This is a genomic window from Enterobacter sp. BIDMC 29 (assembly GCF_019378755.1).
GTDB classification, from domain to species: domain Bacteria; phylum Pseudomonadota; class Gammaproteobacteria; order Enterobacterales; family Enterobacteriaceae; genus Enterobacter; species Enterobacter ludwigii.
The window spans coordinates 2,087,659-2,145,329 of record NZ_CP080000.1 but is presented as its reverse complement, the minus strand read 5'-3'; the positions used below and the strand labels follow the sequence as shown (position 1 = coordinate 2,145,329).

The 57,671-nt window shown below is 53.2% G+C and carries 56 protein-coding genes, 3 tRNA genes and 1 pseudogene (1 of these 60 running past the window's edge); 32 read left to right on the top strand and 28 right to left on the bottom strand.

Translation table 11 applies throughout. The features are described 5' to 3' along the window. Together fumA and JTA15_RS09705 are read right to left on the bottom strand one after the other, a co-directional pair. Positions 1-33, bottom strand: the beginning of a protein-coding gene (fumA, locus tag JTA15_RS09710) for a class I fumarate hydratase FumA (RefSeq protein ID WP_044857789.1). 1,617 nt of this gene lie to the left of the window's left edge; 33 of the gene's 1,650 nt are visible here — the first part of the coding sequence; its start codon is at positions 31-33; its stop codon lies off the left edge, out of view. A gap of 55 nt (positions 34-88) precedes the next feature. Continuing rightward, positions 89-1,597 (bottom strand): anion permease, encoded by a 1,509-nt coding sequence (locus tag JTA15_RS09705; RefSeq protein WP_219373166.1) that lies wholly within the window; start codon positions 1,595-1,597, stop codon positions 89-91. Positions 1,598-2,209: 612 nt separating this feature from the next. Here JTA15_RS09705 and JTA15_RS09700 point away from each other — a divergent pair. Together JTA15_RS09700 and JTA15_RS09695 are read left to right on the top strand one after the other, a co-directional pair. Next, positions 2,210-4,990 carry a flavocytochrome c gene (locus JTA15_RS09700; protein ID WP_219373165.1) on the top strand — a complete coding sequence of 927 codons (2,781 nt, stop codon included), beginning with the start codon at positions 2,210-2,212 and terminating at the stop codon, positions 4,988-4,990. Between the two features lie 65 nt (positions 4,991-5,055). Then, the gene (locus tag JTA15_RS09695) at positions 5,056-6,018 is read left to right on the top strand and encodes an FAD:protein FMN transferase (RefSeq protein ID WP_219373164.1); all 963 of its coding nucleotides are present in this window, start codon (positions 5,056-5,058) and stop codon (positions 6,016-6,018) included. On the opposite strand, the gene dcuR is transcribed toward JTA15_RS09695, so the two are convergent. Then, positions 5,999-6,718 (bottom strand): two-component system response regulator DcuR, encoded by a 720-nt coding sequence (dcuR, locus tag JTA15_RS09690; protein ID WP_014170753.1) that lies wholly within the window; start codon positions 6,716-6,718, stop codon positions 5,999-6,001. The two genes, JTA15_RS09695 and dcuR, sit on opposite strands and share 20 nt — an antisense overlap. After that, on the bottom strand, positions 6,715-8,331 hold the full coding sequence (locus tag JTA15_RS09685; RefSeq protein ID WP_020883323.1) for a sensor histidine kinase: 1,617 nt from the start codon (positions 8,329-8,331) through the stop codon (positions 6,715-6,717). The genes dcuR and JTA15_RS09685 overlap by 4 nt, the downstream gene beginning before the upstream one ends. Before the next feature lie 164 nt (positions 8,332-8,495). On the opposite strand from JTA15_RS09685, the gene JTA15_RS09680 reads away from it, so the two are divergent. Further along, complete coding sequence (locus JTA15_RS09680) at positions 8,496-9,359, top strand: N-acetylmuramic acid 6-phosphate etherase (RefSeq protein WP_086532334.1); 864 nt, start codon at positions 8,496-8,498, stop codon at positions 9,357-9,359. Positions 9,360-9,415: 56 nt separating this feature from the next. Here JTA15_RS09680 and ompC read toward each other — a convergent pair whose 3' ends face one another. Then, on the bottom strand, positions 9,416-10,582 hold the full coding sequence (gene ompC, locus JTA15_RS09675) for a porin OmpC (protein WP_219373163.1): 1,167 nt from the start codon (positions 10,580-10,582) through the stop codon (positions 9,416-9,418). A gap of 352 nt (positions 10,583-10,934) precedes the next feature. Between ompC and JTA15_RS09670 the strand changes: the two genes are divergently transcribed. The 3 genes from JTA15_RS09670 (at position 10,935) to JTA15_RS09660 (ending at position 13,585) form a co-directional block, all read left to right on the top strand. Then, complete coding sequence (locus JTA15_RS09670; protein ID WP_219373245.1) at positions 10,935-11,636, top strand: phosphohydrolase; 702 nt, start codon at positions 10,935-10,937, stop codon at positions 11,634-11,636. A 61-nt stretch (positions 11,637-11,697) separates the two neighbouring features. Beyond that, positions 11,698-13,113, top strand: coding sequence for a DNA cytosine methyltransferase (locus tag JTA15_RS09665; RefSeq protein WP_305047241.1), 1,416 nt, complete (start codon positions 11,698-11,700; stop codon positions 13,111-13,113). Further along, on the top strand, positions 13,094-13,585 hold the full coding sequence (locus JTA15_RS09660) for a very short patch repair endonuclease (protein ID WP_020883328.1): 492 nt from the start codon (positions 13,094-13,096) through the stop codon (positions 13,583-13,585). Before JTA15_RS09665 ends, JTA15_RS09660 begins: the two co-directional genes overlap by 20 nt. Here the strand turns inward: JTA15_RS09660 and yedA are convergent. Then, positions 13,557-14,471 (bottom strand): drug/metabolite exporter YedA, encoded by a 915-nt coding sequence (gene yedA, locus JTA15_RS09655; protein WP_020883329.1) that lies wholly within the window; start codon positions 14,469-14,471, stop codon positions 13,557-13,559. The genes JTA15_RS09660 and yedA overlap by 29 nt on opposite strands. Positions 14,472-14,649: 178 nt before the next feature. Between yedA and JTA15_RS09650 the strand changes: the two genes are divergently transcribed. The 3 genes from JTA15_RS09650 (at position 14,650) to dgcQ (ending at position 17,596) form a co-directional block, all read left to right on the top strand. Then, positions 14,650-15,561, top strand: a complete 912-nt coding sequence (locus tag JTA15_RS09650; RefSeq protein WP_219373161.1) for a DUF808 domain-containing protein — start codon at positions 14,650-14,652, stop codon at positions 15,559-15,561. A 78-nt stretch (positions 15,562-15,639) separates the two neighbouring features. Continuing rightward, positions 15,640-15,822: a YodC family protein gene (locus JTA15_RS09645; RefSeq protein ID WP_014170745.1), complete on the top strand. Its 183-nt coding sequence runs from the start codon at positions 15,640-15,642 to the stop codon at positions 15,820-15,822. A gap of 73 nt (positions 15,823-15,895) precedes the next feature. Next, positions 15,896-17,596 carry a cellulose biosynthesis regulator diguanylate cyclase DgcQ gene (gene dgcQ / locus JTA15_RS09640; RefSeq protein WP_106504295.1) on the top strand — a complete coding sequence of 567 codons (1,701 nt, stop codon included), beginning with the start codon at positions 15,896-15,898 and terminating at the stop codon, positions 17,594-17,596. On the opposite strand, the gene JTA15_RS09635 is transcribed toward dgcQ, so the two are convergent. Together JTA15_RS09635 and yodD are read right to left on the bottom strand one after the other, a co-directional pair. After that, positions 17,581-18,381, bottom strand: a complete 801-nt coding sequence (locus JTA15_RS09635; RefSeq protein ID WP_219373160.1) for a mannosyl-3-phosphoglycerate phosphatase-related protein — start codon at positions 18,379-18,381, stop codon at positions 17,581-17,583. The genes dgcQ and JTA15_RS09635 overlap by 16 nt on opposite strands. Before the next feature lie 302 nt (positions 18,382-18,683). After that, positions 18,684-18,911 (bottom strand): YodD family peroxide/acid resistance protein, encoded by a 228-nt coding sequence (gene yodD, locus JTA15_RS09630; protein WP_008500310.1) that lies wholly within the window; start codon positions 18,909-18,911, stop codon positions 18,684-18,686. 129 nt (positions 18,912-19,040) lie between these two features. Here yodD and dsrB point away from each other — a divergent pair, with 129 nt between their 5' ends. Beyond that, entirely contained in the window at positions 19,041-19,229 is a 189-nt protein-coding gene (gene dsrB, locus JTA15_RS09625) for a protein DsrB (RefSeq protein ID WP_020883333.1), read from the top strand. A gap of 104 nt (positions 19,230-19,333) precedes the next feature. Here the strand turns inward: dsrB and rcsA are convergent, their stop codons facing one another. The 14 genes and pseudogenes from rcsA to fliF form a co-directional block, all read right to left on the bottom strand. Next, the gene (gene rcsA / locus JTA15_RS09620; protein WP_008500313.1) at positions 19,334-19,957 is read right to left on the bottom strand and encodes a transcriptional regulator RcsA; all 624 of its coding nucleotides are present in this window, start codon (positions 19,955-19,957) and stop codon (positions 19,334-19,336) included. A 278-nt stretch (positions 19,958-20,235) separates the two neighbouring features. Further along, positions 20,236-21,037: pseudogene (gene fliR, locus JTA15_RS09615) on the bottom strand (flagellar biosynthetic protein FliR). A 7-nt stretch (positions 21,038-21,044) separates the two neighbouring features. Further along, positions 21,045-21,314, bottom strand: a complete 270-nt coding sequence (gene fliQ, locus JTA15_RS09610) for a flagellar biosynthesis protein FliQ (RefSeq protein WP_008500315.1) — start codon at positions 21,312-21,314, stop codon at positions 21,045-21,047. A gap of 9 nt (positions 21,315-21,323) precedes the next feature. Beyond that, positions 21,324-22,061, bottom strand: coding sequence for a flagellar type III secretion system pore protein FliP (gene fliP / locus JTA15_RS09605; protein WP_008500316.1), 738 nt, complete (start codon positions 22,059-22,061; stop codon positions 21,324-21,326). Next, entirely contained in the window at positions 22,061-22,435 is a 375-nt protein-coding gene (gene fliO / locus JTA15_RS09600; RefSeq protein ID WP_219373159.1) for a flagellar biosynthetic protein FliO, read from the bottom strand. Before fliO ends, fliP begins: the two co-directional genes overlap by 1 nt. Positions 22,436-22,437: 2 nt before the next feature. Beyond that, on the bottom strand, positions 22,438-22,851 hold the full coding sequence (fliN, locus tag JTA15_RS09595; RefSeq protein WP_014170738.1) for a flagellar motor switch protein FliN: 414 nt from the start codon (positions 22,849-22,851) through the stop codon (positions 22,438-22,440). Further along, entirely contained in the window at positions 22,848-23,852 is a 1,005-nt protein-coding gene (fliM, locus tag JTA15_RS09590) for a flagellar motor switch protein FliM (RefSeq protein WP_014170737.1), read from the bottom strand. Before fliM ends, fliN begins: the two co-directional genes overlap by 4 nt. Before the next feature lie 4 nt (positions 23,853-23,856). Continuing rightward, positions 23,857-24,327 (bottom strand): flagellar basal body-associated protein FliL, encoded by a 471-nt coding sequence (fliL, locus tag JTA15_RS09585; protein ID WP_020883336.1) that lies wholly within the window; start codon positions 24,325-24,327, stop codon positions 23,857-23,859. A 106-nt stretch (positions 24,328-24,433) separates the two neighbouring features. Next, positions 24,434-25,672: a flagellar hook length control protein FliK gene (fliK, locus tag JTA15_RS09580; protein WP_020883337.1), complete on the bottom strand. Its 1,239-nt coding sequence runs from the start codon at positions 25,670-25,672 to the stop codon at positions 24,434-24,436. After that, positions 25,669-26,112, bottom strand: a complete 444-nt coding sequence (fliJ, locus tag JTA15_RS09575) for a flagellar export protein FliJ (protein ID WP_014170734.1) — start codon at positions 26,110-26,112, stop codon at positions 25,669-25,671. The genes fliK and fliJ overlap by 4 nt, the downstream gene beginning before the upstream one ends. 21 nt (positions 26,113-26,133) lie before the next feature. Beyond that, positions 26,134-27,504, bottom strand: coding sequence for a flagellar protein export ATPase FliI (gene fliI / locus JTA15_RS09570; RefSeq protein ID WP_032678467.1), 1,371 nt, complete (start codon positions 27,502-27,504; stop codon positions 26,134-26,136). Then, complete coding sequence (gene fliH / locus JTA15_RS09565; RefSeq protein WP_032678466.1) at positions 27,504-28,211, bottom strand: flagellar assembly protein FliH; 708 nt, start codon at positions 28,209-28,211, stop codon at positions 27,504-27,506. The genes fliI and fliH overlap by 1 nt, the downstream gene beginning before the upstream one ends. Further along, positions 28,204-29,202 (bottom strand): flagellar motor switch protein FliG, encoded by a 999-nt coding sequence (fliG, locus tag JTA15_RS09560; protein ID WP_014170730.1) that lies wholly within the window; start codon positions 29,200-29,202, stop codon positions 28,204-28,206. Before fliG ends, fliH begins: the two co-directional genes overlap by 8 nt. Then, positions 29,195-30,874 carry a flagellar basal-body MS-ring/collar protein FliF gene (gene fliF, locus JTA15_RS09555; RefSeq protein ID WP_014170729.1) on the bottom strand — a complete coding sequence of 560 codons (1,680 nt, stop codon included), beginning with the start codon at positions 30,872-30,874 and terminating at the stop codon, positions 29,195-29,197. Before fliF ends, fliG begins: the two co-directional genes overlap by 8 nt. A 228-nt stretch (positions 30,875-31,102) precedes the next feature. Between fliF and fliE the strand changes: the two genes are divergently transcribed. Beyond that, positions 31,103-31,414, top strand: coding sequence for a flagellar hook-basal body complex protein FliE (gene fliE, locus JTA15_RS09550; RefSeq protein ID WP_014170728.1), 312 nt, complete (start codon positions 31,103-31,105; stop codon positions 31,412-31,414). 74 nt (positions 31,415-31,488) lie between these two features. Further along, a complete protein-coding gene (gene yedD, locus JTA15_RS09545) occupies positions 31,489-31,902 on the top strand; it encodes a lipoprotein YedD (protein WP_219373158.1) in 414 nt (137 codons plus the stop codon). A gap of 64 nt (positions 31,903-31,966) precedes the next feature. On the opposite strand, the gene amyA is transcribed toward yedD, so the two are convergent. The 4 genes from amyA to fliD form a co-directional block, all read right to left on the bottom strand. Beyond that, on the bottom strand, positions 31,967-33,454 hold the full coding sequence (gene amyA / locus JTA15_RS09540) for an alpha-amylase (protein WP_020883341.1): 1,488 nt from the start codon (positions 33,452-33,454) through the stop codon (positions 31,967-31,969). Between the two features lie 64 nt (positions 33,455-33,518). Further along, entirely contained in the window at positions 33,519-33,881 is a 363-nt protein-coding gene (fliT, locus tag JTA15_RS09535) for a flagella biosynthesis regulatory protein FliT (protein ID WP_014170725.1), read from the bottom strand. 5 nt (positions 33,882-33,886) lie between these two features. Then, entirely contained in the window at positions 33,887-34,291 is a 405-nt protein-coding gene (gene fliS / locus JTA15_RS09530; RefSeq protein ID WP_014170724.1) for a flagellar export chaperone FliS, read from the bottom strand. Positions 34,292-34,304: 13 nt separating this feature from the next. Further along, positions 34,305-35,723, bottom strand: a complete 1,419-nt coding sequence (gene fliD, locus JTA15_RS09525) for a flagellar filament capping protein FliD (RefSeq protein WP_044856850.1) — start codon at positions 35,721-35,723, stop codon at positions 34,305-34,307. A 365-nt stretch (positions 35,724-36,088) separates the two neighbouring features. Between fliD and JTA15_RS09520 the strand changes: the two genes are divergently transcribed. The 14 genes from JTA15_RS09520 to sdiA all read left to right on the top strand — a co-directional run bounded on the left by JTA15_RS09520 (position 36,089) and on the right by sdiA (position 52,368). After that, positions 36,089-36,925, top strand: coding sequence for a flagellin (locus tag JTA15_RS09520; protein WP_020883343.1), 837 nt, complete (start codon positions 36,089-36,091; stop codon positions 36,923-36,925). Positions 36,926-37,128: 203 nt separating this feature from the next. Continuing rightward, positions 37,129-38,523 carry a hypothetical protein gene (locus tag JTA15_RS09515; RefSeq protein WP_219373157.1) on the top strand — a complete coding sequence of 465 codons (1,395 nt, stop codon included), beginning with the start codon at positions 37,129-37,131 and terminating at the stop codon, positions 38,521-38,523. Between the two features lie 42 nt (positions 38,524-38,565). Continuing rightward, positions 38,566-41,916, top strand: a complete 3,351-nt coding sequence (locus JTA15_RS09510) for a methyltransferase regulatory domain-containing protein (RefSeq protein ID WP_255580210.1) — start codon at positions 38,566-38,568, stop codon at positions 41,914-41,916. Between the two features lie 65 nt (positions 41,917-41,981). Beyond that, positions 41,982-43,142, top strand: a complete 1,161-nt coding sequence (locus JTA15_RS09505; protein WP_219373155.1) for a DegT/DnrJ/EryC1/StrS aminotransferase family protein — start codon at positions 41,982-41,984, stop codon at positions 43,140-43,142. Then, entirely contained in the window at positions 43,139-44,305 is a 1,167-nt protein-coding gene (locus JTA15_RS09500) for an acetyl-CoA carboxylase biotin carboxylase subunit family protein (protein ID WP_219373154.1), read from the top strand. Before JTA15_RS09505 ends, JTA15_RS09500 begins: the two co-directional genes overlap by 4 nt. A gap of 10 nt (positions 44,306-44,315) precedes the next feature. Beyond that, a complete protein-coding gene (locus JTA15_RS09495) occupies positions 44,316-45,431 on the top strand; it encodes a Gfo/Idh/MocA family protein (RefSeq protein WP_050595746.1) in 1,116 nt (371 codons plus the stop codon). Positions 45,432-45,453: 22 nt separating this feature from the next. Beyond that, positions 45,454-46,581 (top strand): FkbM family methyltransferase, encoded by a 1,128-nt coding sequence (locus tag JTA15_RS09490; protein ID WP_032678458.1) that lies wholly within the window; start codon positions 45,454-45,456, stop codon positions 46,579-46,581. 98 nt (positions 46,582-46,679) lie between these two features. Then, positions 46,680-47,399, top strand: coding sequence for an RNA polymerase sigma factor FliA (locus tag JTA15_RS09485; RefSeq protein ID WP_014170714.1), 720 nt, complete (start codon positions 46,680-46,682; stop codon positions 47,397-47,399). Positions 47,400-47,453: 54 nt separating this feature from the next. Continuing rightward, positions 47,454-48,005 (top strand): flagella biosynthesis regulatory protein FliZ, encoded by a 552-nt coding sequence (fliZ, locus tag JTA15_RS09480; RefSeq protein ID WP_014170713.1) that lies wholly within the window; start codon positions 47,454-47,456, stop codon positions 48,003-48,005. An 86-nt stretch (positions 48,006-48,091) separates the two neighbouring features. Next, a complete protein-coding gene (tcyJ, locus tag JTA15_RS09475) occupies positions 48,092-48,892 on the top strand; it encodes a cystine ABC transporter substrate-binding protein (protein ID WP_020883350.1) in 801 nt (266 codons plus the stop codon). Positions 48,893-48,999: 107 nt separating this feature from the next. Further along, entirely contained in the window at positions 49,000-49,986 is a 987-nt protein-coding gene (gene dcyD / locus JTA15_RS09470; protein WP_219373153.1) for a D-cysteine desulfhydrase, read from the top strand. Positions 49,987-50,006: 20 nt separating this feature from the next. Beyond that, a complete protein-coding gene (tcyL, locus tag JTA15_RS09465; protein WP_014170710.1) occupies positions 50,007-50,675 on the top strand; it encodes a cystine ABC transporter permease in 669 nt (222 codons plus the stop codon). Continuing rightward, positions 50,672-51,424 carry an L-cystine ABC transporter ATP-binding protein TcyN gene (gene tcyN, locus JTA15_RS09460; protein WP_014170709.1) on the top strand — a complete coding sequence of 251 codons (753 nt, stop codon included), beginning with the start codon at positions 50,672-50,674 and terminating at the stop codon, positions 51,422-51,424. Before tcyL ends, tcyN begins: the two co-directional genes overlap by 4 nt. 221 nt (positions 51,425-51,645) lie before the next feature. After that, positions 51,646-52,368, top strand: coding sequence for a transcriptional regulator SdiA (gene sdiA, locus JTA15_RS09455; protein ID WP_219373152.1), 723 nt, complete (start codon positions 51,646-51,648; stop codon positions 52,366-52,368). Between the two features lie 66 nt (positions 52,369-52,434). On the opposite strand, the gene JTA15_RS09450 is transcribed toward sdiA, so the two are convergent. Next, complete coding sequence (locus JTA15_RS09450) at positions 52,435-52,659, bottom strand: DUF2594 family protein (RefSeq protein WP_003859644.1); 225 nt, start codon at positions 52,657-52,659, stop codon at positions 52,435-52,437. A 466-nt stretch (positions 52,660-53,125) separates the two neighbouring features. On the opposite strand from JTA15_RS09450, the gene uvrY reads away from it, so the two are divergent. The 6 genes from uvrY to JTA15_RS09420 all read left to right on the top strand — a co-directional run bounded on the left by uvrY (position 53,126) and on the right by JTA15_RS09420 (position 56,662). Then, positions 53,126-53,782, top strand: a complete 657-nt coding sequence (uvrY, locus tag JTA15_RS09445) for a UvrY/SirA/GacA family response regulator transcription factor (protein WP_219373151.1) — start codon at positions 53,126-53,128, stop codon at positions 53,780-53,782. After that, complete coding sequence (gene uvrC / locus JTA15_RS09440; RefSeq protein ID WP_219373150.1) at positions 53,779-55,611, top strand: excinuclease ABC subunit UvrC; 1,833 nt, start codon at positions 53,779-53,781, stop codon at positions 55,609-55,611. Before uvrY ends, uvrC begins: the two co-directional genes overlap by 4 nt. Positions 55,612-55,667: 56 nt before the next feature. Beyond that, positions 55,668-56,216: a CDP-diacylglycerol--glycerol-3-phosphate 3-phosphatidyltransferase gene (gene pgsA, locus JTA15_RS09435; RefSeq protein ID WP_014170706.1), complete on the top strand. Its 549-nt coding sequence runs from the start codon at positions 55,668-55,670 to the stop codon at positions 56,214-56,216. A 152-nt stretch (positions 56,217-56,368) separates the two neighbouring features. Continuing rightward, positions 56,369-56,444, top strand: a tRNA-Gly gene (locus JTA15_RS09430). Between the two features lie 46 nt (positions 56,445-56,490). Beyond that, positions 56,491-56,564 (top strand) — tRNA-Cys (locus JTA15_RS09425). 11 nt (positions 56,565-56,575) lie between these two features. After that, positions 56,576-56,662 (top strand) — tRNA-Leu (locus JTA15_RS09420). Positions 56,663-56,931: 269 nt separating this feature from the next. Here the strand turns inward: JTA15_RS09420 and JTA15_RS09415 are convergent. After that, the coding region (locus JTA15_RS09415) for an iron-containing alcohol dehydrogenase (RefSeq protein ID WP_219373149.1) at positions 56,932-57,671 on the bottom strand (740 nt) is incomplete at its 5' end.

Below are 57,671 nucleotides of genomic sequence, written 5' to 3'. Positions count from 1 at the left end.
GGGGTTCTGGTAGTAAAACGGTTTGTTTGACATAGCGTATTGCTCCAAAAAAATAAAACCGCCGGAGAGGTAGCCCGGCGGTCAGGGATCAGAACATCATGGACATCCACGGATAACCAATCAGCAGCAGGGCCGCCAGGAAGATGGCACCAAAGATGGTGCCGAGGCGCCAGTAGTCTTTGGTTGGCAGGTAGCCGCTACCGTAGTAGATAGGGCTAGGGCCGGTACCGTAAGGGGTGATAATCCCCATGACACCCAGGGAGGTCACCATCAGCAGGACGAACACCTCCATATTCATGTCCGGAATGGTAGAGGCGATGGTCAGCATCGCTGGCAGCAGCGCCGTGGTGTGTGCGGTGGTGCTGGCAAACAGGTAGTGCAGCAGGTAGAACGCCAGCAGCAGTACGATGGTGGCAACACCCGGCGAGATACCGCTCATCAGCAGACCGCCTTCTTTACCCAGCCAGCTAATGAAGCCCGTGGAGGAGAGGCCATCCGCCAGCGCAACCAGGGTGGCGAACCAGACGAAGGTGTTCCAGGCGGCTTTATTCCCGGTGATATCGTTCCACTCCAGCACCCCGGTCCACAGCATCAGACCCACGATTAACAGTGCAGCCATCGCCGGTTCAATCCACGCGGCGGCGAAGATCCACATCAGCAGCGCACAGCAGACGAAAATCAGCAGCAGGATTTCGTTACGGGACAGTTTGCCCAGTTTTTCCAGTTCACGGGTCGCCCACAGTGGCACTTCGTTGTTCACTTTAACTTCAGGCGGGTAGAACCAGTAGGCCAGCAGCGGCATGGTCAGAATCAGCAGCACGCCCAGCGGCAGGAATGCGATAAACCAGGTGCCCCAGGAGATGTCGATCCCCACGGTGCTTTTCACCAGCGCCAGCGCCAGCAGGTTCGGTGCGAGGGCAGACAGGAACATTGAGCTGGTAATACAGGCCGCGGTGATCGCCACCCACATCAGGTAAGAACCAATTTTACGCGCGCTTGGATCGTTTGGTTTCGAACCATACAGCGGCGGCAGGTTAGCGATAATCGGATAGATGGTCCCGCCGCTACGCGCGGTGTTGGAAGGTGTAAACGGTGCCAGCAGCAGGTCCGCGAAGGTGATAGCGTAACCGAGCGTCAGGCTGCGACGACCCAGATATTTCACCAGAATCAGCGCCAGACGGCGGCCGAAGCGGGTTTTGTCATAGCCTGCGGCAAACATGAAGGCACCGAAAATCAGCCATACGGTAGAGTTACCAAAACCGCTCACGGCCCATTTAAAGGAGGCACCCGCCAGTTTGAATTTCGGGTCAGCCAGCTGTTCCGGGCTGAACAACACCCACTGGCTGCAGAGCGCAATCGCCACGACGCCGGTCAGGCCAATGACCGCGCCTGGCAGCGGTTCGAAGATCAAACCGACAATCACGCCGACAAAGATAGCGAAGTAGTGCCACGCGTAAGGAGGAAGCCCTTCCGGGACCGGAACAAACAGTAACAGCACGGCAACGACAACGGGCAATGCCATCATTAGCAGACGTTTTGCCTTTCCGTTGGATGCGTGACTCGCCACAGGGGGCGTTACAGCAGTTTTTGTATTCATAGTTTCGCGTCTTAAGTTGTCAGGAATTCGGTTATGCGCTGAAATATTCATTTGCTTTCTTTAGTTTGTTTTTATTTTCTTTAGTTACTAAAGGTGCGCATTTGCTATTTCAGTAATAGCGATTTAACGCATTTTTGATGCGCTAAATTAAAAATTGATGATATTTATATATTGCGCCTTTGACTGTCTCGATGCTTGATCGCGATCAAGAAAATAGAGTTGCGGTGGTGTTTTTGTTCAACTGATAATAACCACTCTGGCGTATGTGGGTATTATTTATTTTTGATATGGATTTTACTCAATGTTGTTAACATTTCAAATAACTATTTTCATATAACACTATGTTTTTAATGGTTTGTTTTTGTCTCTTGGGATCGTGAAAAGGTCATTGATACGTTAACAGTGTTTAAAGGATTGTGAATGGAGTAATTAATATTACTAACACCAATGTGTTATTAATGTTATTGAAGGGATTAAATAGTTTTTTAACTAACGTAATAGATTTAGAAACTAAAAAAATCATTATATTAGTATTATGACATCGGAATAAAAAATCGAAATAAAACTGAGCCCGATAACGAATTCTTAATTTTAAAGTTTGGAGTTTCTATTATGAGCACTAACGAACGTATTCTAAGCCCCTTCACATTACCGAATGGTACCGAACTGAAAAACCGTTTGTTAATGGCCCCTATGACGACCTGTACCGGTTATTACGACGGTACGGTGACCAGCGAGCTGGTTGAGTACTATCGCGCCCGCTCAGGCAGTATTGGTACCATTATTGTTGAGTGCTGCTTTGTTGACGATCTCGGTCTCGCCTTCCCGGGTGCGATTGGCATTGATAACGACGAGAAAATCGCCGGGCTGGCGAAGATCGCTGAGGCGATTAAGTCCAAAGGCTCTAAAGCGCTGCTGCAGATCTACCACGGCGGCCGCATGGTTGATCCGAAACTGATCGGTGGCCGCACGCCGGTGGGGCCAAGTGCCGTTGCCGCGCCGCGTGACGGCGCCGCCACGCCGGTTGCCCTGACGGGGGAAGAAGTCGAAGGGATGATCGGTAAGTTCGGTGAAGCAGTACGCCGTGCGATTCAGGCGGGTTTCGATGGCGTTGAAATCCATGGGGCCAACACCTATTTGATTCAGCAGTTCTACTCTCCAAACTCTAACCAGCGTGACGACGAGTGGGGTGGCAGCCGCGATAACCGCGCGAAATTCCCGCTGGCCGTGCTCGACATCACCCATAAAATGGTGCGCCAGTACGCCGATGACGCCTTTATCATCGGCTATCGCTTCTCCCCTGAAGAGCTGGAAGAGCCGGGCATCCGCTTTGAAGACACCATGTACCTGCTGGAAAAGCTGGCCGCGCGCGGTGTGGATTATCTGCACTTCTCCGTTGGCGCAACCCTGCGTCCTTCTATTGTCGACACGCAGGATCCGACCCCGCTTATCGAAAAATACCGCGCAATGCGTTCTGACACGCTGGCGCAGGTGCCGGTCATGGGCGTCGGTGGCGTGGTCAATGCCGCGGATGCGAACGAGGCGCTGGAACATGGCTACGATCTTATCGCCGTAGGCCGCGCCACCATCGCCTATCCGGACTGGACAGACCGCATCGCGGCGGGAGAAACGCTGGAACTGTTTATGGACAGCACCCGACGCGAAGCGCTAAGCATCCCTGAGCCGCTGTGGCGTTTCTCGCTGGTGGAGGCGATGATCCGCGATATGAGCATGGGTGAATCGAAATTTAAACCGGGCATGTTTATTGAGAATGTTCGGGACGATAGCAACGAACTGGTGATTAACGTCAGCCTGGAGACCGACCGCATCGCCGACATTGAACTGGCTTCTGGCCCGACCCAGGACGTTGAGTTTGTCACCAGCTTCGAAGAGATCCGCACCCGTATTCTGGATGCAAACACCCCGCACGTGGATGCCATTACCGGTGCAACCAGCCAGAGTGAAGCGGTCAAAAAAGCGGTGTCTAAAGCCATGCTGAAATCCAGCAAAGCGCTGGCAGCCGAAGAGGGTGTCGACCCGAACGAGACCCGAAGCGTTGACGTTGTGGTGGTCGGTAGCGGTGGCGCGGGTCTGGCCGCAGCAATCCAGGCGCATGACGAAGGCGTAAGCGTGCTGATTGTCGAGAAAATGCCCTCCATCGGCGGTAACACCATTAAAGCGTCTGCGGGGATGAATGCCGCGGAAACACGCTTCCAGCGGGTGAAAGGAATTCAGGACAGCAAAGAGCTGTTCTATCAGGAAAGCCTGAAAGGCGGTAAAAACAAGAACAACCCGGAACTGTTGCGCCGCTTTGTGGAAAATGCCCCGCAGGCGATCGAGTGGCTGGCGACCCGCGGCATTATGCTCAACGACATCACCACCACCGGCGGGATGAGCATCGACCGTACTCACCGTCCAAAAGACGGTTCTGCGGTGGGCGGCTATCTGATTAGCGGCCTGGTGCGTAACGTCAACAAACGCAACATCGAGGTCATGCTCGATACGTCGGTCAGCGACATTCTCTTCGAGAACGGCGAAGTCACCGGCGTACGTCTGACCACGGAAGAAAACGAAACCCTTACCGTAGCAACCAAAAGCGTCATTGTGGCTACCGGCGGTTTCAGCGCCAATAGCCAGATGGTGGTGAAGTACCGTCCTGACCTGGAAGGTTTCGTGACCACCAACCACAAAGGGGCGACAGGGGGTGGTATCGCGCTGCTGGAGCGTATTGGCGCCGGTACGGTCGATATGGGGGAAATCCAGATCCACCCAACCGTTGAGCAGAAAACCTCGTACCTGATTTCCGAATCCATCCGCGGTGGCGGGGCGATTCTGGTGAACCAGCAGGGGAACCGTTTCTTCAACGAGATGGAAACCCGCGATAAAGTCTCTGCACAAATTATCGCCCTGCCGGAGAAATACGCTTACATCGTCTTTGATGAGCATGTCCGCGCCAAAAACAAAGCGGCAGATGAGTACATCGCCAAAGGATTTGTCACCAGCTCCAGCTCACCTAAAGCGCTGGCTGAAGCCCTGGGTATGGATTATCACGCTTTCCTGGCGACCCTGGAGCGTTACAACGGGTTTGTTGAAAAACAGCACGATGACGATTTTGGCCGTACGACCGCGCTGCGTGCACCAATCAACGAAGGGCCATTTTATGCCATTCAGATTGCGCCGGGCGTGCACCACACCATGGGCGGTGTGACCATTAACACCGAAACCTGCGTACTGGACAGCAACCACAACGTGCTGCCAGGGGCATTTGCGGCCGGTGAAGTGGTCGGTGGTATCCACGGTGGTAACCGCATCGGGGGTAACGCGGTGGCAGATATCATTATTTTTGGTACGCTTGCCGGACATCAGGCGGCGATGCGCGCGAAAAGGGCGTAAGTCAGCCGTAAGGGTATGCCGGATACGCGCCGTGTATCCGGCATTTCAACCAGGGAGCTTGCACCATGTCTTCTGACCACCGCGTCTACAGTTACTCCGCCGTTCTGATGGGATCGCCCATTCTCCTGAAGCTTTTCTCTCATGATGAAGCCCTCGCTTCTCGCGTTTTTAGACTGATTAAACAGTATGAAGACCTGCTGACCGTCAACCGTGCCAGCTCGCAGGTGATGGATATCAACCATGCTGCCGGCCAGCATCCTGTCACCGTCAGTCGCCCGGTTTTTGAGCTTATCCGCTGTGCGAAAGCGGCAAGCCAGCTCAAGGAGAGCGCATTTAACCTGGCCATCGGCCCGCTGGTGAAACGCTGGAAAATCGGTTTTCGGGGAGATAGCGTTCCGCCTGCCGATGAAATCGCGTCGTTGCTCGCCATTACCCATCCTGAGGATGTGGTCCTCGATGAGGCCAGCAGCAGCGTTTTCCTGACCCGGGCGGGCATGGAGATTGATCTGGGGGCCATCGCCAAAGGCTATATCGCCGACAGAGTGCGCGATTACCTGCGTAAAGAGGGCGCTCAACTGGGGCTTATTAATCTTGGCGGTAATATCCAGACTCTGGGTTCACCGGAAGGAGGCTGGAGCGTGGGGCTCAAAAAACCGTTCGCCGGGGAGGCGCTGATCGGTACGATGACCGTAGAGAACATGTCGGTGGTGACATCGGGTAACTACGAACGCTTTTTTGAGCAAAACGGCAGGCGTTATCACCACATACTTGACCCGCGTACCGGCTATCCGCTGGATAACGAACTGGACAGCGTCACCATCATTTCGAAAAACTCCATTGATGGTGATATCTGGACCACGCTGATGTACGGCATGGGCGTCAGTAAAGGCTGTTCAGCGCTGCGTGCACGACCCGACATTGAAGCAATCTTCGTGACCAAAACAAAAGAAGTGGTGCTCTCTTCAGCGCACCACTTCCGCTTTACCTTGCTGGATAACAGCTACCGCGTTACTGACAGTACTGCTTGAGCAGTGCCGTCTGCTCGGGCTGCAGGCGATAGCGATACACCGGCCGCCCGGTGGCACCGTAGTGAATGCTGGTGAACAGAATGTTGATTTGCGCCAGCCAGATCAGGTACTTGCGACAGGACACGCGCGAGATATTAACCGCGTTTGCCAGATCATCGGTGGAAAACTCCGTCTCCGGGTGCGCGTCAATCCACTGACAAATCGTACGCAGCGTTTGCGGCGTTAACCCTTTCGGCAGTTTTTTACTGTCCGCCAGTTCCGGCGCACCGCCGTGGATCAATCTGTCGACGTCGGCCTGCTCATAGTACTGATGCGATCCCATCAGGCTGTGCTTTGCCTTCCAGCCGTTCAGCGCCTCTTCAAAACGCGGGAACTGGAACGGTTTAATCAGATAATCCACCACACCGTAATGGATGGAGGTCTGGATGGTGGCGGCATCGGCGGCGGAGGAGATCATAATGACATCAATCGGCCGGCCTGAGGCACGGATGACGGGAAGGAGATCCAGCCCGTTATCCTGCTGCATATAGACATCCAGCAGCACCAGATCGACAGGCTGGCTGGGGTCGTTAATGATGGCCCTGGCCTGGTTGAGCGTGGAGGCGACGCCGCAGCAGCTAAAGCCTTCAACACGGTTGACATACAGACGGTTGAGGTCGGCCACCATGGCGTCATCATCGACAATTAACACATTTATCACGCGATATTCCTCTCGCTATCCCAGGGGATGTGAACAAAAAATTGGGTAAATACGCCAGGCTCAGACTCGACGGTAATGTCTCCGCCCAGGTTCTGGATCTGCTGACGAGCAAGGAACAGCCCAACGCCGCGATTTTCGCCTTTGGTTGAGAAGCCCTTTGTAAAAACAGCCTCGAGCTGAGCCGGATCAATACCGGGGCCATCGTCGCTGACTTCGCAACTGAGCCAGCCATTCTGATAATGTAGCAGCAGGCCAATTTCGCCTTCCTGCTGTCCTTCCATCGCGTCGAGCGCGTTTTCAATGAGGTTACCCAGCACGGTAATCAGCACCGCAACCTGCTCTTCGTTGGCGGTATCCGGTATCTGGCACTCATCGGCCAGCGTCAGGGCGATCCCTGCTTCCTTAGCCCGGTTGATTTTACCCAGCAGGAACCCGGCTATCACCGGAGATTTAACTTTGCTCTGAATGGTACCAATATCGGTCTGATAATTATGCGCCGTCTGGATGATGTACTCTTCAAGTTTGTCGTAGCGCTTCATATGCAGCAGCCCGAGGATCACGTGCAGTTTGTTCATAAACTCGTGCGTATGGGAGCGCAGGGCATCAACATAATTGACCATGCCATCGATACGCTGCATCAGCTGGCTGATTTCCGTTTTATCGCGAAAAGTGGTGATGGCACCAATAACCCGCTCCTGGCTTTTAACAGGCACCATGTTGCACAGCAAGAGTCGCCCGTTGCAGCTGATCTCCTGATCCTTACGTGCAATGCCGCTCTTCGAGACTTCCCGCAGGCTTGCCAGCAGGGGAGCACTGGCATTTTCGGTCTGTTTGCCGGAAGGCAGAAGCAATATTTCTCTGGCGGTGTGGTTGATCATTGTCACCCGACCCTGAATATCCACGGCCAGTACCCCTTCGCGAAGCGACTGCAGCATCGCCTGCCGCTGTTCGAACAGCGCAGAGATCTCATACGGCTCAAGGCCGAACAGGATACGTTTGAGCACGCGAACCAGGCCCCAGATGGCCAGCGAGCTCATCAATATACTGAATAATATGGTCCAGACGGCGTTAAGCCGCCCACGGGCAATCTGATCTTCCACTTTTTTAAGGGAGATGCCGACCACCACCACGCCGATCTGCTCGTGCTGGCTATCAAAGACGGGAGTGAAGACGCGAAGCGCTTCCGCGAGGGCACCCCGGTTAACGGCGACATGTTCCTTTCCTTCCAGCGCGGGCGTCAGGTCATCGCCGATAAAGTGCAGACCTAGCAGGGCTTCGTTCGGGTGCGAGTAACGAATACCGCGCATGTCGGTGACCACGGTGAAGAGCAGGTCGTTGCGCCTGGTGACCGCCTGGGCGATGGGCTGAATAATATCCGCCTGGGGAGCCTGCATCAGACCGCGTTGAATTTCAGGACTGTCGGCCAGCGTTCGCGCGATCCCAAGGGCCGTATCCTTAACATCATCGCGGGTGGCGCGGGTGATTTGGACGGAATAGAGCGCAAATACCAACAGCAGCACAGAACCGATAATCGCGCACACCATTAACGTGACCAGGGTGTTCAGTTTCATGGGGCGCTTGCGCGTCAGGGGGAAGGGCTGCAAATCGCTCATCAAAACTCCGCGATGATTAAGAAAGGGGTAATTATCGCCGATGACGCGCGTTTCTTAAAGCCATGTAAAGGCATGGATTCGGTCCTCTTTTCGTGACCCTCCTCGCAGGTCACCTGTCTAAAACACTTTATAGTGTAGGGGTACTCATAATAAGGAGGTTGTTTATGAGCATTACGCTTACCGGTTCGGTCAAGGAAAGACGGCACGCCAGCACGATGAATATCGATAGATTGTCCACGCTGGACATGCTGAAAGTCATTCACCAGGATGATGCCCTCATCTCCACTGCAATAACCCCATGTTTAACAACGATCGCCCGCGTGGTGGATAACGCCGCTGCGACCCTGAGTCACGGTGGTCGTCTGGTCATTGTTGGCGCCGGTCCGTCAGGCCGTGTCGCGCAGCAGGCAGCCGATGAGTATGCCCCGGGAAAAACGCCTGTGATCGCCATAACGGCGGGAGAGGAGGCGGGCAGCTACGAGCGCGGTGTCGCCGACCTGCAGGCCATCAAATTTGGTGAACAGGATATGATGCTGGCGGTCACCGTCAGCGGAAAAACACCGTGGGTCTGGGGCGCGATGCGCCATGCGTGGTCGTTGGGTTCCCCGGTCGCGGCTATTACGGATGACGCGCAAAGTGAAGCCGCGCAGCTGGCGAGCATGGTGATTGCCCCGGAGCTTGGCGCGGACGCGATCGCGGGTTATATCAATACCAAAGCCGGGATCGCACAAAAAATGATCCTGACCATGATAACCACCGGCCTGGCGGTTCGAACCGGACGCGTGTTCAGCAACCTGCGCGTGGATCTGGACGCCAGCAACACCAAATGGTCTGAACGGCAAATTGCCATCGTCATGGAAGCGGGGGGATGCACCCGGTCAAAGGCGAAAGCCGCGCTGGAGAGCTGCAACCATAACTGTAAAACAGCGGTGCTGATGGTGCTGACAGGGCTGGATGCCTGGAAGGCGCATGAACTGCTGGCGCAGAACAACGGCTTTATTCGTCTGGCACTGCAGGAAGCTCCGTAACATTTCTCTGTTGAATAAAAAAAGCCCGCGATGCGGGCTTTTATCATAGTGGGAAGTTAGAACTGGTACGTCATACCTACGCCAACGATGTCATCTGTAGAGATGCCGTTTGCTTCGTAGAAGCTTTCGTCGTTGTCCAGCATGTTGATTTTGTAATCAACATAGGTGGAGAAGTTTTTGTTAAAGCTGTAGGTCATACCGACGTCGATATAGTTAACCAGATCCATGTCGCCATGCTGGCCCTGTGGGTTACCCGCATTGCCAGGATAAGTCATGTCCTTGCCTTTGGAGTAAACCCATGCCAGGGACGGACGCAGGCCGAAGTCGAACTGGTATTGTGCCACGGCTTCAAAGTTCTGTGTCTCATCCGCAATCCCGGTATCGCCATATGGCGTCATATTACGGGTTTGCGCATACATCATCGCCAGATAAACGCTGTTGGCATCATATTTCGCGCCAACGGTCCACACTTCCGCAGTCTTCCCGCCGGCGAAACGTGCGCTGTCTTGTATACCCTTCGCTTCCTGCTCATTGGTACGGTCAGAAGAGGAGTAGGCTGCGCCTAAGGTCAGGCCAGACAGATCGCCGGAGAAATCATAGCTAGTGGACATACCGAAGCCGTCACCGTTCTGGAAACGCACGTCGTCATGACCGTTCTTGGTCCCTTCCTGATCTTCTGTTGCGTCCTGACCTTCGTTTGCCCCCTGATACTGCAGCGCAAAATTCAGACCCTCAACCAGGCCGAAGAAATCGGCATTACGGTAGGTCGCCACACCGTTTGCACGGCCGACCATGAAGTTGTCGGTCCAGGTATAAGAATCGCCCCCAAATACGGGCAGCATATCGGTCCAGGCTTCAACATCATACACGACGCCGTAATTACGACCGTAATCGAATGAACCGTATTCGCCATATTTCAGGCCAGCGTACGCCAGACGGTTAAATGAAGTATCACCGGCGTCTTCGGTATTATTGGCGTAGGTTTTATATTCCCACTGGCCATAACCAATAACATCGTTAGTGATTTGTGTTTCGCCTTTGAAACCAATTTGTACATAGGTTTCATCGCCATCATCCCCAGGGTGATCAGAGAAGGTATGACGCGCATCGATCTTACCGTACAGATCAACTTTATTGCCGTTTTTGTTATACATTTCAGCTGCATGTGCTGCGCCAGCCATTAATAACGCGGGTACGAGAATTGCCAGAACTTTTCTTTTCATTATATATTCCCTTTAAAGATAATTAATATGAATATATGTAATCACTCTCTGTCATTACAGAATTGATACTATTCTACGCAATGTCATTTTGGTTCAAAAATAAATGTAATTGAAATCGTATAAATATTGCAAAACATTTCTATCTGTCGCTTTATTTTTCTGGTGAATTAGAGTTTAGAATATATAGAAATAAATTATCATTAAGTATTTAGCGGCAGTATTATTTAATATCTCCAATTGATATTAAATATATTTCCTCGGGAATGCAGGGTACACGCGTCCCTGTCAGGACAAGCCGTGATAGCGGCGGGGAAAGTTGCTATTGTAGCCGTTTTAACAACAGGACGTGATGATGGAACTTACGCAGTGGCAGTCTCGCTTTGAGCGTTGGCTCGATAAAAACCACGCGACCCACGACGCTGCGCATGATATTTCGCACTTTCGTCGTGTCTGGATGACGGCGCAAAAAATCATGGCGAACCAGGCGGTCGATTCACTGGTGGTACTGACCGCCTGTTATTTCCATGACATTGTCAGCCTGCCGAAAAACCATCCCCAACGCAGCCAGTCATCACGTCTGGCGGCCAGCAAGACGCTCGATATTCTGCGTCGCGATTTTCCGGATTTCGCCTCTGAACGCTATGCGGCCGTGGAGCATGCCATTGAAGCGCACAGTTTTAGCGCCGGTATCGCGCCGCACAGTCATGAAGCCAAAATTGTTCAGGATGCTGACCGGCTGGAAGCGCTTGGTGCTATTGGTCTTGCGCGCGTCTTTGCGGTATCGGGGGCGCTGGGCGTGGCGCTCTTTAACGCTGAAGACCCGTTTGCCGACGCGCGTACCCTTAATGACCGCGCCTTTGCCCTCGACCATTTTCAGACCAAGCTGCTGCGCTTGCCTGATACAATGCACACAGACGTGGGGCGCGAACTTGCGCAACACAACGCCGATTTTCTCATCCAGTTTATGGCGAAATTAAGTGCCGAATTACAGGGCGACTGCCTGGGGCTGGATACCCAGGTGCTGAGCCGCTTCCGTCGCAGTTTGAGCGAGTGAACTGTGGTAATCTGTTTCCAGTCTTTATTCTCCGGTTAAAAGAATGCAGGAAAATCGATCAGTGAGTGAGCCCGCGCCAGAGCAGGCTGAGAAATCAACGGCAACGGTGCAGGCTTTATTGCGCCAGCTGCTGGATATCTATGATGCTAAAACGCTGGCGAATCAGCTGGTGGCGCACGGTGAGAGCCACTGGAGCCCGGCAATCCTGAAGAGACTGCTGACCAGCGAGCGAGCAGGGCAGCGTCTGAGTGAGGGCGAGTTTCGTTACCTGCAAAACCTGCTTCCGCGTCCTTCAGCCGCGCACCCGAACTATGCCTTCCGTTTTATCGATCTGTTTGCCGGCATTGGCGGCATTCGACACGGGTTTGAGGCCATTGGCGGGCAGTGTGTGTTTACCAGCGAGTGGAACAAACATGCGGTCCGTACCTACAAAGCCAACTGGTACTGCGATCCCCATGAACACCGTTTCAACGCCGATATCCGTGATGTTACGCTGAGCCACAAAAGCGGCGTGAGTGATGAAGAGGCGGCTGAGCACATTCGCCAGTCAATTCCGGCCCATGATGTCCTGCTGGCGGGTTTCCCGTGCCAGCCTTTCTCGCTGGCCGGCGTGTCGAAAAAGAATGCCCTCGGACGCGCCCACGGTTTTGCCTGCGATACGCAAGGCACGCTGTTCTTTGATGTTGTCCGCATTATCGACGCCCGTCGTCCGGCGATTTTCGTGCTGGAGAACGTCAAAAATCTCAAGAGCCATGACGGCGGAAAGACCTTCCGCATTATCATGCAAACGCTCGATGAGCTGGGGTATGACGTAGCGGACGCTCAGAATATGGGCGCGGATGACCCGAAAATCATCGACGGTAAGCATTTCCTGCCGCAGCACCGCGAACGCATTGTGCTGGTTGGTTTTCGCCGCGACCTCAACCTGAAGGGGGATTTTACCCTGCGGGATATTCCCTCTTTATATCCTGCGCGTCGCCCAACCGTGGCCGACCTGCTGGAACCAGTCGTCGACGCGAAATTTATCCTCACCCCGGTGCTGTGGAAATACCTCTACCGCTATGCGAAAAAACACCAGGCCAAAGGCAACGGTTTTGGCTTCGGGATGGTTAATCCGAACGATCCGCACTGTGTGACGCGCACGTTGTCCGCTCGCTACTATAAAGATGGCGCAGAGATCCTGATCGACCGGGGCTGGGATAAAGCGCTGGGGGAGAAAGATTTTGACGATCCCGATAACCAGCGTCACCGTCCGCGCCGCTTAACGCCGCGTGAATGCGCTCGGCTGATGGGGTTTGAGACCCCGCAGGGTTATACCTTCCGCATTCCGGTGTCGGACACCCAGGCTTATCGGCAGTTTGGTAACTCGGTGGTCGTTCCCGCGTTTGCGGCGGTGGCAAAACTGCTGGCCTCCCGCATCAGACAGGCCGTGGCGTTACGTGAGAGTGAGGCCGTCAATGACGGATGTTCACAATAAGGCGACGCGCAGTAAAAACATGCGTGCCATCGGCACGCGTGATACCGCCATTGAAAAGCGGCTAGCCGGGCTGCTGACCGAGGCGGGGTTTGATTTCCGCGTGCAGGATGCCGCGCTTGCGGGCCGTCCGGATTTCGTTATCGATGCGTATCAATGCATCATCTTTACCCACGGCTGTTTCTGGCATCACCACGACTGCTACCTGTTTAAGGTTCCCGCGACGCGTACGGATTTCTGGCTGGAGAAGATTGGCAAGAACGTCGCGCGGGACAACCGTGACCTTAGCACGCTTCTCGCGCAGGGCTGGCGGGTGTTGATTGTCTGGGAGTGCGCGCTGCGCGGCAGATTAAGACGTACCGATGCCGACCTGACAGAACGGCTGGAAGAGTGGATCTGCGGCGGCGGGCAGGCCGCGCAGATCGACACCCAGGGTATTCACCCGCTTACGGTTTCTCCACCTCACACGGCGTAACAACCGGCTTCGCAGGAAGCAGATATTTCCCCAGCGTTACCAGCACAACGGCAAAGACAATCACGCCCAGCGCCAGCCATTCCACCGGAGACAACGTTTCGCCGGCAAAGCTGGTGCCCAGCAGTACGGCAACCACCGGGTTCACGTAAGCGTAGCTGGTCGCGATCGCCGGCGAGACATTGCGGATCAAGAACATATAGGCGTTAATGGCGATGACAGAGCCAAATAATGCCAGGTAACCCACGGCCAGGAAGCCCGAAAGATCCGGCATGGCTGTCAGTTTTTCGCCCGTCAGCGTTGAGGCAATCAGCAGCACAATTCCCGCCGCGAGCATCTCAATCGCGCCCGCCATCATGCCGGTCGGCAGCTCAATTCGTGAACCGTATACCGACCCAAATGCCCAGCTCATGGAGCCGATCAGGATAATCACTGCGCCCCACGGATTTCCGCTCAGGTTGCCGCCGCTGTTGAGCAGGATGATCCCGGCAAGCCCGATCCCAATCCCTACCCATTCGAGCTTGCGGGTGCGGATGCCGAAAAGACGGCTAAAGCACAGGGTAAACAGCGGGACGGTCGCGACCACGACGGCGGCGATTCCGGACGGCACGTTCTGGTGCTCGGCGACTGTCACAAACCCATTCCCTATGGCCAGCAGCAGCAGGCCAATCAGGGCGGCATTGAGCATCGGGCGAAGCGGAGGCAGCTTATGGCCCCGTAACAGCAGGAAGGCCATCAGTAACACGCCCGCCGAGAGAAAGCGTACGCCCGCCATCATGAGCGGCGGCCAGCTCTCCACGCCGATACGAATGACAAAGTAGGTGGAACCCCAGATGATATACAGCGAAAAAAGTGCCCCAATGAGCGGTAGCAGTTGCCGGAAACGCATAATCCCTCGCGACAAAATGAAAAGGTCGCTGACAGTAAACGCCAAAACTATCGGGCTGGCGAGCGCTTTAATTGTGTAGTTGATGTGAATTTTTTGTTGACGCGAGGTGCCTGTTTCCGGGTTTACACTTTTGCTCCATACTATTCACTTAATTACCAAAAAAAGAAGGAATGAGATTTTGGCAGGAAGTAGCTTATTAACATTACTGGATGATATTGCCACCTTACTGGATGACATTTCGGTGATGGGGAAACTGGCGGCGAAGAAAACCGCCGGGGTTCTGGGAGACGATTTATCGCTCAACGCCCAGCAGGTGAGCGGCGTTCGGGCCAACCGTGAATTACCGGTGGTATGGGGCGTAGCGAAAGGCTCATTCCTGAATAAGGTGATCCTGGTGCCGCTTGCGCTGCTGATCAGCGCGTTTATCCCATGGGCGATCACGCCGCTGCTGATGATTGGCGGCGCATTTTTATGCTTCGAAGGCGCTGAAAAGATCCTGCACTCGTTCGCCGCACGTAAGAACAGCGACACGCCGGAAATGCGCCAGCAGCGTCTTGAGGCGCTGGCCGCGCAGGATCCTAAAACTTTCGAGCGTGATAAGGTGAAAGGTGCCATTCGTACCGACTTTATTCTGTCGGCGGAGATCGTGGCCATTACGTTAGGTATTGTCTCTGAAGCACCGCTTCTGAACCAAGTCCTGATCCTCTCCGGGATCGCCATTCTGGTCACGGTGGGGGTGTACGGGCTGGTGGGGCTTATCGTTAAGCTGGATGATATCGGCTACTGGCTGGAAGAAAAATCGAGCGCTATCGCCAAAGGTATCGGTAAAAGCCTGCTGGTGACCGCGCCCTGGCTGATGAAGAGCCTGTCAGTGGTGGGTACGCTGGCGATGTTCCTTGTCGGAGGCGGTATTGTGGTTCACGGTATCGTGCCGCTGCATCATGCTATTGAACATTTCGCTTCGGCGCAGGGCAGCATAGTGGCGGCAATTCTGCCCACGCTGCTTAATCTTGTGCTGGGCTTTATCATTGGCATTATCGTGGTTGGGGCCGTAAAACTGGTCGAAAAAATCCGCGGAACGTCGCACTAATTGTTACCTGTTGCGGGGTGCAAAAAGATCATTCCTCGTCTAAATTGAAAACGTTTCACCCTGATACAGGAGGCAGGTATGGTCTTTTTGGTCAGTGATGAAGTTAAGCCTAAGAAGGGCGGCCCACGTATGATTGTCACCGGGTATTCCAGCGGTATGGTGGAATGCCGGTGGCACGACGGTTATAGCATCAAGCGGGAAGCGTTCCGTGAGGATGAGCTTCAGCCGGGAGACGGGCAGCGCAAGCGAGACAAGGCTTAATGACATAACGCCCGGCTTTGCCGGGCGTTTTTACCTTCCGTATCCGGCGTCGGGCAGTAATCAGGGAGTGTGTGTGCAGCGCGAGACCTTTGTTGTAAGACGATCTTTTCTGCAATGGCTGCATATGCGTAGCAATCCGGGGTTGATTGTTAATCTCTGTTTTCTCATCGTACTGATATTTTCCACGCTCCTGACCTGGCGAGAGGTGGTGGTACTGGAAGATGCGTATATCTCCAGCCAGCGTAATCATCTGGAAACGGTAGCCACTTCGCTGGACCGGCAGTTACAGTACAGCGTGGATAAAATGCTTTTTTTCCGCAAAAGCATGCGTGATGCCATCCAGACGCCGCTGGCCTTTGATGTCCTGTATGAAGCGATTTCACGCTTTAACGCCTTTCGCACGCGCCCCAGCTGGCAGCTCGCCGTTGATAAAAAACGCACTCTCCCCATCAACGGCGTGTCGGATGCGTTCGTCGAAAAAACCACGTTGTTGAATCGTGATCCTGAGCGTATCAGCAATGAAATTTCTGCCGCCCTCGAAGTGGGGTATTTACTCCGACTGGCGTCCTCGGTGGGGCAAAGTGAAGAGCGGGTTATCTATGCGTCACGCGCCGGGTTTTACCTTGCGACGGACACGCCTGAACAGACGAGTGATATTAGCCAGCGCTATTACTATCTGGTTACCCAGCCGTGGTTTACCCAGCAGTCTGAACGTAACAATCGCGCTCGCGCGGTGCGCTGGTTTATCTCCAGCCCGTCGCCCTGGACCGGTGGTGAACGGATGATCACGGCCAGCGTACCGATCTATTTTGACCATTACTGGTATGGCGTTGTGGCGATGGATTTCTCATTGAAGACCATGAAACATCTGCTGGAAGAGGCAACGCAAGAGCGTACAGAGGGGGAATATCAGCTGTACGACACCCGGCTGAATATGATTGCCACGTCAGAAGAGACCGGTAGTCTGGTGAACCGGTTTGACGAACGCGAAACGGCGCAGATAGCGCACGCGATTGAGAACGATACCGGCGGGGGGATCCGCCTCGGAAGCCGCTTTATCAGCTGGGAGCGGCTCGATCACTTCGATGGTGTGATTTTACGCGTTCATACCCTGCATGAAGGCGTGAAGGGGGACTTTGGCAGTATCAGTATCGTGCTGGCGCTGCTCTGGGCACTCTTCACCGCCATGCTTCTTATCTCGTGGCTGGTTATCCGTCGGATGGTCAGCAATATGTATACGCTTCAGCACTCTTTGCAGTGGCAGGCCTGGCACGATCCGCTCACCCGCCTGAATAACCGTGGTGCCCTGTTTGAGCGTGCCAAAATGCTGTCGGAAAGATGTCGGCAGCAGTCGCTGCCGTTCTCGGTGATTCAAATCGATCTCGACCATTTTAAAAGCATTAACGATCGCTTTGGCCATCAGGCCGGGGACAAAGTGCTTTCCCATGCCGCAGGCCTGATTGGCAGCGCACTGCGCAAGAATGATGTTGCCGGACGCGTGGGTGGGGAAGAGTTCTGCGTGGTACTGCCCGGCAGCGGGCTTGAAGAGGCGAGGGGGATTGCGGAACGCATTCGCTCACGCATCAACAGTAAAGAGATCCTGGTGAAAAAGAGTACCACCGTGCGTATCAGTGCCTCACTGGGGGTAAGTAGCGCCCAGGAAAAGGACAATTACGATTTCGAACAGTTGCAGTCAGTGGCGGATGCCCGGTTGTATCAGGCCAAGCAGTGCGGGCGCAACCGGGTGTTCTGGCACGATCAGGATAAGAAGTGATCCAGCCCCTCCTGCCAGCCCGCGGGGCCGGGCTGTTGCGTGTGGTACACCCGGGCGGGGTTATCGTCGCGTAACGTGATGCCCTGCCGGTTAATGCCCTTAATCACCACGGCGTAGTCCACGCTGTCCAGCAGCGGGGCATCATTTGGACCATCGCCGAGCCCCAGGGTAACCGGCACAATGCCTTCCCGCGCACGGTACTGCTCAATCAGCCAGTCAACCGCAACGTCTTTACCGCAGCGAGCATCCAGAACATGCCAGAAGCGGGCTCCCTGCAGGCATTTCAGGCCGCACTGCGCCAGCGCCGCGTCAAATTGCGCCATTTTTTCATCGCTGTCGCGCCAGATGAGCGTAACGGAGGCTTCGTGTCGGCGCGCGAGGGTCGAACGATAGCGCGTCAGCCCCGTCCACTCGCTGATTACCCGTTCGTCGACGTCATCAAAGGTGGTGAATTTAAAGCCCCGCTGCTGGCGAATCTGGTCGATCAGCGGGCGAATATCACGGTGCGTCATCCCCCTGATGTGGCGTTGACCTGTCTCCCAGCGCACGTCGGGCTGAATCACCGCGCCATTCTCAGCTATGAAGGGTAACCCCTCCAGACCCAGATCCTGCTGGATATCCAGCATTTCTGCGGCGGTCTTGCTGCTGCAGAGAATAACCGGCACCTGGTTATCCTGGAGGGTGTCCAGCCAGGGCATGGCCGGTTGCCACTCGTACGTATGAATATCGAGCAACGAGCCGTCGAGATCGGAAAAGAGCAGCAGGCTATCCTGCAGTGAAGGCATAACGACTCCTGATAACTGACAAACTGCCACCTAAGAATATTCCTAAAAAAATTCCTAATGCGTAAGTGAGGCAAAAGGGTATCTCTCCCGCCAAACCCGCATTCGGCGCATGTTGTCCCTCATAACTAAATTTATTATGTACCAAATATTATATTCGCCATGAGAATATATGCTTGTCATACAAAATGGTTGAGGATAGTGTTTTGTGTACATCAGATTTCCTGGTGTAACGAATTTTCAAGTGCTTCTTGCATAAGCAAGTTTTGATCCCGGCCATCCCCATGACCGGGATTTTTTTCGTCCTAACGATTTGCTTCAGACACGCTAAAATCGTGTATATCAAGCTCGAAGGCCTCCGCCAGTTCACGGTAGGTGTGATAATCCCTTCCGTTCACAATGACCCTGTCGGAATTGTCGTCCGAACGACGGACTTCTGACTCACTGATCTCATTGATGGCGGCCAGCAGGGCATCGACATCCACCTCAACCTCGCGTTTGATGGTGTCGCTGTACTCTTTGTCGGTCTTCATTACGGGGTACCTCATTTTACCGTCTCCAACCGTAAGTATAGACTGCGCACAAAAACGCCATTCACACCGGGCAGCGATGCCAGTTAAGGCGTTTTGTTCTACACTGGCTCAAAACCAGAGGAGGAACGTATGAAGGTCAACGATCGGGTAACCGTTAAAACGGACGGTGGGCCGCGCCGCCCGGGTGTGGTCCTGGCAATTGAAGAGTTTAGTGAAGGCACGATGTACCTGGTATCACTTGAAGACTACCCGCTCGGCATCTGGTTTTTTAACGAACTGGGACACCCGGATGGCATCTTTGTAGAGAAAGCGCAATAGCATGGCGTCGGGTGGCGACTGGCGTGCCCGACACTGTCCACAGAAGCAAAAATCTCTGGCCAGGCCAGAGATCAAAGGTAGGGTGCAAAGGGTTTTTTTAGCGACTAACGCATGTTGACGAAAATCCCGTTCGTCACATTATCGGTGAGGCGTACCACGTGATAGATCACTTGCTTATTATGCGTTTTAATTTTCCTTTTAATATTTCCTTTATGTGACGAAACGGTTTTGGCTTTAATATTCATCTGGTCTGAGATCTGAATAGTCCCTTGCCCTGCCATCCACATTCGCAGCATGCTTGATTCAGTCCTGCTTAATGATAGGGTGGGTAAGTTAACCGCTCCTACATTTTTAACTTCTTTATTCAAATAATCACCCAGAATGTCATCCAGCGACTCTGGTTTAATCGATTTAGAACTGATCAATAAATTTTTACGAACCAACAAATACTCATCGAAATGGATATTCGCGATCGCCATAAAAACAATAAACAGGGTTTTTGGATGCTGATTAATGATTTGCTTAATGTGCTGACTGTTGGCTGGATCGTGAATGAAACAGTCCTCATTAATAAACACCACGCCTGGTTTAAGTTCGTCACAAGCGGCTGCGAGTTCGTCAACGGTGTGTGCATCGTTGATGTCTCTCTTTCTTACCCCTCTGCTTGCCAGGTACCCGGTTAACCCTAGCCGGGTGTAGCTGCATAAATCCATAATGATCGTTGACATGGCATACCCTCACTCAATGCGTAACGATAATTCACCATCTGCCTGAGAGCTCATAACAGCCATACGGGATGGAAAAAATTAATAAACCTGTGAGCATGACAAAGACTTTCAGGCGGACTCACTATCCCGTAAAGTTACGTATAATTTGCCAGGAATCTTCTTAAAGTAAAGTAAATATTAAGTATTGTGAGGTGGTTAGAAACAATTAAACCCCGTCAGATATATCCTGGAAGATGTTTTTCACGTTTTATTTTAGGAATATCCTCAGAAAGACAATATCAACTGTGAGGGCTATTATTTACGCGGTAGCTCACTGACAATATCTGCTAACAGATTGAATATCTCGCCGAATAAGTGCTCACAGAAGGGGGCGATAAGGGGCATCAGTAATGACATTAATAAAATACCGACCGTCAGCGTCAGCGGAAAACCAATGACGAACACCGAGAGCTGCGGTGCCATTCGGTTGAGTAAGCCTAAGGCGAGGTTCACGGTCAGCAGCAGGGTGATGATCGGCAGCGCCAGCATCAGGCCATTCAGGAAAACAAGCCCGGCCGCACGCGTAAGCGCCAGAAACGCGTTGCTGTTCACCGGGTTTTCCCCAATCGGCAGCGTATGGAAAGTATCCACCAGCATGGAGATGAGCCACAGATGGCCGTTGAACGACAGGAACAGCAGCATGGCGAGCAGATCGATAATGCGCGCCAGCACCGGCATGTTGAGGTGGCTACCGGGATCCACAAACGTGGCGAATGATAAACCCATTTGCAGGCCAATCAGTTCGCCGGCGGTCCGCACGGCCGCGAAGGCAAGCTGCATGGTAAAGCCTACGGCCACGCCAATCATCACCTGTTGCAGTGCAACCCACACCGCTTTCGCCGAGAAGATCGGAATATCCACGGGCGGGAGAGAAGGGGCGACGATAATGGTGATGATGATGCCCAGCCCCACTTTGACGCGCTTGGGTATCGTTTTCTCACTGAGAATGGGGGCCGTTGTAATCAGCGCCAGGATACGCAGCATCGGCCAGAAATAGACGCCAAGCCATTGAACCCACTGGTCACTGGTGAAGTGCAGCATCGTCGGGTCAGCCGATGATGTACGGCAGATTGGTAAACAGGTTGCGCATATAGTCCAGCAACAGGTTCAGCATCCACGGCCCGGCAACGATAATCGCCACGAACACGGCGATGATTTTTGGGATAAATGACAGCGTCATTTCGTTAATCTGCGTGGCGGCCTGCAGGATACTGATAATCAGACCGGTCACCAGCGCGACAAGCAGTAACGGCGCGGCAACGGCTATCGCGATTTTCATCGCTTCCGTGCCCATCATCATGACCGATTCTGGCGTCATTACGGCTCCTTAACTGTAGAAACTCTGCGCCAGCGAACTGACCAGCAGTTGCCAGCCATCGACCAGGACAAAGAGCATGATCTTAAAGGGCAGGGCAATGGTGGCCGGGGGGACCATCATCATCCCGAGCGCCATCAGAACGCTGGCGATCACCAGATCGATAATCAGGAACGGAATAAAGATGGTAAAGCCAATCTGAAAGGCCGTTTTCAGCTCACTGGTGACATACGCAGGCAGCAGAATACGCATCGGAACGGCTTCCGGTCCCTGAAGCTCGCCGGTATTGGACAGGCGGGCGAAGAGTGCCAGGTCCGCTTCCCGGGTCTGGCGGAGCATAAACTCCCGCAGCGGCTGAGCCCCTTTATCGAGCGCCTCCTGCATGGAGATTTTATCTTCGCTAAACGGCTGGTATGCGTCGGTATAAATCTTGTCGATAACCGGCGACATAATGAAAAAGGTTAAAAACAGCGCCAGACCCAGCAGTACCTGGTTAGGCGGCGCGGACGGGGTGCCCAGCGCATTGCGCAGCAGACCAAAGACGATGATGATTCGGGTAAAACTGGTCATCATCAGCAGGATCGCCGGAATAAACGTCAGCGAGGTGATGAAAACCAGCGTCTGCACTGGCAGCGACCAGCTTTGCCCGCCGCCTGCAAGAGGGGTTGAGACCAGACCGGGCAGTTGCGCGTAAACCGCAGGGGCAAACAGGCCGACGCCCGCAAGCGTAAGGGATAACAAACGGCGCATCAGGATCTCCCGGAACGCTTAAGCAAACTCTTCATGACGGACTGAAAATCCGCAGGGACTTCTGCGCGCTCGTCACCCGTTGCCGGGGCTGGCGGCAGTTTATGCAAGACGTTGATGCTGGAGGTAGTCACGCCCAGCACCAGCCGTGCATCTTCCACATCGACAACGACCACGCGCTCGCGTGGCCCCAGTGTCGTGCTGGCGCTGACCTTCAGACCGCGGGTGCCGGCGGTTTTACCCGCCAGGCCGAAGCGCTTCGCCAGCCATGCGGCGATAAGAATAAAGGCAATAATACCGAGCAACGCGCCACTCACCTGGAGCAGCGGAGAGCCGGGAACGGCAGAGGGCTGTGATATTGTTGCCTGGGTTTTCATGCTTAACGGCTCAGACGACGCATACGTTCAGATGGCGTAATAATGTCGGTGATGCGCACGCCGTATTTATCGGCAACCACCACGACTTCACCCTGGGCAATGAGATAACCGTTGATCAGAATATCCAGCGGTTCGCCGGCGAGACCGTCAAGGGCCACCACGGAACCCTGCGTCAGACGCAGCAGCTCTTTAATGGTCATGCGGGTACGGCCCAGTTCCACGGTCAGCTTAACCGGGATATCCATAATCAGATCAATATCCTGCAGCGTACCGCTGACATCGCCGCCGCCGAGCTGCTGGAACACAGCATCCGCTGCACTTTTGGCCGGAGTCGTTTTTTGCTCGTTTAACGCGTCAGCCCACAGATCGTCCAGTGCTCCGCTGTTTTCATCGGACGGATTGTTCATGTCACTCATTTGGGCTGTTCCTCATTCAGCGAATTCAATATCGGGTTGATCAAGTGCTCAACGCGTAACGCATACTGACCGTTAATTGTGCCGTACTGACTTGTCAGCACGGGGACACCATCCACATGGGCAATAATGCGGTCGGGTTTTTCTATCGGCAAAACATCGCCGGGTTGTAATTTCAGGATCTGGGATAAGCGCAGCGGGATATCCGCGAAGCTCGCCACCAGCTCAAGCTGAGAATGCTGAACCTGACGCACCAGGTTTTCACGCCAGTTCTGATCTTCGTTGCGTGAGTTCTCCAGCGGCGGGTTGACCAGCAGTTCACGCAGCGGTTCGATCATGCTGAACGGCAGGCAGATGTTGAACTCACCGGTCAGGTTACCGATCTCCACATGGAACGGGGTATTCACGACGATATCGTTCGGGGAGGTGGTGATATTGGTAAATTTCACCTGCATCTCAGAACGTACGTACTCCACTTCCAGCGGGTTAATCGCTTTCCACGCGTCGCTGTAAGATTCCAGCGCCAGCTTCAGCATGCGGTTGATGACGCGCTGCTCGGTGTGGGTAAATTCACGCCCTTCCACTTTGGTTGGGAAACGCCCGTCGCCACCAAACAGGTTATCCACCGCAATGAACACCAGGCTTGGCGAAAACACCACCAGACCTGTGCCGCGCAGCGGTTTCAGGTGGATCAGGTTAAGGTTCGTTGGCACCGGCAGGTTGCGGGCAAACTCATGATACGGCTGGATGCGGATCGCACCGACCGTGATATCCGGGCTACGACGCAGCAGGTTAAACAGCCCCATACGGAACTGACGTGCAAAGCGTTCGTTAATGATCTCCAGCGCCTGCAGACGTTCACGTACTACGCGGCGCTGGGTATTGGGATCATAAGGACGAATATCGCTATCGCCGCCAATACCCGGTTGCGGATCATCGTTCTTATCGCTGTCGCCGTTAAGAAGCGCGTCGATTTCTGCCTGAGAAAGAATACTGTCGCCCATGTCGTTACCGCAGTATGAAGGCTGTATACAGAACGTCAGTGACTTCCTGCTTGGGTTGACCGTTTACCAGCGGGGTCGCCAGCGTCTGTTTAATGGCGTCGACCAGCTTTTGCTTACCGTCATCGGTAGCAAGCGTTGAGGCGTCCTGACGAGAGAACAGCAGCAGCAGACGGCTACGCACTTCAGGAAGATAATCATTCAGGCGCGCACGCGTGGCTTCATCTTTCAGGCGTAACGTAATACCCACATACAGCACACGATCCGCATCACCCAGATTCACGGTGAAGGTATCCAGTGGGAAGAATACCGGTGCCGGCGGAGGAGGCGGTTCGGCTTTGGCCGCAGCGGTAGAAGGTTCCTGCTGCATACGCCAGTAACTATAGCCCGCGGTAGCGCAGGCGGCGAGCGTGATTAACACCAGCAGCGGGATCCAGATGGAACGCTTGCTTTTTTTGGTGATCGCGGAGTCAGTCATCTGATACGAGCTTCCTGTTTCGGTACAGCTTAATAAGGTGATTATCCCGTGTCCTGCTGTCGTCAAAGCGTGGAAAAGACGGGGATAATCACGCTACCTCTGGCGTTTAGGCAAAGATGTCTACGGCACTGTTGCCACGCGCCGCGGATTGCAGGGCGGCAGGGGCAGGCAGTAACTCATCGCTCTCCTCATTAAAACCGCCGGTATTACCGGAACGTGAAGCCTGTTGCTGCTGTTGAGAGGAGGACTGCTGCTGTCCGGCAAAGCTCTCGCTGCTGACACTGCTTTGCGCGAGCTGAATGCCACTCTCAGCAAGCGACGTGCGCAGGACAGGCAGTGCAGCTTCCAGGGCCGCACGCACGTGGCTGTGCGCCGACACCATTTGCAGCTGTGCCTGGTTATCATCCAGTTTCAGGGTAATCTGGACCTGGCCCAGATCTTCCGGATGCAGACGCAACTCTGCGGTCTGCTGGCCCTGTTTCGTGAACAACGTAATGTGCTGACTCAGGGATTGCTGCCACTCCTGGGTTCCCAGCGGCTGGCTCAATACCGGTGCCGTGGCAACGGTTGCGGCAGTGTGGCTGGTGACGTTGCTGGAAATGACGGGCGCAAGCGTTGCGGTCGGGGCTGTTGAAGAGGGTGAACTGGCGAGATCCTGCTTCTCAGCGGCGGCGGCCACGATCGGGGTCGCCGGGGCGTTGACCGGTTGAGACGGATCGGCGTTTTGCGCCTGCGCCTGATAAGTCGACGCTTGTTGCGCTTTTTCATGGCCCGCCAGCAGGGTGCTCATGGACTGTTGACCTGCACCATTTTGCGAAAGCGCGGCAGCGTTCAGCGTTGATTTCGCCGTCACGCCAATACCTGTCGCGCCAGAGGCCACCGGCGTTGCCGTCTGCTGGTGGGGCAGCATCGCCATCAGCGCGCTCAACCCTGCCAGCTCTTCTTCGCTCAGCTCGCTTTTGCTGTCATCCTGCGTTTTCACCGCGCTCAGGGTCTTCAGGGCATCACCTTTTGAAACCGGCACCAGCCCGGAAACGAGGGTTTCCAGCGGGGTGGCTGCTGTCGGTTCATCGCCTGTCAGGGCTGGCTGACGCGAGAGCAGGTTGGCTATTTTGGCCTGCAGGGTGTTCTCTCCCCCGGCTTCCTGAGCAACTTTTGACAGCTTACTGCCGGCTGCTTTCAGGTCAGCCAGCGTCAGCGGCGCATCGTTGCCCTGGCCTGTTGCGTCCGTCAGGGCGCCTGCCAGCAGAGAAAGAAAGTCTTGTGCACCGTCGGTGCCTTTCCCTGTTTGCATGCCGCCCGACAGGTCGCTGTCGGTCATCAGCAGTTGTTGCAATGTGATCATTCCGGTTTCCTCATTGATGCGCGCTGGGCAAACTCATCCATTTTCTTCTGATCCAGACGGTTTTCCGCCAGGGTCGTTGCCGCGATCTGTCGGTCCTGTAAGGTCTGCCAGGCCTGCAGTCGCTGCTTTTTCTCGCGCCAGAAATTCAGCGCGGTGTCGACTTTCTGGGTCCACTGGTTAAGCTGCTGGCGATGCTGTTCTATCGCCTTTTCCAGCGTCTGAATAAACTGCTGATAGTTAATCCAGCGCTGGCTTCCAATGCCCTGTGTCATATCGGTATTGAGGTTGGTGCGATATTCATGCTGATAGTCGATTAACATCTTCAACTGCTCTTCAGCCTGCTGGCACCCGCGTCGCATTGCGCCAAGCTGCAATGCGGCATCATCAACTTCTTTCTCAGCCAGATCTTTCAGCGTTGATAACGCGCTGTTTTGCGCCATGACCTTCGCCCTCCACCTGTGTTACACCTGCGGGAAAATCAGCTCCAGTGCCTGGAGTGAGTCTTCCCAGTCGGCGCGTTCAAAAATACCTTGTTGCAAAAACGCCTCCAGCTGCGGCCACAGGCTAATCGCTTTGTCGAGCATCGGGTCGCTGCCTTTGGCATACGCCCCCACGCTCACCAGATCGCGGTTGCGCTGGAAGCTGGAGAGGAGTTGTTTGAAGTTACGCACGCGGGCGTAGTGCTTCTCTGTGATCAATGCCGTCATTGCACGGCTGATTGATGCTTCGATATCAATTGCCGGGTAGTGGCCGGCTTCGGCCAGACGGCGCGATAACACAATATGACCGTCGAGGATCGCACGCGCGGAGTCGGCGATCGGGTCCTGCTGGTCATCGCCTTCGGTCAGAACTGTATAAAAAGCGGTGATTGAGCCGCCGCCGCTGATGCCGTTTCCTGCACGTTCGACCAGCGCCGGGAGCTTGGCAAAGACCGAAGGCGGATAACCTTTGGTCGCCGGAGGTTCTCCGATGGCGAGAGCGATTTCACGCTGCGCCATCGCATAGCGGGTCAGGGAGTCCATAATCAGCAGCACGTGCTGGCCGCGGTCACGGAAATCTTCCGCGATACGGGTGGCATACGCAGCACCCTGCATACGCAGTAACGGTGAGACATCCGCCGGTGCGGCGATGACCACCGAGCGGGCACGGCCTTCTGCACCGAGAATGTTTTCAATAAAATCTTTTACTTCGCGACCACGTTCACCGATCAGACCCACGACGATAACATCGGCCTGGGTGTAGCGTGCCATCATGCCAAGCAGGACGGATTTGCCCACCCCTGAGCCGGCAAACAGGCCCATACGCTGCCCGCGGCCTACGGTCAGCAGGGCGTTAATCGGGCGCACGCCGGTGTCGAGGACATGTTCGATGGCGGTACGCTGAAGGGGGTTAAACGGCTGGGTGATCAGCGCACCGGTTTCGGTGGTATCCGGCGAGGGCAGGCCGTCTAGCGGTTTACCGCTTCCGTCCAGAACGCGGCCAAGCAGGGCAGGGCCAAGCGGGAGCTGTTTCCCACTTTGCAGTCCATCGCCGCTGATGTTTTTCGCATACACGCGTGCACCGGGCAGAATGCCTTCAACTTCTTCAAGGGGCATCAGGAACAGGCGTTGGCCGTTAAAACCGACGACTTCGCTCTCAACTTCACGCGTCTCTTGTCCATCCTGACGCTCAATCACGCAGGTAGCTCCCAGCGGAAGCTGCAGGCCAGTAGCTTCCAGCACCAGGCCGGTGGCACGCGTGAGTCGTCCGTAACGGCGAACGGACGGCAGCTGCGTCATCTTCGCTTCAAAATTATCGAGCGTGTTGAGCCAGCGGGTGAGGCGTGCAGTCATCAGACGACTCCCGGTGCTGCCAGGCGGCACAGTTCCTGCCAGCGGGTCGCAACGCTGGCATCCAGGTCACCTTCATCGGCAGAGACCTTGCAGCCTCCGTGATGCAGCGACGGGTCGCCGCGCAGACGCCAGCCGTGCAGGCTCAGCGTGGCGCCCAGACTCTCTTCCACGCGCTGGAGGTCGTCCGGATGAACGCGCAGCTGCGGTTTCCCACTGAACAGTGGCTCCTGCTGAAGCAGACCCTGAATTTGTTTAATCAGCGCGGTGTTGTCCACCGCCGGCGCGTGGCCGATTACCTGACGGGCGGCTTCCAGCGCCATCTGCATCAGCCTTGAGGCAATGACGCTGTCCAGCGCATCCAGCGTGTGCTGAAACTCGCTGACCAGCTGCTGCATACGGGCGTGAAGTGGAGCCTGTTGCTGGCGCGCCTGTTCAATGCCGTGTTCTAACCCTTTGGCCAGACCTTCCTGATACCCCTGATCGTGGCCTTTCTGGCGTCCTTCGTTCAGGCCAGCCGTGTAGCCCTGCTCATGGGCCTGCATCTGCAGCTGGGCCAGCATCTGCGCGCGCTGCTCTTCTTCGCTCAGCTCAGGCTGCTCGACATCCGGGTCGCCCTCTTCGGGCGACAGCACGGCGGGTGTGAACTCTGACAGGGGAGGCGCCAGATCGTCGGGCGTCCAGCGCTTCCACGGCAGTTCATTAGACATAGGTGTCGTCTCCGCTGCCAATCACCATCTCGCCGGTTTCCGCCAGACGACGAACGATAAGCAGGATGGCTTTCTGTTCGTTTTCCACCTGAGACAGACGGACCGGGCCACGGTTGGCAAGGTCGTCGCGCAGGATATCTGCCGCACGCTGAGACATGTTGCGCAGGAACTTCTCGCGCAGCGGCTGCTCGGCACCTTTGAGGGCGATAAGCAGCGACTCGGAGTCCACTTCCTGGAGGAGGCGCTGGATGCTGCGATCGTCCACTTCGACCAGGTTTTCGAACAGGAACATCTCGTCGATAATTTTCTGTGCCAGCTCGCCGTCGAATTCGCGAACGGCGGTAATGACCGCTTCTTCCTGCTGCGTTTTCATCAGGTTGATGATCTCTGCCGCCGTTCTCACGCCGCCCATTTTGCTGCGCTTGAGGTTCTGGCCATCGAGCAGGTTGTTCAGCACTTCGGTCAGCTCCGCCAGCGCGGCTGGCTGGACACCACCGAAGGTCGCGATACGCAGCATCACATCGTGACGCAGGCGCTCTTCGAACAACGCCAGAATATCAGCCGCCTGGCCACGTTTGAGGTGGACAAGAATGGTGGCGATAATCTGCGGGTGCTCGTCGCGGATAAGGTCGGCGGCACTCTGCGGCTCCATAAAGTTGAGCGTCTCGATACCGCTGGCGGTATCGCGCGTTTCCAGAATGTCTTCCAGCAGGCTGGCAGCACGCTCTTCGCCCAGCGCCTTGACCAGCACGGAGCGCAGATAGTCGTTGGCGTTGACGTTGAGCGCGGCAAACTGTTCGGCTTCCTGCTCAAATTCAGACAGCACTTCCGTCAGCTGTTTGTTAGAGATCTGGCGTACGTTTGCCATTGCCGCACTGAGAATCTGTACTTCGCGCTGCGAGAGGTGTTTGAACACCTCGGCCGCACGGTCTTCGCCAATGGTCATCAGCAGGATGACGCTTTTATCGGTGCCTGAAAGCGTGTTACTCATGTTCGTTACCCATCCACTGGCGGATGACCAGCGCCACGACGCGCGGATCGTTATCTGACATTTCGCGAATGCGCTGGCTCATGACCTCGGCGCCCATACGCTGGTTAGCACGGCGTTGCTGCATCTGTTCGTCTTTGCTGAGGCGAACTTCAACCGCATCTTCCACTTCCTGACGGGTACTGACCTGTTCGCGCGCCGCTTTTTCAGCTTCAGCACGACGCTGGAGCTGAGGACGAATGCCCTTACGCCACAGCAGCCACGCGACAATCAGAACCAGCAGCCAGCGACCTGCGGACAGCAGCTGATCGATAAACGCCTGCTGTTGCCAGAACGGCAGTTCGCCACCTGACTCTTCAACCGAGTTGAACGGTGAGTTCACCACGTTGAGCGTGTCGCCGCGCTTCTCGGAGTAACCCATCGCTTCACGGGTCAGGTCTTCAATCTGTTTCATCTGCTCGGCGGTCAACGGCAACGGCTTGCCATCCGCCAGTGTCTTGTAGTTCACCACCACCGCAACCGACAGACGCTGTACATCGCCCACGTTCAGTTTGGTGTGGCGGATAGTACGGTCCACTTCGTAGTTGGTGGTTTCGTTACGACTGCTGGTACGCGGACCGGCGGTGCTGGCTGTTGATGTGGTCTGCTGATTCGTTTGCTGACCGTTCTGCTGATTAGCCGGTGGCGTTGAGATTGGCGCCGCGTTAGCCGGTGCTGGCTGGTTAGACAATGCGCCTGGCACACCGCCTGGGTATGCGCCGCCAACCTGTTCGTTTTCATTGACCTGACGAGAGCGCATTACCGCCTGAGCCGGGTTGCCATTCGGGCTGTATTGCTCTTCGGTCTGTTCTTTATTAGAGAAGTCAATCTGCGCGGTAACCTGTGCATGCACGTTGCTGTTACCGACGACCGGGCCAAGGATGGCTTCGATGCGACGCTGCACGCGACCTTCCACATCCGCGGCATATTTCAGCTGCGCGTCATTCAGATCGCGGCCTGCGGTATTGGACTGGGTCAGCAGATGACCACTTTGATCAACCAGCGTCACGTTACCCGGCGGGAGACCGGCAACGGCGCTGGAGACCAGATGGGTCACCGCGCTGATTTGTCCTTCATCCATTGCACGGCCAGGCTGGAGGTTAACGGTGACGGAGGCCGACGGGGATTTCTGCTCGCGGACAAACAGGGAGGGCTTAGGCATGGCCAGGTGCACACGGGCACTCTTCACCGGACCCAATGTTTCAATCGTACGGGCCAGCTCACCTTCCAGCGCACGCTGGTAGTTCACCTGCTCGCTGAACTGGCTGATACCGAATTTTTCCTGATCCAGCAGTTCAAAACCTACCGCACCGCCCTTTGGCAGTCCCTGTTGCGCCAGGCGCAGACGAAGTTCGTGCACCTTATCAGCCGGTACCTCCAGCGCACCGCCGTTATCCGCAAAGCGATAAGGGATGTTCATCTGGGTAAGCTGGGTGACGATGGCACCGCCATCCTGATCGGAAAGGTTACTGTAAAGCGTGCGGTAATCAGGGCTTTTCGCCCACAAGACCATCGCTACAAGGATCGCAATTGCGGCAGCGCCTGCCACGATCAACGGGATTTTAGGATTCGCGCGAAGGCGGTTCATCCACTCGAGTGATTTATTTTGTGGCGCTGTCGATGCTGTTGCACTCATTGCGCACCTCTTAAATCCTGGTGGTTTACGTTATTCGTGTAGAGAAACAAAACTGACTCCCGGGTCGGCAAACACGACAAAAGTTCCATATTGATGGCCCTGCCATTATTTGATGATTCAGGATTTTCTATGCGTCAAATAACCTGGTTTTTTCACGCTATTTACCGCCATTATCTTATTGACAAGCTGTTAGTCTTGACCCCGTAAAAAACCATTCAGGGGAGAGTCATGGCTATACAGGGTATTGAAGGGGTGATCAGTCAGTTGCAGGCAACGGCGATGACGGCCCGTAATCAGAATGTGGCAGAACAACCGAGCATCAGTTTTGCAGGACAACTGCACGCCGCGCTTGACCGTATCAGCGATACCCAGACCGCCGCACGTACACAGGCGGAGAAGTTCACCCTCGGCGAGCCGGGCGTGGCACTGAATGATGTGATGACCGATTTGCAAAAAGCCTCGGTTTCCCTGCAGATGGGGATTCAGGTGCGTAATAAGCTTGTGTCTGCTTATCAGGAAGTGATGGGGATGCAGGTTTAAGCCCCGTCGATCTTCGCTGGCAGCCCAAGCGCTTTAATGCCACAATATTTTTTTCTTCGAATGCAGGAAAGATGATGAAAAAAATAGCAATTGCTGGCGCGCTGCTGGCACTGACCGGGTGCGTTCAGGTGGATAACTATCAGGAAGTGATCAAACACCCCGTCCCGGCGCATCTGGCAGGGTACTGGCAGTCAAAAGGGCCGCAGAGCAAAATGGTGAGCTCAGAGGCGATTGCCACGCTGGTGGTGACGGAGGAGGGCGATACGCTGGACTGCCGTCAGTGGCAGCGCGTGATCGCTGTACCGGGTAAAATCATGCTGCGTTCAGACAGTTATTATAACGTCACCCGCAAGCTGGATATTTATCCGCTGGAGCGCGATGGCTCTGTTCTTGAGTATGATGGTATGGAGCTACAGAAGGTCGATCGCCCGACGGTAGAGTGCGCAGATTATCTGAGCAAAAATCCGCTGGAGAGTAAACTTCCGTAGTGCATGTTGCCGGGTGGCAGCTTCGCCTGACCCGGCATTCAATTCACGTCAGATGCTTTTACAACTACAACGCATCCTCAATCACCCACACGCTGACGCTTCCACCTTTGCAGGTAAAGGTGCCTTCGCCATCCGCCGCGGTGGTGACCGTTTCTTCGCGATTGCCGAGAAAATCACGCCACGTTTTGTTGCCGTAGTTTTCACCCAGACAAATCACTTTCTCGCCGTCATCGCCATTCGACATCACCACCACACAGCCAGGATCGTCTTCGGTGCCGCTGCGACTGAAGGCGATACAGTTTGGGTGATCGAAGAACAGCGTCTGCACGCCGTGGGCAAAACGCTGGCGGGCGAGGATCAGCTCGTGAAGCTGCTCGATGACCGGCATATCAATATGGTAGGTTTCGCCGTCACCGCCCGTATCGTCATAGCTGGCACCGAATAAATCCGGATAAAAGACGCTGGGCACTCCGTTTTCACGCAGCAGGATCAGGGCATAGGCCAGCGGTTTAAACCACGCTTCAACCGGCGCTTCCAGTGCCTGCAAAGGCTGAGTGTCATGGTTGGCAACCAGAGTTACTGCATGGAACGGATCGGCTTCGACCAGGGTGCCGGTAAAGATTTGGCTCATGTCGTATTCCCGACCCTGGCGCGATGCTTCGTGGAATTTCATCTGCAGGGGGGCATCGAACAGCATCGTCTTGCCATCGACCTGGTCAATATAGGCCTGCAGTTTATCCACTTCGTGGGACCAGTATTCCGCCACGATAAACAACGGTTGCGTTGCGACTTCCTGAACGTGCTCAATCCACTCCTTATAAAACCAGGCGGGAATGTGTTTGACGGCGTCCAGACGAAAACCGTCACAGCCAGTTTGTTCCATGACCCAGCGGGCCCAGTACTTGATTTCCTCGGTGACGGCATGGTTGCGAAAATCAATGTTTTCGCCCATCAGGTAATCAAAATTACCCATCTCATCATCAACCTGGTCGTTCCAGCCTTCACCGGTGTAGTCGTTGACGATTTTAAAAATGCCGTCTTCATCGGGGTTTTCAATATGGTCGACGCCGCTGAAGCATTTGTAATCCCAGATAAACTGCGAATATTGCCCGGCACGGGCAGGGAAGGTGTAGCGTGTCCAGGCTTCACACTCAATGATCTCATCGTCGATCTGCGTGCGATCCTGTTCGTTGACGCGCTGAACGCGGACGGGTTCTTTCTCGTCTGCGCCCATTTTGTGGTTAACCACCACGTCAAGGAGGACGGCGATCTCATTACTTTTGAGTGCGTCGATAGCCTCCAGCAGCTGAGCTTTGTCACCGTACTTGGTGGCGACGCTGCCTTTCTGGTCAAACTCACCGAGGTCGAAAAGATCGTAAGTGTCGTATCCGACCGAGTACCCGCCGGATGCGCCTTTACAGGCTGGCGGCAACCAGATCATATTGATGCCGATTTCGTTAAGATTGGGGGCTAACGCCGTGACCTCTCGCCACAATTCACCGCCCGCAGGGTAATACCAGTGAAAACATTGTAACAGGGTGGGGTTTTTCATCGTCCGTGCTCCAGAAGCCGTTTGGCAGACTTCTGGAGTATGGATCAAGAATCGCTAATGTGAATTAATGATTCATCTCTCCGGGAAATAATATGTTGCCTGACAACTTCCCGTAGGTAACGTTAACGTTTTTTTGCTTGTTGGTTTGGGCAATAAGACCGCTCAACTCACTCATTCTTTCCTGCAACAAATCCTTGAGGAGGAGTTCATTCTGCAGCACCTGATTCAGTATCACCATCGCCTGATCCTGGATGTGTTTGCTGTCGGGTGGAAAAGGAGTCGTGCTGATCTCTTCAACCAGCGAAACGTATGCAACCTCCTGTTCGATGAGCTCATCCCATTTCCCGGATTGAGCAAGGCTCAGCATTGTATTGCTAAGCGCATAAAGAGCATGCCACTTTTTAAGGGATAAGCTGGAGTCGTTCATTAAAGTTAATCCTGCTTGGGAGTATAACCCGGGCCGATTTGCTTCCAGGCGTCGGAAATATTGAGCAGCAGAGCCTCGACTTCGGTAATAGCTTCGATGTCATTGCGCAGATTGGCATGTAACAAACGGCGTACCATATAGTCATAAAGCGCAGAAAGGTTGCGGGGGAGTTCTCCTCCCACATCCATATTTAACCCAGCCTTAAGGCCATTTTCGATAATATTAATGGCCTTAGACAGGGCCTCTCCTTTTGCCGGGATGTCCCCTTGCTCAAGGAAAAGGCGCGCCCGGATAAGCGCGCTATGGATACCGTCGAACAACATGACAACCAACTGGTGCGGGCTGGCACTCAAGACAGCAGATTCAAGACCTACCTGCTGATAGGCTTGTACACCAGATTTGCTATACATATCGTTTCCTTTCTTACTTACTGCTGAACTGTTGGGTCAAATAAGTGGCCGTGCCATTGAATTTTGTGACCAGCTTATCTAAATCGTTAAATTGCTTTTTATAGCGCGCCATCGTGGCTTCAATCGTCAACTCCATCGCGTCATAACGTTTACCGATGGATTTGAGCGTGGCGTTAATGCCGTCCTTCGCATTCTGAATGACGCCTTCTTTACCTACAGAGGTGCTCAGCATGTCAGTCAGCGTATTGTTCATCTGGGTGGCGAAACCGGTGGTTTTACCATCCCCGACAAAATAGGCCTGAACGCCAGCCGGGTCATCCGTGAGGATCTTGGTTAATTTCTTATCATCAATTTTCAGGTTGCCAACCGCGCCGTCCGCGCCTTTGACCGGGTCCTGTGTGATGCCAAGTTGGGCCATAATGGCATAGGAACCGCTCTGTACATTGGTCAATAAAGCACGCAGATCGGATTGTACTCCGCGGATAGTACTGTCACCCATCAGTACGCCGTTATTCGAAGACTGGGCGGTTGCACCCACCGCAGGTGGCTCATATTTCGTCAATGAGGCAATGGTGGACTGCAGAGAGTTATAGGCAGTTACCCATTCTGTAATGGCTTTTTTGTTATCGTCTGTAGAGCGGGTTACGGTCAGGGTTTCATCGGCCGTGCTCTGTGCTTTCAGGGTTAATGTTACCCCTGGAATGGCGTCAGTGATGGTATTGGTCTGGCGGACAATCTGAATACCGTTGACGTTAACGACGGCATTTTGTGATTTCACCTGTTCGGTAAGTGCGCCACTGCCAATGATGCCTTTCAGCGTATCGTCGCCGGTCACTGTTACCGTCATATCAGAATCGGTACCGGTGGTTTTGGAGGTCAGCATCAGACGATAGTCGCCATCATCCGCTTTCACCACACTTGCCGAGACACCGCCGTTGGCAGCATTAATGGCTTTAGCGATCCCGTTCAGGGAGGTATCGCCATCGGCCAGGGTTACCGTCAGTGGTTTACTGTCAGCGCCTGCCTGGGTAATGGTAATGGTTCGGCTGTTGGTGCCCGTGGTGCCACCTAACTGCTTAGTATTGCTGTCGATAGTGCCTGGCGTGGTTGTCAGCACCTGGCCTTTAGCAATCTTGCTCACGTTGACTGTCACATCACCAACGTTAGCGCCGGAGGTGCTGATAGCCGAAAATGCAGTATTGGTGCTGCTAATGGAGGTTGAGTTCCACGTATCTGTTTTTGCGAGCTTAGCAGCTGCGGTTTGCAGATTCGTCAGGGCGCTTTGTAATTTGCCGTAACCGGTAATCTGCGCGTCGTAGGTGGTTTTTTGCTTGGCAATAGCCGTCAATTTTGTTTCTTCTGCTGCCTGCAGCTTATCGTACAGATCTGACAGGCCGGGCATGCCCACCCCGAGATTACTGATAGTCGCCATGTAGTGTTCCTTCTTAATGGATGTTTCAGTCGTTTATCGGCCCGTTCGACGAAAAGTTTACGGCAAGCTTAAAAAATATATCGCTGAATAAGCGACCTAAATGACGCGTTTCAAATCAACAGGGTGCATGACGAAGAAATATACCGAAGAGAATAAGACGGTGATTTTTTGCGTTAATCTTTTATTCACCATGCACTCTGCAGCCGCTTTAGTGTAAAATAAATCTTTATAAAACAATCAATTAAATATTTTCTTCGATATTTTCTAAAGTCTGCTGTTCGAGCGTCGATAACCTTGTTGACGGTGAGAGACGCCGTGAGTGTTAGGCACCGACCCTAGAAACCATTTTTGAAGGAATTAAAATTATGTCAGTTATCAATACTAACCTGTTGTCCCTGACCACTCAGAACAACCTGAACAAATCTCAGTCTTCTCTGGGCACCGCTATTGAGCGTCTGTCTTCTGGTCTGCGTATCAACAGCTCTAAAGATGATGCTGCGGGTCAGGCGATTGCAAACCGTATGAACTCTCAGATTAAAGGGATGACTCAGGCTGCTCGTAACGCCAACGACGGTATCTCTCTGGTTCAGACCGCTGAAGGTAACCTGAACGAGATCAACTCCAACTTACAGCGTATCCGTGAGCTGGCTGTTCAGGCTGCGAACGATACTAACGGTACCACTGACTACACCTCAATCAGCACTGAAATTACTCAGCGTCTGGGTGAAATCGACCGTATCGCTGGCGCTGCTAACTTCAACGGCAAAAAACTGCTGGACGGTAGCCAGACTGCTTCTCTGAACATCCAGGTTGGCGCAGGTACTGGTGCAACTGATAGCATCGCTATCACCACTGGCGCACTGATTGATGCTAAAGCTACCAGCCTCGACACTGGCCTGACCGGTACTATCACCGATAACAGCACTGCTAAAGCTTTCATCACTGCAGCTGACAACGCTATCTCTAAAATTGATACCGCTCGTTCTAACATGGGTGCGATTCAGAACCGTTTCGAATCTACCATTAACAACCTGAACAACTCTATCACTAACCTGTCTGCTGCTCAGTCTCGTATCCAGGATGCTGACTACGCAACTGAAGTATCTAACATGTCCCGCGCGCAGATCCTGCAGCAGGCTGGTACTTCCGTGCTGTCTCAGGCAAACCAGGTTCCACAGGCGATGCTGTCCCTGCTGCGTTAATAGACGCACTATCTTTAAAAAAGGTTGCTGGAAACAGCAGCCTTTTTTTTCACTATTTTTCCGTAAAATCACCGGATCGTAATCTGTAAAATAAGGCTGCATTTAGCAGCGTTTTCCCGCCATCACCCCCCGAAACACAGTGTTACTCTGTCTAAAATCTCCTTTTCCGGTCGTCTGACGACAGTTTACCGAAGAGTTATAAGATGAGTGAATTCGCACGTAGCCGGGCTATGCGTCAGTTTTATCGGAATGTGTTTACCCGATTCATTGATCTGCCAGAAGCCGATGTTATGCCCGCCAACATCACGGCCGAAATTTTCAGTTTTAAAAGCACTAATTTCACTGCGCTCGAACCCATGATTCGTGTGGCCGAAACGGGGCTGGATGCTGAAAAGGATACGGCTTTAAAAGACATGCTATGTGCCATCGTGCTGGCAAACACCGCACTGGATGAGTCCGTCATTGGCGAAAAACAAACTCTTTCTGCCGAGATGAGTACCCAACTGACAGAATATATTGTGTCGGCGTTAAAAGCCGATGACAACATTCACTATCTTGTCGCCGCCATTCAGCTCCTGTTCCGCGTCAATGAAATCAGCTCAGCGTTATTTTTAATTAACAACAACCTTTCGCTGGTTAGCAATTCGGCACCTGTGCTGAAAATCCTGCTGTTGATCTGTTTAATGGAAAATGATTTCAACCAGGCGATGGTTGTTATCCAGGCTCTGACGGCAGACGCTGCATTAATCGGCGAAGATCCTATGGCCCTGTTGATGATTACCTGCGGCATCTACAGGCTGGGGGGTATACCCGATTCGTACATCGATTTTCGATCGCTTCACGTGAGCGAGCACGCGGTGGAAAATCAATCCTACGATTACTGGATCGCAAAAAGCACAGCTGCCAAAACAACGGTGCTAGTCACGTGCGACAGCGAGGATTATTTCGAGCACGCTGTGCCGATGCTCTATTCACTCTATGAGACCAATCGCGACGTCCTTGATGTGCACGTGCATCTAATTAACGGCAATGATGATGTTAAACATAGCCTGATGACCCTTCGCGAACAGCTACCTGAGCTCAACCTCTCTGCAAGCCATGAGCAAATAACCCGTAATGAGGACATGTCGGTAGTCCGTGCTGCACGTCGCATCGTTTTCCTGCACCACGCACTGCAGGCGTTTAACACTCCCATTATTGCCATTAACCCTAATGTGCTGGTGCGTAAGCCGTGGTGTGAGCCAGAAACGGCGCTGTTGCTCCTGCAAACCGAATCCTCACCTTTCTGGGAAGAGGTTTTTGCCGGTTTTATTTACGCAAAACCCGGCGGCGTAGCGCAACGATATTTCGACCGCGTTGTGCCGTTCATCCATACCAACCTCGCCAGCGGCAATCATGCGCCTGGTCTGGAGCAAGTCGCACTCTTTTCCTGTCTGGACACGCTTTCGCCAGAAGACCGTCTGGCGATCGCGCGTGCCGAGCGTAGCGGAATACTCGATAGCCAGTCGGGTGAGGAGGCGTTCTGTTGGGTGACAAGGAACACAACAGGCCCATACCAGGAATATAAATCGTCGCTTATTCGCACGTATCAACGCTGAAGCATTTGCCCTGTGACCGTAAGAACAGAATCTGGAAAAAACGTGACGACACAGTACCCCTATTATCGGGTCAGCCCCGAGACCATTCATGCCGCTGCGGTGCTTAATCATCTGACCACGCCACTGCCTGCGTTTGCCCGTGTCATGGAGATTGGCTGTGGTTCAGCAACGCGTCTGATTATGCACGCCTGGGCGCATCCTGAGAGTATCGCTCTGGGTATCGATATTGACGAAGAGGCGATCGTGAAGGGGCAGAAGTTTGCTGCCGAACTGGGATGTCATAACGTTGAACTGTTTGCTGCAGGATTAGGGGATTTGCTCGCCGCGGATCCGGGTGAGTTAGATTACATCATTATTCATCAGACCTTTGGTTTTCTTGGAAAAAGCGAACGGGAAGCGTTGCTGACATGGTGCCAGGCGCATTTATCTGCCAACGGCGTTATCGCCATTAAGTGGTCAGTACTGCCTGGCAGCATAGCGCGCATAACGTTGGGTGAAGCGTTGCGGTTCCATCTTGATCGCGCAGAAGAGGGCAGCGACCTGCTGGCGTCAGCCCGCGCCATGCTGAGCTTTATGTTGCTCACGCTGGAAGAGGGTTCGCTGAAAAATGAAGTCCTTCTCGCTGAAGAAATGGATGATAACGCGCTCATTCTGGCCTATTTAAGCCCGAGTGACGGGGCATGCACCCTTGGGGATTTTAACGCGCAGGCTGAACTCGCCGGTCTGCAGTTCCTGGGCGATTTGCTGCCACAGTCGGAACTGGGAAGCTTCTATAGTCCGAGAATCGAACAGTTACTGGGTGCCGTCAGCGACGGGGCAAGCAGAACCTTGTCGCAGCAATATCTTGATTACGCCGTTCAACGCGAAGAACGCTTTTCCTTGCTGTGCCACCTAAATCGCCTCTCGCCGCCGGTTCACCCGGATCTGAACCTCCTGAGAAACCTGCACTGGGCCGGAAGTTTTATGCCGATCGAACTGGATTCTGCAAAAGCGCCCCGCGTGTTCAGAAATAATAATGGACGGATCATGCGTACCGACAATGCCATTATTATCAGGATCATGGAGTTGTTGGGCAATGCCTGGCCTATGTCCTTAAGTTTCGAACAGCTTGTGCTCAATTGCCGGGCTCCTGAAACGCATGAGGATTATCAGGAGACGGTGTGGGAAGCATTAAAAACGCTGTTTATGACCTGTGCTGACGGATTTTTCTGGAGTGCCAGCCCTGGGGCATACAACGCTTCGCAAAATGATGACCTGGCACCGGTAGGGTTGCTACCACCAGCGTGTCCTGCGAACGATGTAAGCATCATGAACCTGTGGGGAGAGTGGGTTTCATTGACCCCTGCTGAGTGGAATTATTTGCGCTTCGAAATGGGGCATGCCGGGCAGACGAACTGGGAACTCTACTCTTCATTGAAAATTAAAGGGTTGCTAACCGGCTCGCCTGAGGCCTGGAAAAAGCAACTGCAGTGTTTTCTGCGTGCAGGCATGCTCGACGTACTGAAATCGCAACTTTCTCTGTTGTTGTTGCTTAGTGTCGATCAACAGCAGGGCGGAATGCTGATCAAGAGCAATGCCGAACCCGTATTAGCCGACCCGGACGTGGACGCTATCTACGAGCGCGCAAACAGCCTTATCCAAAAAGGCCGTTCTAAAGAAGCCCGCGAGTATGCTCGTGAGTTAATGGAAAAAAATCCAGACAATATTCACGTCCTTCGCTGCTATTCAAAAACATGCGTGCTGACTTCCGCCTGGGATGACGCGCTGGCGTCGCTTTGTAAACTGATGGGCTATTATTTCTCGAGCCTTGATATCTATTATGATCTTGCCACGGTGTTGCAGCGCAAGCGTGAATTCTACGGTTCACGGCAAATTGTCCGCACCTTGCTTCGTCTGAATAATAAAAATATTGATTACTGGCTAAGTCTGGCATCGCTGCATCATGCCTATGGCGATATGGCATTAGCGGAAAAATGCTGCAGGGAGATTATGCGCTTCCAGCACCCGGGGCCCAGTTCACTTGGGCTCACCGGGATTGTATTGAGTGACAACCATAAAATGGCAGAAGCGCGCTATTTTATGGAAAAGGCCGTAGAGCTTAGCAATTATAATTTCGGCTACTTCAGTAACTTACTGTTTGTAATGAGCCACGACGCTAGCGTAACGGCCGAGACGTTGCTGGAAAAGCACCTTGAATACGGCCGCCGCGCAGCAACCTGGGCAACAGAGAGCGGGGTAAAACTGGTTCTCAATAATTCCAGAGAACCTCAGCGTAAGCTTCGACTTGGCTTTGTTTCAGGCGATTTGCGTAAGCATCCGGTGGCGAATTTTCTTCTGCCTTATTGGGATGCCATCAATCGTGAACAGTATGATTTGGTGGCCTATAGCACCCTGTTCCTTGAAGAAGATGACACGTATTGTCACCTTCGCCAGAGCGCAACGCTATGGCGTCAGGTTGATGCTATCAGCGATATTGAACTGGCGAAACTGATAGCTGAAGACGGGATTGATATTCTGTTCGATTTATCGGGTCATACAGCCTACAACCGATTGCCTGTTTTCGCGTTGCGTCCGGCTCCGATTCAGATCACATGGATAGGTTATCCGGGCACGACGGGTCTGAAAGAGATGGACTATATACTTCTTTCGGCGAGCCTGGCGCAGTCTCAGGAGCTTGAAAAACAGCTGGTGGAAAACGCGATGTTCGTTGCGACACGCAAGAGTTTCGAACCTCATCCTCTCAGTCCGGACATCAATCCATTACCTGCGCTGCGTAACGGTTATATTACCTTTGCCAGTTTTAACCGCTCTAAAAAAATTAACGATCAGGTGCTGAATGCATGGGCATCTATTTTGACGGGTTACCCTGAAGCCAGGCTGTTAATCGGTAACATGACTGATGCCGAAATGATTTCGGCCATGACAAAACGCCTGCAACAGCGCGGAATTTCTCGCGACAGATTGCTCTTCCGGGGACTCGTGGAAATGGATGAGTACCTCACGATGCACCATGAGATTGATATTTTACTTGATGCATTCCCTTATAGCGGTGGAACGACGACGCATCATGGCGCCTGGATGGGCGTCCCGACAATCACCATGAATGGCCCGACCATACCATGTCAGCAGGGCGTCGATATTATGCGTTCTTATAGACTGGAGCAGTTTATTGCGATTGATGAGGAAGATTATATTTCCAGAGCAATCGCCTGGGGGCAACGTATTCCAGAACTTGCTGAAATCCGACTGGGGATGCGAGACAGGATCCCCGTAGACCACGTGCCAGATTTTAATATTGCAGAAAACTTTGAACGGGCGCTGCGTGAAGCGTGGGGAATTTATTGTCGGGGAGAAGAGCCGCATGCGTTTCTCATCACTGAACAGCATTCCTGACTCGCAAGGGTTAACTAAGCCGGCCATGTGGGCAAAATTTAACGGTATCATTACCGAGGTAGGATATGAGTAAAATTTACGTAACCAGTCCATTCTTGCCCCCTCTGGAAGAGTTTATCCCTTATCTGGAGCAAATCTGGCAAAATAAAACTCTGACAAACGGCGGACCATTTCATCAGCAGCTGGAACAGGCTCTGGCGGAATATCTGGGTGTAAAGCACCTTTCGCTTTTTGCAAACGGAACGCTGGCGCTGCTGACGGCATTTCAGGCGTTGCGCCTGACTGGCGAGGTGATCACCACGCCGTATTCCTTTGTTGCGACCTCGCATAGCTTATTGTGGAACGGATTAACGCCGGTCTTCGCTGATATCGATCCCCAAACCTATAATATTAATCCGGATCGCATTGAAGAATTAATTACGCCTAACACCACCGCAATTTTGCCTGTTCATTGTTATGGGATTCCCTGTGACATCGATAAAATTCAGAAAATTGCAGATGTGTACGGTTTGCGGGTTATTTATGACGCAGCACATGCATTTAATGTCCGCAAAAACGATATAAGCATTTTAAATCACGGTGATTTATCCGTACTCAGCTTCCATGCCACCAAAGTCTTTAACACCTTTGAGGGCGGGGCCATTATAAGTCACGATCTCAAAACCAAACAGCGCATCGATTACCTTAAGAATTTTGGCTTTGCTGGTGAAACCCGCATCGTGGCTCCTGGCATTAACGCCAAAATGAATGAGGTGGAAGCTGCATTCGGTCTTCTGCAGCTTAAACATATTGATAAAGCACTGGACGAAAGAAAGGCGATTTATCAACGCTACTGTGAAATGTTAGACGGGCTGGAAGGATTAACGTTTGTCGACGTACCCGACGATGTGAGCTGGAACCACGCCTATTTCCCGGTGCTCATCGAACCGCATTTCGGGATGAGTCGTGATGGGGTGTATGAGTTATTTAAAGCGGATGCCATTTTGACGCGTCGCTATTTCTACCCGCTCATCAGTTCATTTGCCATGTACAGAGGTTTCCCTACTTCGGCGGAAGAACATCTGCCTGTTGCGAATGATATCGCCGGAAAGGTGCTGTGCTTGCCGATTTATCCAGGAATGACGCTGGAAGAACAGGATCGGGTCGTGAATGCTCTGAAGCGTGCTTCCCTGGTAGGACAGGTGCAGGGTAACGAACCGACGCCAGTCACGGAGATTGCGGTATGAGCATGATGCCTACAGCGATGATCCTTGATGCAGGGTTTGCCTCGTTGCCATTACAGCAGGCCATAAAAGCCGCAGGGTTTCGAACGCTTGCCTGTAGCGGTAAAGCCCAGGATGCAGGGATGAAATATGCCGATGCGACCTGGGCGCAAAATTACGCTGACAGCGAGGCGGTACTGGCCATTGCCCGCAAGGAAAAAATCACGGCGCTGTCGCCTGGTGTGACGGACGTTTCGTATCTTTCTGGCTGCCGCGTGGCGCAGGCGCTGGGCCTTCCCGGCTACGATTCTCCCGAGGTAAGCGATCTCCTTTTCCTCAAGGACCGCTTCAGGAAATGGGCCAGCGAGAAGGGATATCCTATTCCAAAAGCTGCCAGTAACGTGCAGGAGGCGCGTACGATGCCTTTCCCGCTGCTGGTAAAACCTGTCGACGCATACAGTGGAAAAGGGATCTCATTGATTCATCAGCCAGATGAGCTTGATGAGGCGGTCAACGTCGCGCGTGCTGCGTCAGCGGGCGGACATTGTGTCATTGAAACGTTCTGCCAGGGGGCGCTGTATAGTCACTCGGCGTTTATTCGTGGGGGGGAAATCACGTGCGAATTTTTTGTCGATGAATATTGCACAGTCTATCCGTGGCAAGTGAACAGCAGCTGTCTGAGTGTCAATCTGCCTGAGTCGATGCGTGATCAAATCAGTGAATGTATGCAGGCCATTGTCAGCGACTTAGGCCTTGTCGATGGACTCTTACATACTCAACTTATTGCTGACGAACGGCAATTTTGGCTGATTGAAGTGACACGCCGCTGTCCGGGCGATCTCTATTCGAAATTGATTGAGCTTTCCACGGGCGTCGATTATTGCCGTGAATTTGTTGCGCCTTTCATTGGACAGACAAGTCACCTGGCGCACCGGCGTCCCGCACGTCGGCGCAATATTGCCCGTCATACGGTCTCTTCAACTCATCGAAGCCTTTTCTTCGGGTTTAACTGTGCGCCTCTGCCAGCCAACATCCTTCAGGCGATACCGCTTAAACAACCCGGCGATGAAATCGGCCCTGCGCCAGGGGATCGGGCAGGGTTAATTTTTGCTGAGTTTACCGATCTTGACGCCATGGCAAGCCACACGCCTCAGCTTAAAAACTATTTTTCTTTTTCTTCTTTGTAAGGACCGGACTATGAACAGGCCTCTATCTCTTGGGTTTATTGGCGGAGGGATCAATTCAGCAATTGGTCTGACGCACAAAATTGCCAGTCAAATGGACGGCCATTTCGAGTTGGTGACGGGATGTTTTAGCCGCGATAAAACGCTTAGCAAACAGACGGGGCTGGCATGGGGACTAAAGGATGAAGCCATTTATACGAATGCGGCGACCCTGCTGGAAGAGCAGCACGCACAAATGGATGCCGTTGTCATCCTGACGCCGACCCCGGCCCATCGTGAAATTATTCTGGCCTGTCTTGAATACGGTCTTCCGGTTATCAGTGAAAAAGCCATGGTCGCCAGTGTGACGGATGCGCGCGATATCGCCCAGCGCGTGGCAGACATCAATGGACAACTCTACGTCACCTATAACTATACCGGCTATCCGATGGTACGCGAATTGCGTGAACGGTTACGTCGCGGTGAACTGGGGAGCATTCAGCATGTCATGGTGGAAATGCCTCAGGAAGGATTTATTCGCAGCCGGGAAGATGGCAGTGTGGCTCAGCCTCAGGAATGGCGTCGCGTTGATGGTGACATCCCGACCGTTTCCCTCGACCTTGGGGTCCATGTGCATCAACTGGTGGAGTTTCTGACGGATAAACGTGCCGAGGATGTCTATGCGATTAACAGCACGTTTGCGCGCGTCCCGAATGTTGTCGATACGGTGAATCTGGTTTCCCGTTACGACGACGATATGGTGTGTAATTACTGGTACGGCAAAGCGGCGCTGGGTTACCGAAATGGTTTGCGGATACGAATTTATGGTTCTGAAGGCAGCGCAGAATGGTTGCAAATGGAGCCTGAGTATCTCCATCTTGCTGATGTACACGGGAATATTCGCTTGATCGACCGAACAGCCGGAGACAATACGGTGGCCAATCAGCCCCGCTATTGCCGCTTCAAAGCAGGGCACCCTGCCGGATTCATTGAGGCATTTGCAAACTATTACGCCGATATTGCCGCCAGTTTACGTGGTGAACCTACGGGATACAGCCTCAGTTGCGATACGGCCGTCCGCGGGCTGGAATTTCTCGAAAAAGCGCAGCAGAGCGCACTGACGTCTGCCAAAGTCGAATTATTACGTTAATAACGGTTGTGCTGAGGACTATATGACATTACTGGAACAGTTACAGGGTTACGATAACGCCTTTTTTGAGAGCATCAACTCAATGCAAGCCAATGGGCTCCCGATTGTGCTTTATGGGGCAGGCTGTCTGGGGCAGATGACGGCAGAATTTATGTTCCGGGAAAACATGCCGCTCCATAAAGTCGCACTTAACAGAAAATATATTACAGAAGGGATGAGCTTCCACGGTCTCCCGGTTGTGGCAATCGAAGATCTCCTTGAACAACCCGGTGAATTCAACTGTATCGTGGCGTTGCAGTATGTTAGTGACGCGATGCAGGCAGAACTTCGGCAGGGGGGCGCCAATGTGCTTGTATTTGATCCTGCTTTTATCGGCGTCAGCACAACTCTCTGGTATACCCCGTCATTTTGTGATGAACATAAGGACCTTCTTGAACATCTGTACGCGAGCCTGGAAGACGATCGTTCGCGGGAAACGCTGGTCGCCTTTCTTAAACAGCGTTTAACTGCTACCCGTGGCTATTACCAGGCGGTATACGAACCGGTACATTATTTCCCGTCAGATATTGTCCGCCTGCAGGATAACGAAGTGTTTATTGATTGCGGGGCCTACAATGGCGATAGCATTGGGGCGTTTATGCAAGAAGTGGCCCGTCAGCAGGTCGCGCAGCCAGAAAGCGTTATCGGCTTTGAGCCTGATGCCAGTAATTATGCTCAACTTTGTGAAAATACGCGCCAGTGGCCATTTTGTCAGCCAGTGCAAAAGGGCGTATGGGATGAAAACACCGTTCTCTCTTTTCAGTCGGGAAATGCACTTTCTTCACGCCTGATGGAACAAAGCACCAACACGGTGACCATTGAACTGGATAGCATCGATAATATCCTGCAGGGGCGCAAAGCCACCTTTATTAAAATGGATGTCGAAGGCGCTGAACTAAAAGCCTTGCAGGGCGCTGCAAGCACGATTCAGGACTGGAAACCTTTACTGGCAATAAGTCTTTACCATAAGCCGGAAGATCTCCTGACAATTCCTCAATATATTGCCTCTCTCAGTGCTGATTATGTGTTTTATCTGCGCGGACATCACCCTGAACTGGCCTTCGAACTGGTTTTATATGCTGTGCCTAAGTCACGGTATATAAAGAAATAGGCAAATAACCCCCCATTTTACCCACTATTCATCCAATTGAACGCCCTGCAGAATCGGATAATCATGCCGATAACTCAACTAACGCAGGGCTGTTTATCGTGAATTCACTCTATACCGCTGAAGGTGTAATGGATAAACACTCGCTGTGGCAGCGTTATGTCCCACTGGTGCGTCACGAAGCATTGCGCCTCCAGGTGCGTTTGCCGGCGAGCGTGGAACTTGACGATCTGCTACAGGCGGGCGGTATCGGGTTATTGAATGCAGTTGACCGATACGACGCTCTGCAAGGAACGGCATTTACGACTTACGCAGTTCAGCGTATTCGTGGTGCGATGCTGGATGAGCTGCGCAGCCGCGACTGGGTGCCGCGCAGTGTTCGCCGCAACGCGCGCGAAGTGGCGCATGCGATGGGGCAGCTGGAACAGGAACTGGGACGTAACGCAACGGAAACAGAAGTGGCGGAACGTCTTGGCATTGCTGTTGAAGAGTATCGTCAGATGTTGCTCGATACCAATAATAGCCAACTCTTCTCTTATGACGAGTGGCGAGAAGAGCATGGCGATAGCATCGAGCTGGTGACGGATGAACATCAGCAAGAAAACCCGTTACACCATTTAATGGAAGGTAATTTACGCCAGCGCGTAATGGAAGCGATTGAGGCTTTACCTGAGCGCGAACAGCTGGTGTTGACCCTCTATTATCAGGAAGAGCTTAATCTCAAAGAGATTGGCGCTGTTCTGGAAGTGGGGGAGTCTCGGGTGAGCCAGTTGCACAGCCAGGCCATTAAACGTTTACGCACAAAGCTGGGTAAGTTATAGGTGATTGATTCACCTGAAAAATGCCGCACAACGTATTGACAACCAGGAGTTATCATGACGGTGCAGCAATCTAAAAGACGGCCTTTAAGCCGCTACCTGAAAGACTTTAAACACAGCCAGACGCATTGCGCCCACTGTAACAAGTTACTCGATCGTATCACGCTGGTTCGTCGAGGCGAAATCGTTAATAAGATCGCGATTTCACGCCTCGACACGTTGATGGATGAAGCAGCATGGCTCGAAGAACAAAAAGAGTGGGTGGCGCTTTGCCGTTTCTGCGGTGATCTCCACTGCAAAGAGCAAAGCGACTTCTTCGACATTATCGGCTTCAAACAATTCCTGTTTGAACAAACGGAGATGAGCCACGGAACCGTACGCGAATATGTCGTCCGCCTGCGCCGTCTCGGACAACATCTCACCGTGAACAACATCTCCCGCGATCTGCTGAAGACCGGCTATCTGGATGAGAATCTTGAGCCGTGGCTGCCTGCGACCAGCACCAACAACTACCGCATTGCGCTGCGCAAGTATGCACAATATAAGGTACAAATGCCGGGTGTCATAAAGCAGAAAGCCCACGCTGGAACAACTTCTGATATATATTAAAAAAGAATAAGATGTAGCGCAGTCGCCTTTGACCTTGCAGGTGATTTCTCTACACTACTCAAAAATTCCACTATATCGGGGTATTTATGAAATTAGCACTTCTGGGTCGTCAGGCGCTGATGGGTGTAATGGCAGTCGCGCTGGTCGCGGGTATGAGCGTGAAAACGTTCGCCGCAGAAAATCTGCTGAATAAAGTGAAAGAGCGCGGTACGCTGCTGGTCGGGCTGGAAGGAACCTATCCTCCGTTCAGCTTCCAGGGCGATGACGGTAAACTCACCGGTTTTGAAGTGGAATTTGCACAGGAACTGGCGAAACACCTTGGCGTGAAAGCCTCCATCAAACCGACCAAATGGGACGGTATGCTGGCGTCGCTGGATTCCAAACGTATTGATGTGGTGATTAACCAGGTGACCATTTCTGACGAGCGTAAGAAGAAGTATGACTTCTCCACGCCGTACACCGTGTCCGGTATCCAGGCGCTGGTGAAGAAAGGTAACGAAGGCACCATCAAAACGGCCGCTGACCTGAAAGGCAAAAAAGTCGGTGTCGGTCTGGGGACCAACTATGAAGAGTGGCTGCGCCAGAACGTTCAGGGTGTGGATATCCGCACTTACGATGATGACCCGACAAAATACCAGGATCTCCGCGTAGGTCGTATTGATGCGATTCTGGTTGACCGTCTGGCCGCGCTGGATCTGGTGAAGAAAACCAACAATACCCTGGCGGTAGCCGGTGATGCGTTCTCTCGTCAGGAATCCGGTGTAGCCGTTCGTAAAGGCAACGACGACCTGGTTAAAGCGATTGACTCCGCGATTGCTGACATGCAAAAAGACGGCAGCCTGAAAGCCCTTTCTGAGAAGTGGTTCGGGGCAGACGTCACGAAATAAGTCTTTGACGTTAAAAAAAGGCGCTTTTAAAAGCGCCTTTTTTATTTCTTACGCGTCTGCGTGCATAATGAAAAATATCACCTTGAGTCTGTGTTACCGGAGAACCCATGTCACTACAGAATTTAACGCGCTTTCCCCGCCTGGAGTTTATCGGCGCGCCGACTCCGCTGGAGTATCTGCCGCGATTTTCTGACTATTTAGGACGCGATATTTTTATTAAGCGCGATGACGTAACGCCGATGGCGATGGGGGGCAATAAGCTGCGTAAGCTGGAGTTTCTGGCCGCTGACGCCCTGCGTGAAGGCGCGGATACGCTCATTACCGCAGGTGCCATTCAGTCTAACCATGTCCGCCAGACCGCCGCGGTGGCTGCAAAGCTGGGTCTCCACTGTGTGGCATTGCTGGAAAACCCAATTGGAACGCAAGCAGAAAACTATCTGACTAACGGCAACCGTCTGCTGCTGGATCTGTTTAACGTACAAGTCGAAATGGTCGAGGCATTAACCGACCCGACCGCACAACTTGATGAACTGGCGACGCGTCTGGAAGCGCAGGGTTTTCGTCCCTACGTTATTCCTGTCGGCGGCTCGAATGCGCTGGGCGCGCTGGGGTATGTGGAAAGTGCGCTGGAGATTGCCCAGCAATGCGAGGGAGCGGTCAGCCTCTCTTCTGTCGTTGTTGCTTCCGGCAGTGCAGGTACCCACGCAGGGCTGGCCGTAGGTCTGGAGCAATTATTATCCGATGTCGAGCTTATTGGCGTGACGGTATCGCGTAGCGTCGCGGACCAGAAGCCGAAAGTGGTCACCTTACAGCAGGCGGTGGCAGAGCAACTGGCGTTGAAAGCAACGGCTGATATCCAGCTCTGGGACGATTATTTTGCACCAGGCTACGGCACGCCTAATGAAGAGGGGATGGACGCGGTGAAATTGCTGGCGCGCCTCGAGGGTATACTGCTTGATCCCGTGTATACGGGCAAAGCGATGGCCGGTCTTATCGATGGCATTGAACAGAAGCGCTTTAAGGATGAAGGGCCGATTTTGTTTGTTCACACCGGCGGGGCACCTGCGCTGTTTGCCTACCATCCTCATGTCTAAAATCAGGTCGAAAAATAATAATGCAAGAAAGTATTCAACTGGTTATTGATTCCCTGCCGTACCTGCTTAAAGGTGCGGTATTTACGTTACAGCTCAGTATTGGCGGGATGTTCTTCGGACTGGTACTCGGGTTTGTGCTGGCCTTAATGCGTATGTCACCCGTCTTACCAGTACGCTGGGTGGCGCGTTTTTATATCTCTGTGTTTCGCGGCACGCCGCTTATCGCGCAGCTCTTTATGATCTACTACGGTTTACCGCAGTTTGGTATTGAGCTGGATCCGATCCCGGCGGCGATGATTGGTTTGTCGCTCAATACGGCGGCATACACCTCTGAAACGCTGCGTGCGGCAATCTCGTCCATTGATAAAGGGCAGTGGGAAGCGGCGGCCAGTATCGGTATGACGCCCTGGCAAACGCTGCGCAGAGCCATTCTGCCTCAGGCGGCGCGTGTGGCGCTTCCGCCGCTCAGCAACAGCTTTATCAGCCTGGTGAAAGACACGTCGCTGGCGGCCACCATTCAGGTCCCGGAACTGTTCCGTCAGGCGCAGCTTATTACCTCGCGCACCCTGGAAGTGTTCACCATGTATCTGGCGGCCTCGCTGATTTACTGGGTAATGGCGACAGTGTTATCCGCCTTGCAAAACTATTTCGAAAACCAGCTTAACCGCCAGGAGCGTGATCCAAAATGAGTGCTATCGACGTTAAAAACCTGGTGAAAAAATTCCACGGTCAAACGGTGCTCCACGGGATTGATCTGGAGGTAGAGCAGGGCGAAGTGGTCGCCATTATCGGCCCGAGTGGTTCCGGGAAAACAACGCTGCTGCGCAGCATCAACCTGCTTGAACAGCCTGAAGAAGGCACGATTCGGGTGGGGAATATTACGATTGATACCGGCAAATCCATCAGCCAGCAAAAAGGTCTGATTCGCCAGTTGCGCCAGCATGTGGGCTTTGTTTTCCAGAACTTCAATCTCTTCCCACACCGGACGGTGCTGGAGAACATCATTGAAGGCCCGGTCATTGTAAAAGGGGAAGCCAAAGAGGACGCGACGGTTCGCGCGCGCGAGTTGCTCGCAAAAGTCGGGCTGGCCGGTAAAGAAACCAGCTACCCGCGCCGCCTGTCAGGCGGTCAGCAGCAGCGTGTGGCGATTGCCCGCGCGCTGGCGATGCGCCCGGATGTGATCCTCTTTGATGAACCGACCTCTGCGCTCGACCCTGAGCTGGTGGGCGAGGTGCTGAACACCATACGCCAGCTGGCACAGGAGAAACGCACAATGGTTATCGTTACCCACGAGATGAGTTTCGCTCGTGACGTGGCGGACCGCGCCATTTTCATGGATCAGGGAAGGATCGTGGAGCAGGGGCCGGCAAAACACTTATTTGCCAACCCACAGCAGCCGCGAACCCGTCAGTTCCTTGAAAAATTCCTTATGCAGTAGAATTTTTGCACTAATTTGCTCCAGAAAATTCATCTGGGGCAAATTATTCTCCCCCTGCGCCCGACACCGTGTTTTTTTATTCCGCTCAGGCCCAATAAACCTTATCAAACGTAAAGTTAATTGTGCTGTTGCCGATATTTTGTAGTTAGAAATAAGTTTTATGTGTTAGGTTATATTCACCATAATAATGAATATCATTTCAGAGGCTTCATTTAGTAAGTATGAAGGATTCAGACTTTTTCACCTGGCGACGGGAATGCTCCCTCCGGTTTCAGAAATTGACCTGTGCCGACGAGGTATATCAGGAACTTCAGCGACAAACTCAGGCGCTAGAATTCGATTATTACGCACTCTGCGTACGCCATCCCGTGCCTTTTACGCGGCCTAAGATTTCTGTGCATACCACTTATCCGCCACAGTGGCAGGCGCAATATCAGTCGAATAATTATTTCGCCATTGACCCGGTGTTAAAACCGGAGAATTTCATCCAGGGGCATTTACCCTGGACTGACGAATTATTCGCGGATGCTGAGGAATTATGGCATAGCGCACGGGAGCACGGCTTACGTACAGGAATAACGCAGTGTCTGATGCTGCCGAATCATGCTCTCGGTTTTCTGTCGGTTTCTCGTACTAGCATGCTGGAGAGCCCGCTAGACCACGAGGAAATAGAGCTGCGGTTACAACTGCTGGTGCAAGTGGCCTTAACATCGTTGATTCGATTTGAAGATGAGATGGTGATGCCGCCTGAGATGAAATTCAGCAAACGTGAACGGGAAATTCTTAAATGGACCGCGGAAGGGAAGACGTCGGCGGAAATTGCGATCATTCTCTCCATCTCAGAGAATACGGTTAACTTTCATCAGAAGAATATGCAGAAGAAATTCAATGCGCCTAACAAGACGCAGATTGCGTGTTACGCGGCGGCGACCGGGCTTATTTGAGTAGAGAGTACGTTCTGCGTGTCAGACGAGGCAACGGCTGAATGCACCGCATCCAGCCGTTTTTTATTACTGGCGGTAGGCTTGTTTAATTTGCTTAACGGTGTTGGCAAATACCGCGGATTCAGCCTGGTCTTCCATCTGCGCGATTTGTTTTTCCATTTTAATGATCACACGACCGGCGTCAGCCTGGCCCATCGCCTGTAGCATCAGCGTTAGCAGCGATTTCAGGCAGTTTACTTCCTGTGCCAGTTCCTGGTTATTCTCCGCAGTGGCAAATTCAGGTGTGCTCATTTATTTTCCTCATTATAAAACGGCGCTCGTGCGCGACGATGAAAGTCAAGGCGGCGGAGTATACCACAAGGCGCAGCAAAAAATGCAGCGGTTGTTTTTCGTACTTTTACACTGGATGTTTATTTGCGTAAACAACGCGTGCCGCTAAACTGTACGGCGTTAATAGCGACGAATTGTTTATACCCGGTTCGCTTGCCGTTAATTATTGTTACAAAAATTTAAGAACTGTTTTTTTACGGACTCAGGCGACAGGTTTTTTGTAACTTTTTGAATACAGATGCTTAAAAAAAGCTGCACAAGCCCTGGTGGCGCGGGCTCTCTTTCCACGTTCTGTACAGCCTAATTTCCAAAAACGAGAGCGAAATCGAATAGCCGATTTTTTAACGTTTTAATCTTGTGAGGAAAACCGTTAATATAAACCAAATTATCACTCAGTAGCGTTATCCCTATTCTGGAGACATTTCCTTTGATCAACGTCCTTCTTGTTGATGACCACGAACTGGTGCGCGCAGGGATACGACGCATTCTTGAAGATATAAAAGGTATTAAAGTTGCTGGTGAGGCTTGTTGCGGCGAAGATGCCGTAAAATGGTGCCGCACTAATTCAGCCGATGTGGTGTTGATGGATATGAACATGCCCGGTATCGGTGGTCTTGAAGCAACCCGCAAAATCGCGCGTACCTTTGTTGATACAAAAGTCATCATGCTGACCGTGCATACTGAAAACCCGCTGCCCGCGAAAGTGATGCAGGCGGGCGCTGCCGGTTACCTGAGTAAAGGTGCCGCGCCGCAGGAGGTTGTCAATGCTATCCGTTCCGTGTTTGCCGGACAGCGTTACATTGCTTCCGACATTGCTCAGCAGATGGCCCTGAGTCAGATCGAACCCGAGAAAACGGAATCGCCGTTTGCCAGTTTGTCCGAGCGTGAATTGCAGATTATGCTGATGATCACCAAAGGTCAGAAGGTAAATGAGATCTCGGAACAGCTGAATCTTAGCCCGAAAACGGTTAACAGCTATCGTTATCGCATGTTCAGCAAACTGAACATTCATGGTGATGTTGAACTGACTCATCTGGCCATCCGGCATGGTTTATGTAATGCGGAGACGTTGTTAATTCAGTGAGTGATGTGTTCGATTCAAAAGCATTTCTGAAAACCGTAACCAGCCAGCCTGGCGTCTATCGTATGTATGACGCTGGCGGTACGGTTATCTACGTGGGGAAAGCGAAAGATCTCAAAAAGCGCCTCTCCAGCTATTTTCGCAGTAACCTTGCCTCCCGCAAGACCGAAGCACTGGTCGCACTCATACAGAATATTGATGTTACCGTCACGCATACCGAGACGGAGGCGCTGCTGCTTGAGCATAACTATATTAAGCTCTATCAGCCGCGCTACAACGTGCTGTTACGCGATGATAAATCCTATCCGTTCATCTTCCTGAGTGGCGATACGCACCCCCGGCTTGCTATGCACCGCGGTGCAAAACATGCCAAGGGTGAATATTTCGGCCCGTTTCCCAACGGCTATGCCGTCCGTGAGACGCTGGCGCTGCTGCAAAAAATCTTCCCTGTTCGCCAGTGTGAAAACAGTGTCTATCGCAATCGCTCGCGCCCGTGTCTGCAGTACCAGATTGGCCGCTGTCTGGGGCCATGCGTTGCCGGGCTGGTGAGTGAAGACGAGTATGCGCAGCAGGTCGAGTATGTGCGCCTGTTTTTAGCCGGGAAAGACGATCAGGTATTAACGCAGCTGATCGCCCGGATGGAGAAAGCCAGTGCAGCGCTGGAGTTCGAAGAGGCCGCGCGGATCCGCGACCAAATCCAGGCGGTGCGCAGAGTCACTGAGAAACAGTTTGTCTCGAACACCGGTGACGATCTCGACGTGATCGGCGTTGCCTTTGACGCCGGCATGGCCTGCGTGCATGTGCTGTTTATTCGTCAGGGTAAAGTGCTCGGGAGCCGCAGCTATTTCCCGAAAGTGCCGGGAGGGACGGAACTGGGTGAGGTGGTTGAAACCTTCGTCGGCCAGTTCTATCTGCAGGGGAGTCAGATGCGCACGCTGCCATCGGAGATCCTGCTTGATTTCAATCTCGACGATAAAACGCTTTTGGCGGATTCGCTGTCGGAACTGGCTGGTCGTCGGGTTAACGTGCAGACCAAACCGCGCGGTGACCGCGCGCGTTACCTGAAGCTTGCCCGGACCAATGCGGCGACGGCGCTTACTACAAAACTGTCCCAGCAATCGACGGTCCACCAGCGTTTAACGGCACTGGCTACGCTCCTGAAGCTGCCGGAGGTTAAACGGATGGAGTGCTTCGACATCAGCCACACGATGGGTGAGCAGACCGTGGCCTCCTGCGTGGTGTTTGATGCTAACGGCCCGCTGCGCGCGGAATATCGTCGCTATAACATCACCGGGATCACGCCGGGTGATGACTATGCCGCCATGAACCAGGTGCTGCGCCGTCGCTACGGTAAAGCCATCGAAGAGAGCAAAATCCCGGATGTGATACTGATTGACGGCGGGAAAGGGCAGCTCGGGCAGGCGAAAGCGGTCTTTGACTCACTTGATGTGAGCTGGGATAAAAACCATCCGTTGCTGCTGGGCGTGGCAAAAGGGGCCGATCGTAAAGCCGGTCTGGAGACGCTCTTCTTTGAGCCGGAATGGGAGGGCTTCAGCCTGCCGCCGGATTCTCCGGCACTGCATGTTATCCAGCATATCCGCGATGAGTCACACGATCACGCCATCAGCGGGCACCGGAAAAAACGGGCGAAGGTAAAAAACACCAGTACGCTTGAGACCATCGAAGGCGTAGGGCCAAAACGCAGACAGATGTTGCTTAAATATATGGGCGGATTGCAAGGATTACTCAATGCCAGCATGGAGGAAATTGCAAAAGTGCCGGGTATTTCGCAAGCGCTGGCAGAAAAGATCTACTACTCGTTGAAACATTGAGGGCTCTGTAGCAACATAGAGCTAAATTTTACTGACAACAAACAGTTACCGTCATTATGCAATTTAATATCCCTACGTTGCTCACTCTTTTTCGCGTTGTGCTTATCCCGTTCTTTGTACTGGCGTTTTACCTGCCAGTCGTCTGGGCCCCTTTTGCCTGTGCACTGATTTTCCTGGTGGCTGCGGTTACGGACTGGTTTGATGGTTATCTGGCACGCCGCTGGAACCAAAGCACCCGCTTCGGTGCCTTCCTCGACCCGGTCGCCGATAAGGTCATGGTCGCTATCGCGATGGTGCTGGTGGCTGAGCACTACCACACGTGGTGGGTAACGCTGCCTGCAGCAACCATGATTGGCCGTGAGATCATCATCTCTGCGCTGCGTGAGTGGATGGCGGAGCTGGGTAAGCGCAGCAGCGTCGCGGTATCGTGGATTGGTAAAGTGAAAACTACCGCGCAAATGGCCTCGCTGGTCTGGATGCTCTGGCGTCCAAACGCCTGGGTTGAGTGGGCGGGGATTGGGCTGCTGTGGGTTGCTGCGGTACTGACGCTGTGGTCTATGCTGCAATATTTAAACGCTGCCCGCGGCGATTTGCTTGATCAGTGATCGTTTCGACGTAATTTTCAGCAAACGATCCGGGGATGCAAAAAATAACGTTGACTCATACCGTCATATCAGTAGAATGCAACGCATCGAACGGCGGCACAGCTAGCCGGACGATAATGAAATCAAGTGGTTAGAAGTTAACTTGATGACATGCGGGAATAGCTCAGTTGGTAGAGCACGACCTTGCCAAGGTCGGGGTCGCGAGTTCGAGTCTCGTTTCCCGCTCCAGATTAAAGACATGCGCAATAGCGGGTGTCGCGTAAAAAAGTTTTACGGCGCGTTAGCAAAGCGGTTATGTAGCGGATTGCAAATCCGTCTAGTCCGGTTCGACTCCGGAACGCGCCTCCACTTTCTTCCCTGGCCGGATGGTGGAATCGGTAGACACAAGGGATTTAAAATCCCTCGGCGTTCGCGCTGTGTGGGTTCAAGTCCCACTCCGGCTACCATGGGAAAAAGCAGAATAATCAAAGCAATAAGCAGTGTCGTGAAACCACCGAAAGGTGGTTTTTTTGTGCCTGTTTTTCGTCGTATACCCTAGTTTCACCCTTCAACTTCGCCACAATAAGAGGGCAATCATGCCCAACAATGGCCATTACCGATAGGATCTGTTGGCGTCGGTCGTCAGATGCGAAATCACGGTTTTAAATACTGATGGCACTATCTCTCTGCATCACCCGGCCCAGAAGGGTCCTCTAAACCGGGTAATGCAGTCGCATTACCAGGCGGTATGGTACAGCTCGCTAATATCTGCCAGGCTCGCTTCCCGTGGGTTGCCGGCAGTACAGACATCATCATATGCCGCCTGGGCCAGCATCGGGATATCTTCTTTTTGTACTCCAGCCTCACGCAGATGGAGCGGGATGCCCACATCGTGATTAAGCCTGAAGACGGCATCCACGGCAGCATTGCGCGCGTCTGCAAGGCTCAGCCCTTCAACCTTCACGCCCATCGCCCGTGCAATATCGCGGAATTTATCGCCGGTAAAGTCAGCGTTGTAACGCATGATATGAGGCAGCAAAATGGCATTCGCCACGCCGTGCGGTGTGTCATAAAAAGCACCCAGCGGGTGCGCCATACCGTGAACCAGCCCCAGGCCAACGTTGGAAAAGCCCATGCCGGCAACATACTGGCCCAGCGCCATCGCCTCGACGGCATCTCGATCGCCCTTGACTGAATCGCGCAGTGCGCCGGCAATAATCTCAATCGCCTTGATGTGTAGCGCATCGGTTAAGGCCCATGCACCCCGGGTAATATACCCTTCAATCGCATGAGTCAGCGCATCAACGCCGGTTGCTGCTTTCAGCACTGGCGGCATACCGTCCATCATATCTGCATCGATAAAAGCGACCTGCGGAATGTCGTGCGGATCGACGCAAACAAATTTACGCCGCTTCTCTTCATCAGTGATCACGTAGTTAATGGTCACTTCAGCCGCTGTTCCGGCTGTAGTGGGAA

Bases quoted from the DNA above. Each gene is read 5' to 3' on its own strand.
- JTA15_RS09635 (WP_219373160.1), bottom strand. From the start codon at position 18,381: ATGCCTTCACTGCAGGATAGCCTGCTGCTCTTTTCCGATCTCGACGGC.
- tcyL (WP_014170710.1), top strand. From the start codon at position 50,007: ATGCAAGAAAGTATTCAACTGGTTATTGATTCCCTGCCGTACCTGCTT.
- fliO (WP_219373159.1), bottom strand. From the start codon at position 22,435: ATGAAAACCCAGGCAACAATATCACAGCCCTCTGCCGTTCCCGGCTCT.
- fliL (WP_020883336.1), bottom strand. From the start codon at position 24,327: ATGACTGACTCCGCGATCACCAAAAAAAGCAAGCGTTCCATCTGGATC.
- ompC (WP_219373163.1), bottom strand. From the start codon at position 10,582: ATGAAAAGAAAAGTTCTGGCAATTCTCGTACCCGCGTTATTAATGGCT.
- fliH (WP_032678466.1), bottom strand. From the start codon at position 28,211: ATGTCTAATGAACTGCCGTGGAAGCGCTGGACGCCCGACGATCTGGCG.
- sdiA (WP_219373152.1), top strand. From the start codon at position 51,646: ATGAAGGATTCAGACTTTTTCACCTGGCGACGGGAATGCTCCCTCCGG.
- pgsA (WP_014170706.1), top strand. From the start codon at position 55,668: ATGCAATTTAATATCCCTACGTTGCTCACTCTTTTTCGCGTTGTGCTT.
- yedA (WP_020883329.1), bottom strand. From the start codon at position 14,471: ATGCGTTTCCGGCAACTGCTACCGCTCATTGGGGCACTTTTTTCGCTG.
- fliM (WP_014170737.1), bottom strand. From the start codon at position 23,852: ATGGGCGACAGTATTCTTTCTCAGGCAGAAATCGACGCGCTTCTTAAC.
- JTA15_RS09490 (WP_032678458.1), top strand. From the start codon at position 45,454: ATGACATTACTGGAACAGTTACAGGGTTACGATAACGCCTTTTTTGAG.
- fliP (WP_008500316.1), bottom strand. From the start codon at position 22,061: ATGCGCCGTTTGTTATCCCTTACGCTTGCGGGCGTCGGCCTGTTTGCC.
- JTA15_RS09700 (WP_219373165.1), top strand. From the start codon at position 2,210: ATGAGCACTAACGAACGTATTCTAAGCCCCTTCACATTACCGAATGGT.
- fliE (WP_014170728.1), top strand. From the start codon at position 31,103: ATGGCTATACAGGGTATTGAAGGGGTGATCAGTCAGTTGCAGGCAACG.
- fliJ (WP_014170734.1), bottom strand. From the start codon at position 26,112: ATGGCGCAAAACAGCGCGTTATCAACGCTGAAAGATCTGGCTGAGAAA.
- JTA15_RS09645 (WP_014170745.1), top strand. From the start codon at position 15,640: ATGGTCTTTTTGGTCAGTGATGAAGTTAAGCCTAAGAAGGGCGGCCCA.
- JTA15_RS09660 (WP_020883328.1), top strand. From the start codon at position 13,094: ATGACGGATGTTCACAATAAGGCGACGCGCAGTAAAAACATGCGTGCC.
- JTA15_RS09670 (WP_219373245.1), top strand. From the start codon at position 10,935: ATGGAACTTACGCAGTGGCAGTCTCGCTTTGAGCGTTGGCTCGATAAA.
- fliN (WP_014170738.1), bottom strand. From the start codon at position 22,851: ATGAGTGACATGAACAATCCGTCCGATGAAAACAGCGGAGCACTGGAC.
- dsrB (WP_020883333.1), top strand. From the start codon at position 19,041: ATGAAGGTCAACGATCGGGTAACCGTTAAAACGGACGGTGGGCCGCGC.
- fliT (WP_014170725.1), bottom strand. From the start codon at position 33,881: ATGAACGACTCCAGCTTATCCCTTAAAAAGTGGCATGCTCTTTATGCG.
- fliS (WP_014170724.1), bottom strand. From the start codon at position 34,291: ATGTATAGCAAATCTGGTGTACAAGCCTATCAGCAGGTAGGTCTTGAA.
- rcsA (WP_008500313.1), bottom strand. From the start codon at position 19,957: ATGTCAACGATCATTATGGATTTATGCAGCTACACCCGGCTAGGGTTA.
- tcyN (WP_014170709.1), top strand. From the start codon at position 50,672: ATGAGTGCTATCGACGTTAAAAACCTGGTGAAAAAATTCCACGGTCAA.
- JTA15_RS09695 (WP_219373164.1), top strand. From the start codon at position 5,056: ATGTCTTCTGACCACCGCGTCTACAGTTACTCCGCCGTTCTGATGGGA.
- yodD (WP_008500310.1), bottom strand. From the start codon at position 18,911: ATGAAGACCGACAAAGAGTACAGCGACACCATCAAACGCGAGGTTGAG.
- JTA15_RS09520 (WP_020883343.1), top strand. From the start codon at position 36,089: ATGTCAGTTATCAATACTAACCTGTTGTCCCTGACCACTCAGAACAAC.
- amyA (WP_020883341.1), bottom strand. From the start codon at position 33,454: ATGAAAAACCCCACCCTGTTACAATGTTTTCACTGGTATTACCCTGCG.
- JTA15_RS09450 (WP_003859644.1), bottom strand. From the start codon at position 52,659: ATGAGCACACCTGAATTTGCCACTGCGGAGAATAACCAGGAACTGGCA.
- JTA15_RS09495 (WP_050595746.1), top strand. From the start codon at position 44,316: ATGAACAGGCCTCTATCTCTTGGGTTTATTGGCGGAGGGATCAATTCA.
- dcyD (WP_219373153.1), top strand. From the start codon at position 49,000: ATGTCACTACAGAATTTAACGCGCTTTCCCCGCCTGGAGTTTATCGGC.
- fliQ (WP_008500315.1), bottom strand. From the start codon at position 21,314: ATGACGCCAGAATCGGTCATGATGATGGGCACGGAAGCGATGAAAATC.
- fliZ (WP_014170713.1), top strand. From the start codon at position 47,454: ATGACGGTGCAGCAATCTAAAAGACGGCCTTTAAGCCGCTACCTGAAA.
- fliG (WP_014170730.1), bottom strand. From the start codon at position 29,202: ATGAGTAACACGCTTTCAGGCACCGATAAAAGCGTCATCCTGCTGATG.
- yedD (WP_219373158.1), top strand. From the start codon at position 31,489: ATGAAAAAAATAGCAATTGCTGGCGCGCTGCTGGCACTGACCGGGTGC.
- fliK (WP_020883337.1), bottom strand. From the start codon at position 25,672: ATGATCACATTGCAACAACTGCTGATGACCGACAGCGACCTGTCGGGC.
- JTA15_RS09515 (WP_219373157.1), top strand. From the start codon at position 37,129: ATGAGTGAATTCGCACGTAGCCGGGCTATGCGTCAGTTTTATCGGAAT.
- fliF (WP_014170729.1), bottom strand. From the start codon at position 30,874: ATGAGTGCAACAGCATCGACAGCGCCACAAAATAAATCACTCGAGTGG.
- tcyJ (WP_020883350.1), top strand. From the start codon at position 48,092: ATGAAATTAGCACTTCTGGGTCGTCAGGCGCTGATGGGTGTAATGGCA.
- JTA15_RS09685 (WP_020883323.1), bottom strand. From the start codon at position 8,331: ATGAGCGATTTGCAGCCCTTCCCCCTGACGCGCAAGCGCCCCATGAAA.
- fliI (WP_032678467.1), bottom strand. From the start codon at position 27,504: ATGACTGCACGCCTCACCCGCTGGCTCAACACGCTCGATAATTTTGAA.
- JTA15_RS09705 (WP_219373166.1), bottom strand. From the start codon at position 1,597: ATGAATACAAAAACTGCTGTAACGCCCCCTGTGGCGAGTCACGCATCC.
- fliD (WP_044856850.1), bottom strand. From the start codon at position 35,723: ATGGCGACTATCAGTAATCTCGGGGTGGGCATGCCCGGCCTGTCAGAT.
- JTA15_RS09680 (WP_086532334.1), top strand. From the start codon at position 8,496: ATGAGCATTACGCTTACCGGTTCGGTCAAGGAAAGACGGCACGCCAGC.
- JTA15_RS09500 (WP_219373154.1), top strand. From the start codon at position 43,139: ATGAGCATGATGCCTACAGCGATGATCCTTGATGCAGGGTTTGCCTCG.
- JTA15_RS09505 (WP_219373155.1), top strand. From the start codon at position 41,982: ATGAGTAAAATTTACGTAACCAGTCCATTCTTGCCCCCTCTGGAAGAG.